This is a genomic window from Streptomyces sp. NPDC048462, from assembly GCF_043200175.1.
Lineage (GTDB): Bacteria > Actinomycetota > Actinomycetes > Streptomycetales > Streptomycetaceae > Streptomyces.
The window spans coordinates 282,767-329,626 of the sequence record NZ_JBICXG010000007.1 but is presented as its reverse complement, the minus strand read 5'-3'; the positions used below and the strand labels follow the sequence as shown (position 1 = coordinate 329,626).

44 protein-coding genes and 2 pseudogenes (1 of these 46 running past the window's edge) are annotated in these 46,860 nt (G+C 71.6%); 28 read left to right on the top strand and 18 right to left on the bottom strand.

Translation table 11 applies throughout. The annotated features are described in order from the left end of the window. Positions 1-139: 139 nt before the first annotated feature. Positions 140-529 carry a peptidase inhibitor family I36 protein gene (locus ACGFU6_RS15785; RefSeq protein WP_393611189.1) on the bottom strand — a complete coding sequence of 130 codons (390 nt, stop codon included), beginning with the start codon at positions 527-529 and terminating at the stop codon, positions 140-142. Positions 530-750: 221 nt separating this feature from the next. Then, positions 751-2,238, bottom strand: coding sequence for a DHA2 family efflux MFS transporter permease subunit (locus ACGFU6_RS15780; RefSeq protein WP_393611226.1), 1,488 nt, complete (start codon positions 2,236-2,238; stop codon positions 751-753). Positions 2,239-2,476: 238 nt separating this feature from the next. Here ACGFU6_RS15780 and ACGFU6_RS15775 point away from each other — a divergent pair. From ACGFU6_RS15775 to ACGFU6_RS15750, 6 genes and pseudogenes are all read left to right on the top strand, one after another. Continuing rightward, positions 2,477-3,130 (top strand): annotated as a pseudogene (locus ACGFU6_RS15775) (TetR/AcrR family transcriptional regulator); the annotation flags it as partial. Positions 3,131-3,352: 222 nt separating this feature from the next. Next, the gene (locus tag ACGFU6_RS15770; protein WP_393611188.1) at positions 3,353-4,564 is read left to right on the top strand and encodes an alpha/beta hydrolase; all 1,212 of its coding nucleotides are present in this window, start codon (positions 3,353-3,355) and stop codon (positions 4,562-4,564) included. Between the two features lie 85 nt (positions 4,565-4,649). Then, a complete protein-coding gene (locus ACGFU6_RS15765; protein ID WP_393611186.1) occupies positions 4,650-5,603 on the top strand; it encodes a DUF4429 domain-containing protein in 954 nt (317 codons plus the stop codon). A gap of 108 nt (positions 5,604-5,711) precedes the next feature. Beyond that, positions 5,712-7,088: a sensor histidine kinase gene (locus tag ACGFU6_RS15760; protein WP_393611184.1), complete on the top strand. Its 1,377-nt coding sequence runs from the start codon at positions 5,712-5,714 to the stop codon at positions 7,086-7,088. Continuing rightward, the gene (locus ACGFU6_RS15755; protein WP_393611183.1) at positions 7,085-7,768 is read left to right on the top strand and encodes a response regulator; all 684 of its coding nucleotides are present in this window, start codon (positions 7,085-7,087) and stop codon (positions 7,766-7,768) included. The genes ACGFU6_RS15760 and ACGFU6_RS15755 overlap by 4 nt, the downstream gene beginning before the upstream one ends. A gap of 155 nt (positions 7,769-7,923) precedes the next feature. Further along, positions 7,924-8,994 carry an alpha/beta hydrolase gene (locus ACGFU6_RS15750; protein ID WP_393611181.1) on the top strand — a complete coding sequence of 357 codons (1,071 nt, stop codon included), beginning with the start codon at positions 7,924-7,926 and terminating at the stop codon, positions 8,992-8,994. 72 nt (positions 8,995-9,066) lie between these two features. Here the strand turns inward: ACGFU6_RS15750 and ACGFU6_RS15745 are convergent, their stop codons facing one another. Then, positions 9,067-10,083 (bottom strand): aldo/keto reductase, encoded by a 1,017-nt coding sequence (locus ACGFU6_RS15745; RefSeq protein WP_393611179.1) that lies wholly within the window; start codon positions 10,081-10,083, stop codon positions 9,067-9,069. After that, positions 10,083-10,550 (bottom strand): MerR family transcriptional regulator, encoded by a 468-nt coding sequence (locus ACGFU6_RS15740; protein ID WP_393611178.1) that lies wholly within the window; start codon positions 10,548-10,550, stop codon positions 10,083-10,085. Before ACGFU6_RS15740 ends, ACGFU6_RS15745 begins: the two co-directional genes overlap by 1 nt. Positions 10,551-10,631: 81 nt before the next feature. Here ACGFU6_RS15740 and ACGFU6_RS15735 point away from each other — a divergent pair, with 81 nt between their 5' ends. Next, positions 10,632-11,447 carry a serine hydrolase domain-containing protein gene (locus tag ACGFU6_RS15735; protein ID WP_393611176.1) on the top strand — a complete coding sequence of 272 codons (816 nt, stop codon included), beginning with the start codon at positions 10,632-10,634 and terminating at the stop codon, positions 11,445-11,447. Here ACGFU6_RS15735 and ACGFU6_RS15730 read toward each other — a convergent pair. Beyond that, positions 11,413-11,934, bottom strand: coding sequence for an ATP-binding protein (locus ACGFU6_RS15730; RefSeq protein ID WP_393611174.1), 522 nt, complete (start codon positions 11,932-11,934; stop codon positions 11,413-11,415). The genes ACGFU6_RS15735 and ACGFU6_RS15730 overlap by 35 nt on opposite strands. 97 nt (positions 11,935-12,031) lie before the next feature. Here ACGFU6_RS15730 and ACGFU6_RS15725 point away from each other — a divergent pair, with 97 nt between their 5' ends. After that, on the top strand, positions 12,032-12,880 hold the full coding sequence (locus tag ACGFU6_RS15725) for a helix-turn-helix transcriptional regulator (protein WP_393611172.1): 849 nt from the start codon (positions 12,032-12,034) through the stop codon (positions 12,878-12,880). Further along, positions 12,840-13,112, top strand: coding sequence for a DUF397 domain-containing protein (locus ACGFU6_RS15720; RefSeq protein ID WP_393611170.1), 273 nt, complete (start codon positions 12,840-12,842; stop codon positions 13,110-13,112). The genes ACGFU6_RS15725 and ACGFU6_RS15720 overlap by 41 nt, the downstream gene beginning before the upstream one ends. Positions 13,113-13,538: 426 nt before the next feature. On the opposite strand, the gene ACGFU6_RS15715 is transcribed toward ACGFU6_RS15720, so the two are convergent. After that, positions 13,539-15,647: an alkaline phosphatase family protein gene (locus tag ACGFU6_RS15715; RefSeq protein ID WP_393611168.1), complete on the bottom strand. Its 2,109-nt coding sequence runs from the start codon at positions 15,645-15,647 to the stop codon at positions 13,539-13,541. Between the two features lie 340 nt (positions 15,648-15,987). Between ACGFU6_RS15715 and ACGFU6_RS15710 the strand changes: the two genes are divergently transcribed. After that, positions 15,988-16,122 (top strand): hypothetical protein, encoded by a 135-nt coding sequence (locus ACGFU6_RS15710; protein WP_393611166.1) that lies wholly within the window; start codon positions 15,988-15,990, stop codon positions 16,120-16,122. Positions 16,123-16,143: 21 nt separating this feature from the next. Here the strand turns inward: ACGFU6_RS15710 and ACGFU6_RS15705 are convergent, their stop codons facing one another. Then, complete coding sequence (locus ACGFU6_RS15705; RefSeq protein WP_393611164.1) at positions 16,144-16,515, bottom strand: MerR family transcriptional regulator; 372 nt, start codon at positions 16,513-16,515, stop codon at positions 16,144-16,146. A 64-nt stretch (positions 16,516-16,579) separates the two neighbouring features. Between ACGFU6_RS15705 and ACGFU6_RS15700 the strand changes: the two genes are divergently transcribed. Further along, positions 16,580-16,903, top strand: coding sequence for a putative quinol monooxygenase (locus tag ACGFU6_RS15700; RefSeq protein ID WP_393611163.1), 324 nt, complete (start codon positions 16,580-16,582; stop codon positions 16,901-16,903). 17 nt (positions 16,904-16,920) lie between these two features. On the opposite strand, the gene ACGFU6_RS15695 is transcribed toward ACGFU6_RS15700, so the two are convergent. Further along, complete coding sequence (locus tag ACGFU6_RS15695) at positions 16,921-17,577, bottom strand: pirin family protein (protein WP_393611162.1); 657 nt, start codon at positions 17,575-17,577, stop codon at positions 16,921-16,923. A gap of 122 nt (positions 17,578-17,699) precedes the next feature. Between ACGFU6_RS15695 and ACGFU6_RS15690 the strand changes: the two genes are divergently transcribed. From ACGFU6_RS15690 to fabF, 5 genes are all read left to right on the top strand, one after another. Beyond that, on the top strand, positions 17,700-18,899 hold the full coding sequence (locus tag ACGFU6_RS15690) for a PucR family transcriptional regulator (protein WP_393611160.1): 1,200 nt from the start codon (positions 17,700-17,702) through the stop codon (positions 18,897-18,899). A gap of 89 nt (positions 18,900-18,988) precedes the next feature. Beyond that, positions 18,989-19,903, top strand: coding sequence for an ACP S-malonyltransferase (locus ACGFU6_RS15685; RefSeq protein ID WP_393611158.1), 915 nt, complete (start codon positions 18,989-18,991; stop codon positions 19,901-19,903). A 13-nt stretch (positions 19,904-19,916) separates the two neighbouring features. Continuing rightward, on the top strand, positions 19,917-20,918 hold the full coding sequence (locus tag ACGFU6_RS15680) for a ketoacyl-ACP synthase III (protein ID WP_393611156.1): 1,002 nt from the start codon (positions 19,917-19,919) through the stop codon (positions 20,916-20,918). A gap of 64 nt (positions 20,919-20,982) precedes the next feature. Further along, positions 20,983-21,231: an acyl carrier protein gene (locus tag ACGFU6_RS15675; protein WP_024490626.1), complete on the top strand. Its 249-nt coding sequence runs from the start codon at positions 20,983-20,985 to the stop codon at positions 21,229-21,231. A 77-nt stretch (positions 21,232-21,308) separates the two neighbouring features. Next, entirely contained in the window at positions 21,309-22,571 is a 1,263-nt protein-coding gene (gene fabF / locus ACGFU6_RS15670) for a beta-ketoacyl-ACP synthase II (RefSeq protein WP_393611154.1), read from the top strand. 243 nt (positions 22,572-22,814) lie between these two features. Here fabF and ACGFU6_RS15665 read toward each other — a convergent pair whose 3' ends face one another. After that, the gene (locus tag ACGFU6_RS15665) at positions 22,815-23,309 is read right to left on the bottom strand and encodes a DUF3145 domain-containing protein (protein WP_123526144.1); all 495 of its coding nucleotides are present in this window, start codon (positions 23,307-23,309) and stop codon (positions 22,815-22,817) included. Between the two features lie 352 nt (positions 23,310-23,661). Between ACGFU6_RS15665 and ACGFU6_RS15660 the strand changes: the two genes are divergently transcribed. After that, positions 23,662-24,573, top strand: coding sequence for an SGNH/GDSL hydrolase family protein (locus tag ACGFU6_RS15660; protein WP_393611153.1), 912 nt, complete (start codon positions 23,662-23,664; stop codon positions 24,571-24,573). Positions 24,574-24,600: 27 nt separating this feature from the next. Beyond that, positions 24,601-25,599: an aldose epimerase family protein gene (locus ACGFU6_RS15655; RefSeq protein ID WP_393611152.1), complete on the top strand. Its 999-nt coding sequence runs from the start codon at positions 24,601-24,603 to the stop codon at positions 25,597-25,599. Positions 25,600-25,607: 8 nt separating this feature from the next. Here ACGFU6_RS15655 and ACGFU6_RS15650 read toward each other — a convergent pair whose 3' ends face one another. The 3 genes from ACGFU6_RS15650 to ACGFU6_RS15640 form a co-directional block, all read right to left on the bottom strand. Then, positions 25,608-26,432, bottom strand: coding sequence for an EI24 domain-containing protein (locus ACGFU6_RS15650; protein WP_393611151.1), 825 nt, complete (start codon positions 26,430-26,432; stop codon positions 25,608-25,610). Between the two features lie 99 nt (positions 26,433-26,531). Beyond that, positions 26,532-26,960: an organic hydroperoxide resistance protein gene (locus ACGFU6_RS15645; protein ID WP_123526140.1), complete on the bottom strand. Its 429-nt coding sequence runs from the start codon at positions 26,958-26,960 to the stop codon at positions 26,532-26,534. Between the two features lie 90 nt (positions 26,961-27,050). After that, a complete protein-coding gene (locus ACGFU6_RS15640; RefSeq protein WP_393611149.1) occupies positions 27,051-28,070 on the bottom strand; it encodes an NADP-dependent oxidoreductase in 1,020 nt (339 codons plus the stop codon). A gap of 145 nt (positions 28,071-28,215) precedes the next feature. On the opposite strand from ACGFU6_RS15640, the gene ACGFU6_RS15635 reads away from it, so the two are divergent. The 4 genes from ACGFU6_RS15635 to ACGFU6_RS15620 all read left to right on the top strand — a co-directional run bounded on the left by ACGFU6_RS15635 (position 28,216) and on the right by ACGFU6_RS15620 (position 32,069). After that, complete coding sequence (locus tag ACGFU6_RS15635) at positions 28,216-28,650, top strand: MarR family winged helix-turn-helix transcriptional regulator (RefSeq protein WP_393611148.1); 435 nt, start codon at positions 28,216-28,218, stop codon at positions 28,648-28,650. Between the two features lie 37 nt (positions 28,651-28,687). Then, the gene (locus tag ACGFU6_RS15630) at positions 28,688-29,278 is read left to right on the top strand and encodes a hypothetical protein (protein ID WP_393611146.1); all 591 of its coding nucleotides are present in this window, start codon (positions 28,688-28,690) and stop codon (positions 29,276-29,278) included. Positions 29,279-29,427: 149 nt separating this feature from the next. After that, entirely contained in the window at positions 29,428-30,465 is a 1,038-nt protein-coding gene (locus tag ACGFU6_RS15625; protein WP_393611145.1) for a rod shape-determining protein, read from the top strand. Positions 30,466-30,485: 20 nt separating this feature from the next. Next, a complete protein-coding gene (locus tag ACGFU6_RS15620; protein WP_393611143.1) occupies positions 30,486-32,069 on the top strand; it encodes a GAF domain-containing protein in 1,584 nt (527 codons plus the stop codon). Here ACGFU6_RS15620 and ACGFU6_RS15615 read toward each other — a convergent pair. Then, complete coding sequence (locus ACGFU6_RS15615) at positions 32,047-32,478, bottom strand: Lrp/AsnC family transcriptional regulator (protein WP_393611141.1); 432 nt, start codon at positions 32,476-32,478, stop codon at positions 32,047-32,049. The genes ACGFU6_RS15620 and ACGFU6_RS15615 overlap by 23 nt on opposite strands. Before the next feature lie 112 nt (positions 32,479-32,590). Between ACGFU6_RS15615 and ACGFU6_RS15610 the strand changes: the two are divergent. Continuing rightward, positions 32,591-33,806: pseudogene (locus tag ACGFU6_RS15610) on the top strand (MFS transporter). A 64-nt stretch (positions 33,807-33,870) separates the two neighbouring features. On the opposite strand, the gene ACGFU6_RS15605 reads toward ACGFU6_RS15610, so the two are convergent. Further along, positions 33,871-36,054, bottom strand: a complete 2,184-nt coding sequence (locus ACGFU6_RS15605; protein ID WP_393611140.1) for a ThuA domain-containing protein — start codon at positions 36,052-36,054, stop codon at positions 33,871-33,873. 5 nt (positions 36,055-36,059) lie between these two features. Further along, complete coding sequence (locus tag ACGFU6_RS15600; RefSeq protein WP_393611138.1) at positions 36,060-38,522, bottom strand: PQQ-dependent sugar dehydrogenase; 2,463 nt, start codon at positions 38,520-38,522, stop codon at positions 36,060-36,062. A 274-nt stretch (positions 38,523-38,796) separates the two neighbouring features. Here ACGFU6_RS15600 and ACGFU6_RS15595 point away from each other — a divergent pair, with 274 nt between their 5' ends. The 3 genes from ACGFU6_RS15595 (at position 38,797) to ACGFU6_RS15585 (ending at position 42,573) form a co-directional block, all read left to right on the top strand. Next, positions 38,797-40,257 (top strand): acyl-CoA synthetase, encoded by a 1,461-nt coding sequence (locus ACGFU6_RS15595; protein WP_393611136.1) that lies wholly within the window; start codon positions 38,797-38,799, stop codon positions 40,255-40,257. Further along, positions 40,250-41,713, top strand: coding sequence for a carboxyl transferase domain-containing protein (locus tag ACGFU6_RS15590; protein WP_393611135.1), 1,464 nt, complete (start codon positions 40,250-40,252; stop codon positions 41,711-41,713). Before ACGFU6_RS15595 ends, ACGFU6_RS15590 begins: the two co-directional genes overlap by 8 nt. Positions 41,714-41,775: 62 nt before the next feature. Continuing rightward, positions 41,776-42,573: a VOC family protein gene (locus tag ACGFU6_RS15585; protein WP_393611133.1), complete on the top strand. Its 798-nt coding sequence runs from the start codon at positions 41,776-41,778 to the stop codon at positions 42,571-42,573. Between the two features lie 38 nt (positions 42,574-42,611). Here ACGFU6_RS15585 and ACGFU6_RS15580 read toward each other — a convergent pair whose 3' ends face one another. Then, positions 42,612-43,904: an MFS transporter gene (locus tag ACGFU6_RS15580; RefSeq protein ID WP_393611131.1), complete on the bottom strand. Its 1,293-nt coding sequence runs from the start codon at positions 43,902-43,904 to the stop codon at positions 42,612-42,614. A 125-nt stretch (positions 43,905-44,029) separates the two neighbouring features. Here ACGFU6_RS15580 and ACGFU6_RS15575 point away from each other — a divergent pair, with 125 nt between their 5' ends. Together ACGFU6_RS15575 and ACGFU6_RS15570 are read left to right on the top strand one after the other, a co-directional pair. Further along, complete coding sequence (locus ACGFU6_RS15575) at positions 44,030-44,839, top strand: SAM-dependent methyltransferase (protein ID WP_393611129.1); 810 nt, start codon at positions 44,030-44,032, stop codon at positions 44,837-44,839. 218 nt (positions 44,840-45,057) lie between these two features. Next, positions 45,058-46,068 carry a glycoside hydrolase family 16 protein gene (locus tag ACGFU6_RS15570; protein WP_393611127.1) on the top strand — a complete coding sequence of 337 codons (1,011 nt, stop codon included), beginning with the start codon at positions 45,058-45,060 and terminating at the stop codon, positions 46,066-46,068. Between the two features lie 11 nt (positions 46,069-46,079). On the opposite strand, the gene ACGFU6_RS15565 is transcribed toward ACGFU6_RS15570, so the two are convergent. Continuing rightward, entirely contained in the window at positions 46,080-46,736 is a 657-nt protein-coding gene (locus tag ACGFU6_RS15565; RefSeq protein WP_393611125.1) for an NAD(P)-dependent oxidoreductase, read from the bottom strand. Then, positions 46,733-46,860 carry the final stretch of an EamA family transporter gene (locus ACGFU6_RS15560; protein ID WP_393611224.1) on the bottom strand. It continues 805 nt past the right edge of the window, so the window shows 128 of its 933 coding nt (coding positions 806-933); its start codon lies off the right edge, out of view — the gene reads right to left on this strand; the stop codon is at positions 46,733-46,735. The genes ACGFU6_RS15565 and ACGFU6_RS15560 overlap by 4 nt, the downstream gene beginning before the upstream one ends.

Genomic DNA, 46,860 nt, shown 5'->3' with positions numbered 1-46,860 from the left:
CGGCGGCCGCCCCGCGCGCGCCGGGGCCCCGCCCCCCCCCCCCCCCCGCCCGCGCGGGGCGGCGCCCCCCCCCCCCCCGGGGGGCGGGGGGGGGCCCCCCCCCCCCCCCCCCCCCCCCCCCCCCGCCGCGTTTCCCGGGTCAGTTCTCCCAGACCTTGAAGGCGCGGACCTGGTACGGGGAGCGCGGCAGCCAGGTGCCGCCGCCCGGGTAGGTCTCGAACTCGCCGGTCTCGGCGCACTCGGCCGACTGGTAGGTGGTGACCGGGCGGCCGGTGCGGTTGGCGAGTGCCTGGACGGTGGAGCCCGCCCGCAGCGGCACGCAGCTGTCGATGTCGATGGTGGACAGCTCGTGGATCTGCCGGCTCCCGGTGAAATCGGGTTTCGCCCAGAGGCAGAGCTGGCCGCTCCCGCAGGCGCCGAGCCGGACGGGCGCGGCCTGCGCCACCGCCTGCGGGGCGGGAGTGACGGGCAGGGCGGTGACGGCCAGGGCTGCGACGGCCAGCGCGGCGCCGACAACGGTTGTACGCATGTGAATGAACCCCCGTACTGAAGCGGATCTGCCGATATGGACCGCAGATGTCGATCCGCTGATGTGGATCTTCCGCACCCAGCCTGAGCTGCGGGGCGAGGGCACGGGAAGGGGCCGGGGGCCGTACCACCCTGATAGGCGACAGCCCCGCCGGAGGGTTCCGGCGGGGCTGTCGTGCGCACTGTGTTGACGCCGTCCGGCGTCGGGGAGGGGCGGTCGGATCAGATGTGACCGGCGCCCATACCCGCTTCGGCGTTCGCACCGCGCTTGGTCAGGGTGGCGACCAGTGCCGCGATCACCGCGACGATGCCCGCGACCATGAACGCCGTGCTCATGCCCGACACGAACGTGTCGTGGGCGACGTTCGCGATCTTGCCGGCGACCTCGGGCGGGGTCCCCGGGGCGACCGGGGGAATGCCGACCTTGACGGCCTGGGACGCCTGGTCCAGCTGCTCGCCCGACAGCGGGGGCAGCTGGGCGTCCTTCCAGTTGTCGGCCAGCTCGGCGTCGACCCGGGCGGCCATGATGGCGCCGAGGACGGCCGTACCGAGGCTGCCGCCGACCTGCATCGCGGCCTGCTGGAGGCCTCCGGCGACACCCGAGAGCTCCATCGGGGCGTTGCCCACGATGACCTCGGTGGCACCGACCATGACCGGCGCGAGGCCGAGGCCGAGCAGGGCGAACCAGACCGACATGGTGACGGTGCCGGTGCCCACGGTCAGCTGGGACATCCCGAAGCACGCGACGGCGGTGCACACCATGCCGCCGACCAGCGGGACCCTCGGACCGAACTTGGTGATCAGGAAACCGGCCAGCGGCGAGGCGACGATCATCATCGCGGTCAGCGGCAGCAGGTGCAGACCGGCGTCGACGGCCTTCATGCCGTGCACGTTCTGCAGGTAGAAGGTGACGAAGAACAGGCCGCCCATGAAGGCGAAGGCCATCAGCACCATCAGGACCGTACCGGCGGAAAGCGGCACGGAGCGGAACATCGCGAGCGGGATCAGCGGTTCGCTGACGCGCTGCTGGACGAGGGCGAAGCCGACGAACAGGGCGACGGCGGCGATCAGGAAGCCGATCGTCTTGGGGTCGCCCCAGCCCCACTCCGAGCCCTTGATGAGGGCCCAGATCAGGCAGAACATCGCGCCGGACAGCAGCACGATGCCGGCGAAGTCGAAGGAGCGGGGCGCGTTCTCGGCGCGGTGGTCCTTGAGGATCAGCACGCCGAGGACGAGCGCGATCACGCCGACCGGCACGTTGATGAAGAAGACGGACTGCCAGCTGACGTGCTCGACGAGCACGCCGCCCAGGATCGGGCCACCGGCGGTCGAGGCGCCGATCACCATGCCCCAGATGCCGATCGCCATGTTCAGCTTCTCGGCCGGGAAGGTGGCGCGGAGCAGGCCGAGCGCGGCCGGCATCAGCAGGGCGCCGAAGAGGCCCTGGAGCACCCGGAAGGTGATCACGAGGACGACGCTGCTGGAGAGGCCGATGGCGCCGGACGCCGCGGCGAAGCCCACGACGCCTATCAGGAAGGTCTGGCGGTGGCCGAACCGGTCACCGAGCTTGCCCGCGGTGATCAGGGAGACGGCGAGGGCGAGCATGTAGCCGTTGGTGATCCACTGGACGTCCGCGAGCGAGGCGCCGAGGTCCTTCTGGATCGCGGGGTTGGCGATCGCGACGATCGTGCCGTCGAGCGCAACCATCATCACGCCGATGGCCACGGAGAACAGCGTCAGCCAGGGGTGGCCGCGCAGCCCCTTGGCAGGTGCGGGAACAGGGGCATCCCGGGGCTCCCGCGGTGCCTTTTCGACGGTGGTCTGACTAGTCATACCCGGAGATTAGTGTCAGCCGCTGACAGTTGACAAACGATTTCACAAGTCGGTAACTGTCACGTAGCTCACAGGTAAGCTGAGCTGGACAAAGCGGGAAAAGAGGACCAGCTCAGTGACCGACGGGCAACGAGCCGCCGAGTATCCGACCGGGCTGCGCGAGCGCAAGAAGCGCCGCACCCGGGACGCGCTGCTCCATGCCGCCCTCGATCTTTTCACCACCCAGGGGTATGACGAGACCACCGTCGACGAGATCGTCGACGCGGTGGAGGTCTCCCAGCGCACCTTCTTCCGCTACTTCGCCGGCAAGGAGTCGGCCGCCTTCGCCGTCCAGGAGATGGTGGAGTCGCGCTTCATCTCCGAACTGCGCCAACGGCCCGCTTCGGAGGCCCCCTTCGAGGCCATGCGCCGCGCGGTCCTCTGCGCCTGGAACAGTATCGGGGAGGCCATCGAGGCCCTGATCCCGGTCGAACTCCACATGCGCACCTACCAGATGATCGAGTCGACGCCCTCCCTGCTCGCCGCCCACCTGCGGCGCAGCAGCGAGCTGGAGAACCAGATCGCCCTGCTGATCGCGGAGCGCGAGGGCCTGGACGTGGAACTGGACCCGCGCCCGCGCGTCGCCGTGGCCGCGTTCTCCGGGGTCATACGGGTGACCGGCCAGCTCTGGGGGCACGGGCGGGAGACCAGCGTGGACTCGCTGCGGACGCTGACCGAGGTGTATCTCGACCAGTTGGGCCCGGCGCTCGCCGGGGACTGGCACGCCTCCGGACCCGGCCGTGTGCCGCATGTCTCGGACCCGGGGTATGGCCAAGCTCACAACACGCGGGCCACGCCGCCCGGATGCGACACCTGCGGGATGCCGAGCTCGGCGGAGCGTGCGGGCGGCCCGTACGGAGCGTGAGGGAAGAGGGGTTCCATTCCCCACAGTCGGGTGATGTGCGTCACCCGCTTCACGACCTCGGGCGCGCGTCTCCTAATGTGGGCCGGAGTGACTTCCTTCGATTCCTCCCCGACGCTCACCGCATGGCGCACTCTGCTCGCCATCGCGGTTGTGTTCGTGATGCTGGCGACCACTGGCTGGACCGCCGTGCGTCATCAACGCTCCGACGAGCCACGCACTGTCGCACTCGCCTCCTGGGCCAAGGGATCGATAGCGGGCCGCGCGCTGCCGCCCGCCGACGCCCAGCCGCACCGACTGGCGCACTTCTTCGCCACGCTCACGGCCGGGCAGCGCGTCCGGCTGGCGGACAGGTACCCGCTGGTGGTGGGCAACCTGAACGGCGCACCCGTCACCCTGCGTTACCGGGCCAACCGGCTCGCGCTCGCGCAGGCGGGCACGGTCGAGGAGCAGCGGGCGCACGACATCCGGCTCTCCCCCGACGGGCGCGCCGAGGCGGTCCGCCGGCTGGACCGCTTCCGGTCGATGCTCGCCCCGGGCCGCCATTTCCTCGCGTTCGACCCGTCGGGCCGTGGCCACGCCGCCGAGGTCTTCGGTGATCTCGACCGGGCCGAGCGGGTCTCGGTGGTCGTACCGGGCGTCGACACCAACCTGCTGACGCTGGAGCGGACCGGGACCAAGACCAACGCCGCCCCGGTCGGCATGGCCAAGTCCCTGTACGCGGCGGAGCGGACGGCGGGCCCCGGCGTACGCACCGCGGTGATCGCCTGGGCCGACTACACCGCGCCCGTGGGCATCGGCGTGGACGCCGCCCTCGGGAACCTCGCCCAGCGCGGGGCGGTCCGGCTCGACGCACTGGTCGGCGCGCTCCCGGGCCAGGCGCCCGTCTCGCTGTTCTGCCACAGCTACGGCTCCGTCCTGTGCGGCGTGGCCGCCCGCGAACTGCCCGCCCGGGTGACCGACATCGCGGTCGCGGGCAGTCCGGGCATGCGCGCCGACAACGCCGGCGAGCTGCACACCCGGGCCAATGTGTGGGCGATGCGCGACCACGACGACTGGATCGCGGACGTACCGAACCTGGAGGTCGCCGGGCTGGGTCACGGGGCCGACCCGGTCGATCCGGGCTTCGGTGCCCGGATCGCGGCCGCGGGCGACGCGATCGGCCACAGCGGCTATTTCGAGCCGGGGACCGAGAGCCTCGGCAACTTCGCCGCGATCGGTGTCGGCACCTACGGTTCCGTGACCTGTGCGCAGGCGGACAGCGCCTGCCACGAACGAATTTCCGGCGACGAGACGGTCTGACGCGCGTAGAGAGCCGTGCCCGATCGCGGATTGCCGTCGACTCCGAGGGGGGACGTGCGGGCAAGTGCCGCATACGATGAGGCACATGGGTGATGTGCTGGCCGGAATTCAAGCCACCTGGGAGTTCGACACCGACTCCGTGCTCATCCGCTTCGAACGGGGTATCCGAACGCCGAGGCTGTTCCAGAGCCTCCGTGAGCGCCGCGTCCCGCACACGGCGCTGTCGTCGGTGACGCTGACCCCGGGCAAGCGGGGCACGGTGGTGCTGCGTGCCGTGCCGAGACCCGGTGCCGATCCGCTGCTGGAGGCCGCGGCCGGGCAGCTGAAGGACGGCTGCGACCCCTACCGCCTGGTGCTTCCGGCCGAGCGCGAGACGCTCGCCGAGTACTACGCGGACGAGCTGCGGGCCCGGCTCGGCCCCGACGCCGGTGAACCCGCCGAGCGCTTCCTGGTCGCGGCACCCGAGGCGCCGATGCGCTTCAAGGCCTACGACGGCCGGGCCAGCTTCGACGGGGACCGGATCTCCTTCCGGTGGTTCTGGACGGGCGCCTCGTCGCAGAAGTGGAAGGCGGGCGACCAGACGTTCCCGGTCACCGAACTGAGCGGTGTCGAGTGGCGCTCCCCCGAGGCGTTCGAGGGCTATCTGCGGCTGGTGCCCAGAGGGCTGGAGGGCACGGGTCCGGCGGCGGCCGAGGGCGCCGGACCCGGCGGCCCGGCGCTGTGCACGGGCACCGCCCGGAGCGTGCAGCCGGTGGCCGCCCGGCCCACCCGGGCCGACGAGGACCCCGCCGCGGTGATCTTCGGCCTCGGGTACGGCCCGGTGCACGAGTCGCTGCCGTTCGCCGCGGCCGTACTGGAGTCCGTCCGCAGGAAGCAGTCCACGCCCGCCGCCGCGACGACGGCCCTGGCATCCGCCGGGCGGCGTGACCCGGCGGACATCGCGGAGCGGATCCACCACCTCGGCGAGCTGCACCGGGCGGGTCTGGTGACGGACGAGGAGTTCAGCGCGAAGAAGGCCCAGCTGCTCGCCGAGCTGTAGGGCTCCCGCGCCGGTCCGGGTCATACCCCCGTACGAGCCGGGGGCCCGCGGAACCGGCACTCCGGTATGACGCCGAGGGGTGGGCGCGCTGCCTACGCTGAGCAGCCCATGCCCACTTCACCCCAGCCCCCGCCCCCGTCGTCCGCGCCGCAGGCGGCCGACGGGCTGCTCAGCGCCGCCCGCCGCAATCTGCGCGAGATGGCCCACGGACTCTCCCACCCCTCCCATCCGCCGACCCCGCTCCTGGCCGATGCCCCGAGGCGGTGGCAGCGGGTCATGCCGTACATCGTCGTCACCGCACTCGCGGTGCTCTTCGTGCCGGTCACGATCTCGGTCCTGACCAGCCAGTACGGCATGAGCCCCGGGATCGCGGGCGTCCTCGCCGTCGCCCAGGCCGCGCCGCTGCTGATGCTGGCGCACCGGCCGCTGCAGGCCTGGTGGATCATCTTCACGGCCGATGTCGCGGGCGCGCTCGTCATGCTCGAACACCCGGCCGAGGAGTACGACGTGTGGCCGTGGCCGCCGCCCGTACTGTTCGGCTACCTCTTCCTGCTGCTCGCGCTCGCCCTGCGCGAGACCCGGCGCACCCTGGTCTCCGTCTGGCTGGCGACGGGCGCGGTGAGCCTCGTCCTGCGCCTGGTCGCGCCCGGACGCGGCAACGGCAGCACGCTGTTGCTGATCATCCTCGGCGCCGTGGTGCTGGTGATCGGCGCGGCGGTACGGGAACGGGGCGTCGCGCAGCGCCGGCTGGCCGAGCAGGAGACCATCAGCGAGGCCGAGCGGGCGCAGCGCACCCTGCTGGAGGAGCGCACCCGGATCGCCCGCGAGCTGCATGACGTGGTCGCGCACCACATGTCGGTGATCACGGTGCAGGCGGACTCCGCCCCGTACCGTCTTGGCGGCCTTTCGGACGGGGTCCGCGAGGAGTTCGAGTCGATCGCCGCGAGCGCGCGCGAGTCCCTCGGGGAGATGCGGCGGCTGCTGACGGTACTGCGCAGCGAGGGCACGGAGGGCGAGCGGGCACCGCAGCCGGGCCTGGACCGGCTGCAGCAGCTGGTGGAGGCGACGGTGCGGGCCGGGCTCCCGGCCGAACTGTCGCTGCCCGCCGGGCTGACGGGCCTGCCGCAGGCGGTCGACCTGTCCGCGTACCGGATCGTGCAGGAGGCCCTGGCCAATGTGGTCCGGCACGCACCGGGTGCCCGGACCCGGGTGTCGGTCGCCTCCGACGGCGCGCATCTGACGGTGCTGGTCGTCAACGGCCCGCCGGAGCGGACGGGTTCGCCGCGCGAACCGCTGGAGACGACGGGGACGGGACACGGGCTGGTCGGGATGCGCGAGCGCGTACGGTTGACCGGCGGCACGCTGGACACCGGGCCGCTGCCGGACGGGGGGTTCAGGGTGGCCGCGCGGCTGCCGCTGCCACCGCCGACGCCACCGGGCGCCGCCTCCGTCCCCTCTCCCGCTACGTCTCCGGAGGACTCTTGACCATCCGAGTGATCATCGTCGACGACCAGGCCATGGTGCGGGCGGGGTTCGCGGCGCTGCTCGCGGCGCAGACCGACATCGACGTGGTCGGTGAGGCGCCGGACGGGCGCCAGGGCATCGACGTCAGCCGCCGGGTCCATCCGGACGTGGTGCTGATGGATGTCCGGATGCCCGAGATGGACGGCCTGGCGGCGGCGCGCGAGCTGCTGGACCCGCCGGTGGGTGTGACGCATGTGCCCAGGGTGCTGATGCTGACCACGTTCGACGTGGACGACTACGTGTACGAGGCGCTGCGCGCCGGGGCGTCCGGTTTCCTGCTGAAGGACGCACCCCCGGCGGACCTGATCTCGGCGGTACGGGTGGTGGCGGCGGGCGACGCGCTGCTCGCCCCGTCGGTGACCCGGCGCCTGATCGCGGACTTCGCCCGCCAACGGCCCTCGGGGGCCGGTCGCGGCGGGGCCGCGCTGCGGCTGAACGGGCTGACTCCGCGCGAGACGGAGGTGCTGGAGCTGATCGCCCGGGGGCTGTCGAACCAGGAGATAGCCGGGCAGCTGGTGCTGGCGGAGCAGACGGTGAAGACGCACATCGGGCGGATACTCGCGAAGCTGGATCTGCGCGACCGGGCCCAGGCGGTGATCTTCGCGTACGAGGCGGGCGTCGTGGTGGCGGGCGGGGCGTGAGGCCCGCGCGGTAGGGGCTGGTACACCCCCTACCCCGGTATCACCCGGCAGTTGGCCCCCCGGTGTGACGCCCCCGCACCAGCCGTCTTCCTACCTTCCTCCCGTCGCGCCGAACGGTGTGACGGGATCCGGCTCAGCCGGAGGGGGAGGGCCTGATGCGCCGTTACGCGAGGACCTTGGTGGCGGTCGCCCTGGCGACCACGGTGGTGGCCGGGACGGCGGGCTGGGCTTCGGGCAACGCCCAGCAGGCGCTGACCGGGCCGCCGCCCGGTGCCGCCGCCTGGCGGGCGGACCAGGTACTGGGGCGGGAGCTGCCGGATCCGGAGCGGGACACCCCGGCCGAAGTGAGCGCGTTCTTCAGGGGGTTGGGCGAGCAGGACCGGCAGACGCTGATCGCGCGGCACCCGCTCGTCGTCGGGAACCTGGACGGCGTACCGGTCGAGCTGCGCTACCGGGCCAACGCCCTTGCGCTGAGGGCCGGTCACGACCCCCGGTACGCGCATCTCGCCGCCGACCCGCACCGGCAGATCCTCGCGTTCGACCCGCGCGGCCGGGGTCAGGTGGTGGAGGTCTTCGGCGACTTGAGGGCCGCGCGGCAGGTGTCCGTGGTGGTGCCGGGTTCGGACATCGATGCCGGGACCTTCGACCGCCGGACCGATGTGTACGGCACCCCGGCGGGCATGGCCAGGTCCCTCTACGCGCAGACCGGCCGGGGCAGTGCCGTGATCGCCTGGGCCGGGTACACCACGCCCGTGGGCCTCGGCGTGGACGCGGCGACCGGTTCGCTCGCGGAGGCCGGCGCCGACCGGCTGACCCGGTTCGACGACGGGCTGGCCGCCGACGGACTGCCCACGCCCGCCGTGTTCTGCCACAGCTACGGCTCCGTGGTCTGCGGCCTCGCCGCGTCCCGGCTGCGCGCCACGGATCTGGTCGTCCTCGGATCGCCCGGGATGCGCGCCGCCAACGTCCGCGCCCTGCACACCGATGCCCGGGTGTGGGCCGCCAAGGACCCCAGCGACTGGATCGGCAAGGTGCCCCACGTGGAGTTCGCCGGTCTCGGCCACGGCCCCGATCCGACGTCCGCCGCGTTCGGCGCCCGCCGGGTGCCGGCCACCGACGCCCACGGGCACACCGGCTACTTCGCTCCCGGGACGCAGTCGCTGCACGCCTTCGCCGCGATCGCCGAAGGCGCGGACGTCAAAGGGCAGTTCGGGGCCAAGGGCTGATCGCTCCCGAGGGCCCGTCGGTACCCGAGGGCCGATCGCGCCCGGTCGTCCGGGCGCGATCGGCCGCGCCGGCTATTCGCGGGCGGTGGAGGTCGAGCTCATGTCCGGGTAGCGGTCCCCGGCGACCTGGCCGGCGATCGGCTCCAGCTGGGCCAGCTCCTGGGACGTCAGGGTGATCCGGGTGGCGCCGACGTTCTCCAGCAGGCGGCTGCTCCTGCGGGTGCCCGGGATCGGCACCACGGTCAGGCCGTGCACCTGGGCGCGCTGCTGCACCCAGGCCAGCGCCACCTGGGCGGCGGTCGCCCCGTGAGCGGCGGCGATCTTGCGGACCGGCTCCAGCAGGGCGGCGTTCGTCTTCGCGTTGTCGCCGGTGAAGCGCGGCTGGAACTGCCGGAAGTCGTTCTTCGACAGGTCCTTGCCCGCGTCCGCGAACGCCCCGGTCAAAAAGCCCCGGCCGAGCGGCGAGTACGGCACGACGGTCACGCCGAGCTCCACGGCGGCGGGCACCGCACTGCGCTCGCTGTCCCGGCTGAAGAGGGACCACTCGGACTGCAGGGCGGCGATCGGGTGCACGGCGTGCGCCTCCCGCAGCTCGGCGCCGGTGACCTCGCTCAGCCCCAGCTGCTTGACCTTGCCCTGCTGGACCAGCTCGGCCATCGCGCCGACGGACTCGGCCAGCGGCACGGCCGGGTCGCGGCGGTGCATGTAGTAGAGGTCGATCACGTCGGTGTTCAGCCGGCGCAGGCTGTTCTCGACGGCCTGCCGGATGTACGCGGGGTCGTTGCGGATGCCCCGGTAGTGCGGGTCGTCGTCCCGGCGCTCGATGGCGAACTTCGTGGCGAGGGTGATCTCGTCCCGGTGCGCCCCGACGAACGGCGCGATGAACGTCTCGTTGGCGCCGCTGCCGTAGATGTCGGCGGTGTCGAAGAGCGTGACACCGGCCGCCAGCGCGGTTTCCAGCGTCTCGCGTGCGGAGGCCTCGTCGGTGTCCCCGTAGAACTCGCTCATGCCCATGCAGCCGAGCCCCTGGACGCCGACCTGCGGTCCGCCCCTGCCGAGCTCCGCGGTGGCGATCTTGTTGTCAGTCATCAGGCACTGGGCCTCTCCGGCGCCCGCCGGGCGCCCGCATAGAAGTCGATCTTGTGGTCGAGTACCGCGAGGGTGTCCTGGAGCTCCTCGATCCGCGTCCGTACGTCGCGGCGGGTCGCCTCCAGCAGTTCCTGGCGTTCCTCGAAGGTGTGGTCGCCCTCGCGCAGCAGTTCCGCGTAACGGACCATGTGGGCGACCGGCATCCCGGTCAGCCGCAGCTTGCCGACGAAGTTCAGCCAGTCCAGGTCACGGTTGGTGAAACGGCGCTGACCCGTGTGTGACCGGTCGACGTGCGACATCAGCCCGATCCGCTCGTACCAGCGCAGCGTGTGCGCGGTGAGCCCGGTGAAGGCGACCACCTCGCTGATCGTGTACTGGTCCTGCCCCTCGGGACGCGGATACGCCTTGGGGGCCGATACGCAGATATCGGTCCTCGTCGGGGTCGTCGTGGTATCCATCACCGTCATGCCTCCACGCTAGAACCTTGGAGTGCACTCGAAGCAAGCGCAACCGGAGCCGAGTTTCGGACAGCCCTTAGTCTCATAGGCATGCAGAGCCTGGCGATGATCGAGAACTGGCCCGTCCCCACCGCGGCGGCGGCCGTCGTACGAGCGGACGGGACCGTCCTCGGGACGCACGGTCCCACCGCGCACCGCTTCCCGCTCGCCTCCGTGACCAAGCCGCTGGCCGCCTACGCGGCGCTGGTGGCGTACGAGGAGGGCGCGGTCGAGCTCGACGAGGCTGCGGGCCCGGAGGGGTCCACGGTCCGGCACCTGCTCGCCCACACCAGCGGTCTGGCCTTCGACGAGCACCGGGTGACTGCCCCGCCCGGCACCCGGCGGCTGTACTCGAACGCGGGCTTCGAGGTGCTCGGTGACCATATCGCCAAGACCACCGGCATCCCGTTCCCGGAGTACGTCCGCCAGGCGGTCCTGGAGCCCCTGGGCATGACCGCGACCACCCTGGACGGCTCGCCCGCCCGCGACGGCGTCTCCACCGTCGACGACCTGGCCCGGTTCGCGGCCGAGGTGCAGGCCCCGCGCCTCCTCGACCCGCGCACGGTGCTGGAGGCGCAGAGCGTCGTGCACCCCGGGCTGAAGGGCGTCCTGCCGGGCTACGGCCACCAGAACCCCAACGACTGGGGCCTCGGCTTCGAGATCCGGGACTCCAAGTCCCCGCACTGGACCGGCGCGAACTCCTCCCCCGCGACCTTCGGGCACTTCGGCCAGTCCGGCACCTTCCTGTGGATCGACCCGGTCGCGGGAGCGGCCTGCGTGGCGCTCGCCGACCGGGCCTTCGGGCCGTGGGCGGCCGAGGTGTGGCCGCCGTTCACGGACGCGGTGCTGGCCGAGCTGTCTGCGTAACCGGACCGATCCCGGACGCGGCGGCCAGGCACTCGAACCACACCGTCTTGCCGCCGCCGTCCCGGCGCACCTCCACGCCCCACTTGTCGGTGAGCGCGTCCACCAGGAGCAGCCCCCGCCCGCCCTCGTCGAGCACATCGCCCTCGACCACACGAGGCACCTCGGGGCAGCCGTCCGCCACCTCGACGCGGACGCCCTCGCCGCCCGGCAGCCGGAAGATGAACGTCTGGCAGCGGCGGCCCGGCACGTGCCGGACCACATTGGCGATGAGCTCCGTGAACGCGAGCTCCGCCGCGTCGGCCACGCCGATGAGCCCCCACCCCTTGAGGTAGAGGCGCAGGATGCGCCGCAGATGCCGGGCCGAGTGCTCACCCATGGCGAAGTCGGCCCGGTAGACCGGCTCTTCGGCCCCGGCCTCGGACTCGACCTGGGACTCGACCTGGGACTCGACCTGGGACTCGACCTGGGGGGAAATTACGTGATTCATGTCACCATCGTGCGAGCAGGTGACTACGCTCGGCTACCTACGGAACCGAACGCCGCGAGGCGTTGCGCGTCGCGCCTGCACACCGGAGGTCCCCACCGTGGCCAACATCCAGTCGCTCGACCCCTGCGCGTCCCCCCTGGACTACTACGGCTGGGAATTACGCCGACAGCGCGAGGCACACGGCCTCAGGCAGCAGCAGTTGGGCGAGATCATCTTCTGCACGGGCTCGCTGATCGGCCAGGTCGAGACGACGAAGAAGATCCCCACCCGCGACTTCTCCGAGCGGGTGGACGCCGCCCTGGGCACGGACGGCGTGTTCTCCCGCCTGGTGGGCCTGGTCCTGCGCAGCCAACTGCCGACGTGGTTCCAGGCGTACGCGGAGATGGAGGCCAAGGCCGCGTACATCTCCACGTTCCAGGCGCAGTTGGTGTACGGGCTGTTGCAGACGGAGGACTACGCGCGAGCCGTGCTGGCCACGGGTATGCCGGACGATCTGGAGGGCCTGCTCGCCGCCCGGATGGAGCGCCAGCGCATTCTGGAGCGCGAACGGCCGCCGCTGGCCTGGGCCGTCCTGGACGAGGCCGTACTGCACCGGCCCATCGGTGGCCACGAGGTCATGCGGGCCCAACTGACGCGGCTGTTGGACTTCTCCGCCAACCGGTGGATGCGCATCCAGGTACTGCCCTTCGCGGCAGGTGAACATGCAAGCCTGGACGGGTCGTTCAACCTCCTGCGCTTCGACGACGACCCGGACATCATCTACACCGAGGACCTCATCTCCGGTCATATGACCGCCAGCCCCGACACGGTCAAAGAGGGCTCGCTCCGATACGCTCATCTGCAGGCCGCAGCCCTCTCCGTGGAGGAATCGGCGGCTCTGATCGCCCGCGTGATGGAGGAGCGTTATGGAAACCGGCCCCGACCTGAAGAGCGCGCAGTGGCGTAAGTCTTCCTACAGCGGCAGCACCGGCGGCGACTGCGTCGAGTGCACCGTGACCGGCGGCGCCGCCTGGCGTAAGTCCTCGTACAGCGGCAGCACCGGCGGCGAATGCGTCGAGGTGGCGACCGGCTGCGCCGCCTCCGTGCCGGTCCGCGACAGCAAGGTCCAGGACGGGCCGGTCATCGTCATCGCGGCCGACGCCTGGCGCGGCTTCGTGAGCAGCCTTCGCACGACGTGATCGGGGCTGTCGGGCGGGGTTGAGATGGCGCGGCTGCCGGGCGGACATGCGGCCGAACGGCCGGGGTCGGCGCTGTCGTCGGTATCGATGGCTGTCTTGTGTGTGGCCTTTGCCGCCCTCACACCGGCATGGATCGCATGGCTGGACGGCGGCCTCCCGCCGGGAGTTGCCATGCTCCCCATCACGCTGGTGGTCGGACTGCCGGCGCTGTTGGGCGCGAGCGCGTTGCTGACAGCCGTGTTCGACGCCGGCCTCCGTCGCCGTTCACCTGACCATGCTGCGTGAAGACGCGGGAAGCCCGGTCCGGCCGGTCGGCGACATCCTCCTCTGGGGGAGCCTTGCACTGTCCGCCGAGCTCACAGCGTGCTTGGCATGTCTCTGATGCCAAGCACGCGTCACGTGTGAACGGCGACCCGCCCTATGGGCTCAGACCGTCGCCACGCGCCCCGCATACCGCTGGCTCCAGCCGGTCCCGGTGTCGGCGGTGAGCACGACGTCGTAGTAGCCGTCCTCGGTGGGCCAGTGCACGACGGTCGAGTGGCCGCCGGGGACCGTGTACTTCCGGGTGCCGCCGACGTAGTCGTTGGCCTTCAGGGTGTAACGGACGGGCCGCTTGCCGTCGTTGCGCAGTCTCAGCCTGACCGTGGCGCGTCTGCCGCCGACCAGCTCCGCCTCGACGCGCGGAATGCCGATGTGCCGCTGGTTGCTCCCGTGCGCGGGAATCAGCTGCCCGGCGAAGGAGCGCAGGAAGCCGTCGGGCCCGTAGACCGAGAAGGCGTACTTGCGGTCGGTCTCCGTCGCGTCCCAGGTGTACGAGCGGGGGGCCGTCCCGGTCACCGTGTACGGCGTGTTGGCGAAGGGGAGGTACTGGTCCGGGAAGACCTGGAGGCTCACCGCCTTGCCCGCAGGGCCGCCGGACAGGGTCATGGACGCGGTCACCGTGCCGTCGGCCCGGTTCTCGGTGAGGGTGGTGTGCGGGTGGAAGGAGAGGCCGCGCGGCTTCATCCGGTCCCGCGACGGCTTCGGCGGGGTCCCGGTGACCGGGTCCGCGATGACGACCGGCCCCGGCCACGGGTGCGCGAAGTCGATCGCGCTGGTCAGGTCGCCCGCGATGGAGCGGCGCCACTCGGTGATGTTCGGGCAGGTGAACGGCTTGCCCAGATGGGCGGCCCAGGTCTCCAGGAACTTCACCGTCGAGGTGTGGTCGAACACCTCCGAGGCGACATGGCCGCCCCGCGTCCACGGCGACACCAGCACCATCGGCACCCGGGGGCCGAAGCCGTACGGGGTGCTGCCGGAGTACTCACCGACCGTGCCCGGCTCCGGGCGCGGGGGCAGGACATGGTCGAACTTTCCGTCGTTCTCGTCGTAGGTGATGATCACCAGGGTGTGGTTCCAGATGTCCTCGTTGCTCTGGAGCGTCTTGAGGACCTTGTTCATGTAGCGCTCGCCGTGCACGGTGTCGAAGCCCGGGTGCTCGCTCCACGCGGCGGGCATCACCACCCAGGAGACCTCGGGAAGCGGATGTTCCGCTCCCGGCTCGCAGGCCGCGATCAGGTCCCGGAGCACGGCGTCCAGGTTCGCCTCGGAGTCGTCGTTGGGCGTGGTGGCGCCCTCGTAGACGAAGGAGTTGGCCTTCCAGATCTTGCCGCTGCCCGGTTCGAGGTCGCCCTCGTCCGCCGTGCGGGGGTCGAAGGAGGCGAAACTGTTGGTGACGTTGCAGCCGTACTCACCGACGAACCCGCTCTGGAGGCTGCCGCCGACGCCCTTGCCGCTGTTGTCGGAGTAGACCCGCCAGTCGATGCCGGCCTGCTGGAGCTGCTCGGGGACCGTGGTCCAGCTTCGGCTGTAGTCGTTCTGCCTGGCGTTGGTGGTCTCGCCGCCCCCCGAACCGGTCATCAGGTAGTAGCGGTTCGGGATGGTCGGCCCGTGCAGCGAGCAGAAGTTCATGTCGCAGACGGTGTACTGGGAGGCGAGCGAGTACATCCACGGCATGTAGTCGGGCGCGTAGTACCACATGCAGTGGTCGCCCTTGTCCTTCACCCAGGTGTTCCACCGCCCCTCGTTGGCACCGTAGAAGCTGTGGTTGTCGCTCCAGGTGGCGGTGGACACGGCCGGCGGCACGATGGTGCCGTTGGCGTCGCGCTGCTGGAAGACGTCGGTGCCGTCCTGGAACCTCAGGACCTGCTTGTCGTGGTGGCCGCGCACACCGGGCAGCTGCCCGAGGTAGTGGTCGAAGGACCGGTTCTCCTGCATCAGGATCACCACGTGCTTCAGGTCGGAGATGTCTCCGTTGAAACCCTTGGGCAGGTGGTATTCGGCGGCCTCGGCCCGTCTGCCGCCGACCGCGTCGGCGACCGGGCCGGCCGCGATCGCGCCGAGGGCAACGGCTGCCGTCTGGAACATCCGGCGCCGGGTGATGTGGAGTTCGCCGGCGGGGCTTGTGGTGTCCGCCGCGCCGGTGGCCGGTGCGGTCTCCGGGCCGCCGGAGTGCTCCGGGTCGATGCAGGGGGGCTCGGTGGTGGTGAGAGTCATCAGGGGGACCTCTGGGGGGAGAGTGATTCAGGATGCGAACGTCGGCGCTGTCTGCGAAAACTAGGCCGCCGCGGCGAACGGCGGGCGAACCATGGCCGTACTCCTGAGACACCGGCAGATGATCTCTCTCGCCGTTGCGCCGGTCGGGGACTTACCGGGGCCAAGATGCCAACAGGTCGCGCTATCCCGGTAGTACGAGATCACTAATGGCCGATACCGTCCGTACCCGGGGAGGCGCCGCCGTCAGGACCTGCCCGGTGACGTCGCCCTTGCGAGCGTCGGGGACGCGATCACGTGGTCGGGCACGGCCAAGGGGTCTGCGCGAACGTGCCGGTTCCGGGTGCCCGGCTACCCGGAATGGTGCAAGGCGTGCGGGCTCGACAACGAGGACTCCTACGTCGTGGAGTTCGACGGTGATGTGATCACGGGCTACCGCGAGGCCACCGAGGACGACATGGAGAGCCTCGACTGGTGACTCCGGGCTCCTGAGCCGGTATCAAGCGGGTGCGGACACGGCCCGGGTCGCTCGCGCGGACGCGTCGATGAGGTCACTGAGCGAGGTGCGCGCCTGTTGCAGGTCGGTCATGCGGCTGTCCATCTGCCGCAGTTGTGTCCGCAGATGCTCCTGGACGCAGGCGTCGAGTTCGGGACCGTCGCCGAGGAAGCAGGGCATGAGATCCCGGATGACCTTCGTGGCGAGGCCGGCGGCCAGCAGGGTGCGGATCCGCGCGACCGTGATCGGGGCATCAGCGGTGTAGAGGCGGTGACCACCGCCCGTCCGGTGCGAGGCGAGCAGCCCCTGGTCTTCGTAGTAACGCAGCAGGCGCACACTCACGCCCGTCTCACGGGCCAGATCGCCGATCTTCATGTGACCCACCTCACGCACGATGACCTTGAACCTCACATCGATGTCAGATCCTAGCGTTGGTGGCATGACAGCAACGCAAGCACCCATCGCCCTCTACGGTTTCCTGCGCCCCAGGCCGGAACGTGCCCACGAGGTACGGCAACTCCTCGACTCCCTCGTGGAGCCCACCCGCCAGGAGGAGGGCAACCTGGAGTACCACCTGCACGCGCACGACGACGGCCGGCTCTTCCTGTACGAGGTGTGGCGCTCCCAGGAGGATCTGGACCTGCACAACGCGACCCCGCCGCTGCGCGCGTTCCTGGACAACCTGCTGGACTACCTGGAAGAAGCCCCCGACGGCTACTTCAACACCATGGTCAGCCCGTACCCGGCGCACAGCGGCAGTTGAGGGCTGTTTCGCCCGGATCAGTCCGGCAGCTCCCAGACCAGCGCCTCGGCCGGTCCGCCCGCCACCAGTTCCAGGCCCTCTTCGCCGGCGATCCGGGCCGCGTCGCCGGGCGTCAGCTCCTCGTCGCGGACGCGCACGTTCCCGGCCACCACATGGACGTACACGCGCGGCGAGTCCGGCAGCGCCGTGCGCTCGCCCGTCCCCAGCCGCCGTACATGAAGCATCGCGCCCGCCTCCGGGAGGGCGTACGGGGTGGAGTCGGCGATGCCGGGGACGGTCGTGTACGAGGGCTCGCCGCCCGGATCCAGGGGCGCCAGCCACATCTGGAGGAAGGTCAGCGGGGTGTCCCCATCGTTGCGTTCGACGTGCCGGACGCCGCCCGCCGCGCTGAGGTGCTGGACGTCCCCGGCCCGTACGACCGTCGCGTGGCCGGTGGAGTCGCGGTGGGTCAGCTCCCCCTCGACCACCCAGGTCACGATCTCCGTGTGGCTGTGCGGGTGCTCGTCGAAGCCCGCGCCGGGGGCGAGGCGTTCCTCGTTGCAGGCGAGGACCGGGCCGAAGCGGAGGTTGTCCGGATCGTAGAAGGAACCGAAGGAGAAGGAGTGCCGGGACTCGATCCCGGCCGCCTCGTCCCCGCCCCTGAATCGGTCGCCCGAGCGACGTACGGAAATCACCCGCCCCACGGTAGCCCGCCGCGCGGGAAGAGGGGCCCGGTCGCGGGCCACTACCCGGCGCCGCGACCCGCGGACCGCCCCGCCCCTCCGGGCAGCCGTCCGGATAGGGCAGTCTTGTGTCCGTGCCCCGACCCGATCCTGAGCAGCCCGCCGCGAACGACGCCCATCTCCATGCCGCGACCCTGAAACGGCTGGAGCAGTCCTCCGGCCGGCTGGCCGCGAACGCGATCGCCCGCATGGACGAGTCGCTGCCCTGGTACCGGGCCATGCCACCGGAGAACCGGTCCTGGATCGGCCTGGTCGCCCAGGCCGGGATCGCCGCGTTCACCGAGTGGTTCCGGCATCCCGAGACCCCGCAGGCCATCTCCACCGATGTCTTCGGCACGGCGCCGCGCGAGCTGACCCGGGCGATCACGCTGCGGCAGACCGTCGAGATGGTGCGTACGACCATCGAGGTCATGGAGGCCGCGATCGACGAAGTCGCCGCGCCCGGCGACGAGTCGGTGCTGCGTGAGGCGCTGCTCGTCTACGCCCGCGAGATCGCCTTCGCGACCGCCCAGGTGTACGCCCAGGCCGCCGAGGCCCGGGGCGCCTGGGACGCCCGGCTGGAATCACTCGTGGTGAACGCGGTGCTGTCCGGGGAGGCCGACGAGGGCGCCGTGTCCCGGGCCGCCGCGCTCGGCTGGAACTCCCCCGAGCACGTCTGCGTACTGCTCGGAACGGCGCCGGACGGCGACAGCGAACTGACCGTGGAGGCGATCAGGCGGGCCGCCCGGCACGCCAAGCTCCAGGTGCTGACGGGGGTGCTCGGCACCCGTCTCGTCGTCATCGCGGGCGGCAGCGACAACCCGCTCCAGGTCGCGAAGGCCCTGATCGGCCCGTACGCGGCCGGGCCGGTCGTCGCCGGTCCCGTGGTGCCCGACCTGCTGGCCGCCACCCGGTCCGCACAGGCGGCGGCCGCCGGGCTCAAGGCGTGCGGTGCCTGGCAGGACGCTCCCCGGCCGGTGCTCGCGGACGATCTGCTGCCGGAGCGGGCGATGGCGGGCGACCCGGCCGCGCGGGACCAGTTGGTAGAGGAGATCTACAGACCGCTCGAAGAAGCGGGTTCCGCCCTCCTGGAAACGCTGAGTGTGTATCTGGAGCAGGCGAGCAGCCTCGAAGGGGCCGCCAGGATGCTCTTCGTCCACCCCAACACCGTGCGCTACCGGCTCCGACGTGTGACAGACGTCACCGGGTGGTCGCCATCGGATGTCCGCTCGGCGTTCACGCTGCGGATCGCCCTCATCCTGGGGCGTCTGGCCGACAGGGATCTGCAGTCCTAGACTTTTGTCGGACATCAACAATTCCCCATACGGTTCTTCGTCCCTGTCCCCACGGGCGTTCCGGACCGTTCACAAGAGAGAGTGTGAGGGTGCTCGTACTCGTCGCTCCCGGCCAAGGCGCTCAGACGCCCGGCTTCCTGACTCCCTGGCTCGACCTCCCCGGTGCCACCGACCGCATCGCGGGCTGGTCCGACGCCATCGGGATCGACCTTGCCCACTACGGCACCAAGGCTGACGCGGACGAGATCCGCGACACCTCGGTGGCCCAGCCGCTGCTGGTCGCCGCCGGTCTGCTGTCCGCTGCCGCTCTCGACGCGTCGCCGAGTGTCGTCGCAGGTCACAGCGTTGGTGAAATCACCGCAGCCGCGTTCGCCGGAGTCATCGGCGAGGACGCGGCCCTCCGTTTCGTACGCACCCGGGGGCTCGGCATGGCCGAGGCCGCCGCGGTGACCGAGACGGGTATGGCGGCGCTGCTCGGCGGGGACCCCGAGGTCACCGTCGCGCACCTGGAGAAGCTCGGCCTGACCCCGGCGAACGTCAACGGGGCCGGTCAGATCGTCGCCGCCGGCACCGCCGAGCAGATCGCCGCGCTCGTCGAGGACAAGCCCGAGGGAGTGCGCCGCGTGGTGCCCCTGAAGGTCGCCGGCGCGTTCCACACGCACCACATGGCTCCGGCCGTCGAGCGGCTCCGCGAGGCCGCCGTGGCTCTGGAGGTCTCCGACCCGACCGTGACATATGTCTCGAACGCCGACGGCAGGACCGTCGCCACCGGCGCGGAGGTCATCTCGCGCCTGGTCGGCCAGGTCGCCAACCCGGTGCGCTGGGACCTGTGCATGGAGACCTTCAAGGAACTGGGCGTCACCGCACTGATCGAGGCCTGCCCCGGCGGCACGCTCACCGGTCTCGCCAAGCGCGCGCTCCCGGGCGTGCGGACCCTCGCGCTCAAGACCCCCGACGACCTCGACGCTGCCCGCGCGCTCATCGCTGAGCACGCGGGCGCCTAAGGAGCCCGAGAGCATGTCGAAGATCAAGCCCAGCAAGGGCGCCCCGTACGCGCGGATCATGGGTGTCGGCGGCTACCGTCCGACCCGTGTCGTGCCGAACGAGGTGATCCTCGAAACCATCGACTCGTCCGACGAGTGGATCCGCTCCCGGTCCGGCATCGCCACCCGCCACTGGGCCTCCCCCGAGGAGACCGTGGCCGCGATGTCCGTCGAGGCGTCCGGCAAGGCCATCGCGGACGCCGGGATCGACCCGTCGCAGATCGGCGCGGTCATCGTCTCGACCGTGTCGCACTTCAAGCAGACCCCGGCCATCGCCACCGAGATCGCCCACAAGATCGGCGCGGGCAAGCCCGCCGCCTTCGACATCTCGGCCGGCTGCGCGGGCTTCGGCTACGGCCTGACGCTCGCCAAGGGCATGGTCGTCGAGGGCTCGGCGCAGTACGTGCTCGTGATCGGCGTGGAGCGGCTGAGCGACCTCACCGACCTGAGCGACCGCGCGACGGCGTTCCTGTTCGGTGACGGCGCCGGCGCCGTCGTCGTCGGCCCGTCCGACGTGCCCGCCATCGGTCCCAGCGTGTGGGGCTCCGAGGGCGACAAGTCCGAGACGATCAAGCAGACCGTGGCGTGGGACACCTTCCACGCCGACCGGCCGGAGAAGTTCCCGGCCATCACGCAGGAGGGCCAGGCGGTCTTCCGCTGGGCCGTCTTCGAGATGGCGAAGGTCGCCCAGCAGGCGCTGGACGCGGCCGGGATCGCCCCGGAAGACCTGGACGTCTTCATTCCGCACCAGGCCAACATGCGGATCATCGACTCGATGGTGAAGACCCTGAAGCTGCCGGAGCACGTCACGGTCGCCCGTGATGTGGAGACCACCGGCAACACCTCCGCCGCCTCGATTCCGCTCGCTATGGAGCGGCTTCTGGCGACCGGTCAGGCGAAGAGCGGCGACACCGCGCTCGTCATCGGCTTCGGGGCGGGTCTCGTCTACGCCGCGACGGTCGTTACCCTCCCCTAGGCACACCGGGTCTTTTCGACCCGGACACCCGAACCCAGCAGATATACACCGAAGGAGCGCCAACATGGCCGCCACGCAGGAAGAGATCGTCACCGGTCTCGCCGAGATCGTCAACGAGATCGCCGGTATCCCGGTCGAGGACGTCCAGCTGGACAAGTCCTTCACCGACGACCTGGACGTCGACTCGCTGTCCATGGTCGAGGTCGTCGTCGCCGCCGAGGAGCGCTTCGACGTCAAGATCCCCGACGAGGACGTCAAGAACCTCAAGACGGTCGGCGACGCTGCCGACTACATCCTCAAGCACCAGGCCTGATCCAGCCGGTTCGTGTGTCGCCACCCGGCGGTGGCGCCGCTGATTCACGACCCTCTACACGTGGAGAAGATTTTCCAGTGAACTCGACCAATCGCACCGTGGTCGTCACCGGTATCGGCGCAACCACTCCGCTGGGTGGCGATTCCGCATCGACCTGGGAAGGTCTGATGGCCGGCCGGTCCGGCGTCAAGCCTCTTGAGGGCGAACGTTTCGCCGAACTGCCCGTCCGGATCGCGGCCCTCGCGGCCGTCGACCCGGGCGACGTCCTGCCCCGTCCGCTCGCCCGCAAGCTGGACCGCTCGGCGCAGTTCGCGCTGATCGCGGCCCGTGAGGCGTGGGCGGACGCGGGTTTCACCGGCAAGGCCGGTGAGGACGCCAAGATCCAGCCCGAGCGGCTGGGCTCGGTCATCGCCTCCGGTATCGGCGGCGTGATCACCCTGCTCGACCAGTACGACGTGCTCAAGGAGAAGGGCGTACGCCGCGTCTCCCCGCACACCGTGCCCATGCTCATGCCCAACGGCCCGGCCGCCAACGTCGGCATCGAGGTGAACGCCCAGGCGGGCGTCCACACCCCGGTCTCCGCCTGTGCGTCGGGCGCCGAGGCGATCGGGTACGCCGTCGAGATGATCCGCACCGGCCGTGCCGATGTGGTCCTCGCCGGTGGCACCGAGGCGGCCATCCACCCGCTGCCGATCGCCGCGTTCGCCAACATGATGGCGATGTCCAAGAGCAACGACGAGCCCGAGAGGGCCTCGCGCCCTTACGACACCGCCCGTGACGGCTTCGTCCTCGGTGAGGGCGCCGGTGTCGTCGTCCTGGAGTCCGCGGAGCACGCCGCCGCTCGTGGCGCCCGGGTCTACGCCGAGGTGCTGGGCCAGGGGCTGTCCGCGGACGCCCACCACATCGCTCAGCCGGAGCCGACCGGGCGGGGTATCGCCGCGGCGATGCAGAACCTGCTGGACCAGACGGATCTCAAGCCGTCCGAGGTCGTGCACCTCAACGCGCACGCGACGTCCACGCCGCAGGGTGACCTCGCGGAGCTGAAGGCCCTGAGCAAGGTCCTGGGCGACGACCTGAACCACGTCGCGATCTCCGCGACGAAGTCGATGACGGGCCACCTGCTCGGTGGCGCGGGCGGCATCGAGACCGTGGCCACGGTCCTGGCGCTGCACCACCGGATCGCTCCGCCGACCATCAACATCGAGAACCTCGACGACGCGGTCGAGGCGGACATCGTGCGAGACGCTCCCCGGCCGCTGCCGGAGGGGCCGATCGCGGCGATCAACAACTCGTTCGGGTTCGGCGGGCACAACGTGGTGCTGGCGTTCCGTAGCGTGTGACGCTGCCTCATGAAGCCCGCTTTCCCGGTCCGGGGAGGCGGGCTTCACGCATGCCGCGGGCCGTCCTCGGGGGCGCTGCCCCCGAACCCCCGCTCCTCAATCGCCGGAGGGGCTTGATACGGCCGCACGGCAAACGAAGCGAACCCAGCCCCGCCGGCGATTGAGGCGCGGGGAGCGGGGAGCGGGGAGCGGGGAGCGGGGAGCGGGGAGCGGGGTTCGGGGCGGAGCCCCGGTTGGGCCCGGTTACACCACCTGGTGGAGCCAGCGGACCGGCGCGCCCTCGCCCGCGTGGCGGAAGGACTCCAGTTCGTCGTCCCACGGCTTGCCCAGGAGCTTGGCGATCTCCGCCTCCAGGTCCGTCTCCCCCCGCACGGAACGCGCCAGCGCGGCCCGCAGCCGGTCCTCGGGGACCAGGATGTCACCGTGCATGCCGGTGACCGCGTGGAAGATGCCCAGCTCGGGCGTGGAGCTGTAGCGCTCGCCCTCCGCGGTGGGCGACGGCTCGGCGGTCACCTCGAAGCGCAGCAGATCCCAGCCCCGCAGGGCCGAGGCGAGCTTCGACGCCGTGCCCGGCCGGGCCTGCCAGGAGAATTCGGACCGCCAGGTGCCGGGCGCGGCCGGCTGTCTGATCCAGTCGAGCTGGACCCGCACACCAAGGACACCCGCCACCGCCCACTCGACGTGTGGGCAGAGCGCGCGCGGTGCGGAGTGAACGTACAGGACTCCACGTGTCGTCACCGGGACCTCCAGTGTGGGACGAGGTTCGCCTACCCCAGCGGCCTCGCGCCCGTACCGCCTCTTTCCAGCCGCTTCCCGAGGTTGTCATCAGTAAACAGCATCGGGAGATAATCTCCGGAAAAGGGACAGCATGTGACGTGATGTGAAGTTCGGAAGCCACCCGAGTGGAGCCGGACGGCCGAGGGAACCACTGGTTCGACGGGGAAAAGCTACCGTGCGGCGGCGTCCGAGGTGTGACGTACCGTCGGTCCTGGGCCCATGATTCGCTCAGCATTCACCCAGCGGGGCACGCGGGCCCGCCGACCGGTGCCAAGAGGGTTTGCCGGAGGCATTGGACAGGAGGGAACAAGGGATGCCGGATCGCTCCGTACGGCGCCGATCGCGCACCGCGCTGGCCGCGCTGGCCGCGCTGTCGTGTCTCGGCACGGCCGTGCTGGCCGGCTGCGACTCCGGGTCGGACAGCACGACGAAGGGCGCTTCGGCCGGGCACCCCTCACCGGCGGCCGCGCCGGTCTGGGACCGCAGTCCGGGGTCGGTCGCGGCGGTCGGGGACTCCATCACCCGCGGGTTCGACGCCTGCTCGGTGCTGGCGGACTGCCCCGAGGTCTCCTGGTCCACCGGCACGGACGCCACGGTGAACAGCCTCGCCGTGCGGCTGCTCGGCGCCTCCGGCGCGGCGGACCGCAGCTGGAACCACGCGCAGACGGGTGCCCGGATCGCCCAGTTGCCGGAGCAGATGGCACTGGCCGCGAAGGAGCACCCCGGTCTGGTCACGGTGATGATCGGCGCCAACGACGCGTGCCGGGACTCGGTGCGGGCCATGACGCCGGTGGCCGATTTCCGTAGGTTGTTCGAAGCGTCGCTGCGTCAACTGCGTGCTGCCTCGCCGAAGGCCCAGGTGTACGTGTCGAGCGTGCCGGACCTGAAGCGGCTCTGGTCGACGGGGCGCGGCAACCAGCTGGGCAAGCAGATCTGGAAGCTGGGCATCTGCAAGTCGATGCTGGCCGACGCGGACGACATGAGCGCATCGGCGGTCACGCGGCGCTCGGAGGTGCAGGACCGCGTGGTGGCGTACAACGGGGTGCTGAGCGAGGTGTGCGCGAAGGACGTGCGCTGCCGGTACGACGGCGGGGCGGTCTTCGACTACCGGTTCACCGGCAAGCAGCTGAGCCAGTGGGACTGGTTCCACCCGGGGCGCAACGGGCAGGCCCGGCTGGCGGAGATCGCGTACCGCAACGTCACGGCGGCCCGGCCGCCCGCGTAGGGCGGGGCCGGTCTACAGTGCGTGATCATGGACACGGGTTCGAACACGGTGACGCGTACGGAAGACTTCGGCACCCTCGCGGACGGCACGGCCGTGCACCGCTGGACGCTGGAGCGGGACGGCACGCGGGTGCGCGTGCTGACCTACGGCGGCATCGTGCAGTCGGTCGAGGTGCCGGACCGGGACGGCGGACGGGCCGGTGTGGCGCTCGGGCTGCCGGACCTCGCTTCGTACCTGAAGTACACCGGCCCGTACTTCGGCGCGTTGGTCGGGCGGTACGCGAACCGGATCGGCGGCGCGGCCTTCGAGCTCGACGGACGGACCCACCGCCTCACGCCCAACGAGGGGCGCAACCAGGTGCACGGCGGGGCCCTCGGCTTCGACAAGCGCGTGTGGGACGCCCGGGAGACCCCGGACGGGGTGGAGCTTTCCCTGGTCTCGGCGGACGGCGAGGAGGGCTTCCCGGGACGGCTGGAGCTCTCGGTGGCGTACACGCTGGACGAGGGCGGCGCGCTGCGGATCGCGTACCGGGCGACGACGGACGCGCCGACCGTGGTGAACCTGACGAACCACACGTACTGGAACCTGGCCGGCGCGGACAGCGGCAGCGCGCTCGGCCAGCGGCTGCGGATCGCGGCCGGGCGGATCACTCCGGCCGACGCGGAGTCGCTGCCGACGGGTGAGTTCCGGCCGGTGGACGGGACCCGGTTCGACTTCCGGGAGCCCTGTCCGGTGATCAAGGAGTTCGACCACAACTACGTGCTGGACGCGGGCGTGCCGGGCCCGGCGGCCGAGCTGTACGACGAGGTGTCCGGGCGCGTGCTGACCGTCACGACCACGGAGCCCGGTCTCCAGCTCTACACGGCGGACCACTTCGACGGGGAGCCGTTCGGGCCGTGCGCCGGAATCGCCCTGGAGACCCAGCACTTCCCCGACTCCCCGAACCGGCCGGAGTTCCCGAGCACGGTGCTGCGGCCGGGCGGGGAGTACGTGTCGAGCACGGTGTACGGGTTCTCGGTGCGCTGAGGCGGCGCTCAGTCGCCGGCGGTCCGCGGCGGGGAGAGCACCGGCGCACCCTCGTCGTCCGAGCCCTCGCCGTCCGGACCGTCGTCGGACTCGTCGTCGTCCCCCACGAGTTCGCGGGCCAGCAGGGTCGCACCGGCGACGGCCCCCGGCATCAGGAAGACGGCGACGAACGGGACCAGGAAGGCGAGGCCCAGCGGTACGCCGAAGCCGAGGATCAGCAGCCGGCGGCCGCGCAGCAGGACCAGCCGGTCCTTCAGCACCATGCCCCGGCGCTGGAGCGCGACGGCGGTGAGTTCCTCGGCCAGGAAGTAGCCGGTGACGCAGAAGCCGAGCAGCGGGACGACGGTCTGGCCGGCGACCGGGACGAATCCGAGGGCGAACAGCAGCACCGCGTACAGCGCGACGCGCACCAGGATGCGCACGCTGTCGCGGGCGGAGATCCACAGTTCCCGCCAGAGCGGAAGCCCCGATTCGGGCGCCTCGCCGCCCTCGGCCCGGTCGACCTCCTCGGAGAGCGCCTCGTAGAAGGGCTGCCCGACCAGCAGCGTCACCGCGGTGAACGTGATCACCGCCAGGAACAGGCCGAACGCGAAGACCAGCACGGTCAGGGTGTTGCGGAGCAGTCCCAGCCAGGGCGAGGACCAGTCGTCGGCGAAGGGGGTGGCCCAGTCCGCCAGGTCGTCGGCCCCGTAGCCGAGGGCGATGAGCGCGCCCGCGTACACCACCAGGGTGATGAGACCGGGGATCAGGCCTATGCCGAGCCACCGGCCGTGCCGGACGACCCAGCGCTGCCCCTTGATCAGATGACTGAGACCCGCCCCTAGATCACGCATGGCGACAGCGTAGCGGGCGGCCGTACGGCCGCCGCCGGACGGGCCGAGGGCCGCACCCCGGCTGGGATGCGGCCCTCGGCCCGTCCAGAGCGGCTGCGGTCAGGCGACCGACAGCTCGACCTTGATGTTGCCGCGCGTCGCGTTCGAGTACGGGCACACCTGGTGGGCCTTCTCGATGAGCGCCTGCGCGGTCGCCGTGTCGACGTTGGGGATGGTCGCGCTGATCGCGACCTCCAGGCCGAAGCCGCCGGCCTCGGTCTTGCCGATGGAGACCGAGGCGGTCACCGTGGAGCCGGAGATGTCGGCCTTCTCCTGGCGGGCCACTACGCCCAGCGCGCCCTGGAAGCAGGCGCTGTAGCCGGCCGCGAAGAGCTGCTCCGGGTTGGTGCCCGCGCCGCTTCCGCCCATCTCCTTCGGCGGGTTGACGACCACGTCGAGCTTGCCGTCGTCCGAGGAGACGCGGCCGTCACGGCCGTTCTCGGCGGTGGCGACAGCGGTGTAAGCGACTGCGATGTCCTGAATGGTCATGTCTGGTAGATCCTCCTGCTGATGCGCCGCGACTCGCGCCCACGATCGCGACGGCCTGGGATGAGCCTAACGGGTGTGCTGCGGAGCCTGTCAGGCGAGGGAAACGATCATCTTGCCGGTGTTCTCGCCCCGGAGCAGACCGAGGAAGGCCTCGAAGCCGTTCTCGATGCCCTCGACGACGGTCTCGCGGTACTTCAGCTCGCCCGAGGCCAGCCAGCCGGCCACCTCCTGGACGAACTGCCCCTGCAGGGCGGCGTGGTCACCGACGAGCATGCCCTGGAGGCGCAGCCGCTTGCCGATGACGAGCGCGAGGTTGCGCGGGGCGGGGGTGGGCTCGGTCGCGTTGTACTGCGCGATCATGCCGCAGATGGTCGCGCGGCCGTGCACGTTGAGCGAGGAGATCGCCGCTTCGAGGTGCTCGCCGCCGACGTTGTCGAAGTAGACGTCGATGCCGTCGGGGGCGGCCTTGCGCAGCTGCTCGCCGACGGGGCCGTTCTTGTAGTTGAACGCGGCGTCGAAGCCGTACTCCTCGACCAGCAGCTTGACCTTCTCGTCGGAGCCGGCCGAGCCGATGACGCGCGAGGCGCCCCTGAGCTTCGCCAGCTGGCCGACCTGGCTGCCGACCGCGCCGGCCGCGCCGGAGACGAAGACCGCGTCGCCCTCCTTGAAGGCGGCGACGTCGAAGAGGCCCGCGTAGGCGGTGAGCCCGGTCATGCCGAGCACGCTGAGGTAGGCGGAGAGCGGGGCGAGGGAGGCGTCGACCTTCACGGCGTGCTTGGCCGGGACGTCGGCGTACTCGCGCCAGCCGAGGCCGTGCAGGACGTGGTCGCCGACCGCGAAGCCGTCGGCGCTGGAGGCGACGACCTCGCCGACCGCGCCGCCCTCCATCGGGTGGTCCAGCTTGAACGGCGGGGTGTAGGACTTCACGTCGTTCATCCGGCCGCGCATGTACGGGTCGACCGAGAAGTGCAGGTTGCGGACGAGGACCCGGCCCTCGGCGGGAGCGGTGACCGGTGCCTCACGCAGCGCGAAATCCTCGGCCTTCGGCCAGCCGTGCGGACGGGCTACGAGGTGCCATTCACGGCCGGACGTGGGAAGTGCTGCAGACATGGGCTCGGTGTCTCCTCGGTGTCTCGGGGGATCGGGGGGAGGTGTCGCGGGAAGCCGTTCGGCCGGAGCGGAAAAGCTTCACCATGTGAAACAACCATGCGCCTGGATATTTCATGTTGTCAAGTAACCGGCTATCCTGGGCGCCATGGCCACTCGTACAGACCCACTGACCCTCGAAGTCGTCGAGCTCATCGGCACCGTCGTGGCGCGCTACTACGAGGAGTACGAGCAGGCCGCGGCCACGCACAGCCTCACCGGCGCACAGGCCCGGGTCCTCGGGCTGCTCTCCCTGGATCCGATGCCGATGCGCAGGATCGCGCAGAAGCTGAAGTGCGAGCCGTCCAACGTGACCGGCATCGTGGACCGGCTGGAGGTGCGCGGCCTGGTGGAGCGCCGCCCCGATCCGGCCGACCGGCGGGTGAAGCTGGCCGCGCCCACCGAGAAGGGCGCCCGGACGGCACGGCAGCTGCGCGAGTCGCTCGACTTCGCCCGCGAACCGCTGGCCGGCCTCTCCGACACGGACCGCGCGGTGCTGCGGGACCTGCTGCGCCGGATGCTGGGCATGGAACCGCAGGCCTGAGCCCCCTCGGGGCGACCCGTGTGGAAGCGTTGACCCCATGACCGCCGCCACGCCCTTCGGCCCCCGAGAGTTCCAGCTCGTCCTGCTGCGCCGGATGGCCGACCACCAGCCGGATCTCGTCGAGGACGCCCGGCACGAACTGAGCGCCACGCTCGCGGAGATGCGCGAGGCCAACCGGCGCTGGCAGGCCATGGTGCGGGCGCCGAGGGGGCGGGGTGCGCTGCGCCGCTACCGCTCCGTGCTCGGTGAGCCCGAGACCTCGCTGCGCCGCACGGTCGGTGACCTGGAGTGCGACGCGCTGCTGTGGCCGGTGCCGCTCTGGCCGGATCTGCGGTTCGAGGTGATGGCCGGGCCCGGCGGGGCGGTGTGGAACGAGTGGCTGGTGCGCGCCCCCGGCGCGGCCGCCCCCGTCCTCGGCTCGGTGGCGGACCTGCGCCCCTGGTCGTGCACCGTGGACGAGGTGGCGCGGGCCTTCGCCCCGGCCCGCCCGATGGAGGGCAGCGCGCCGACCCGCTGGGCGCTCGCGATCACCGCTCCGGCGACCGCGCGGGCCGCCGCCCCGGCCGTCGGCGAACCGTATGTCGCGGAGTTCACCTGGGGCCTGCTCCAGCGGCTGCTGCCGCGCTGAGACGTCTTCGCCGGCCACCGGCCGACGCGCCGTCAGCTCCGTCCCCCCTACGGCGCATCCCAGCGCGCACAACGCCTCCCACCGGCGCACGATACGAGGACAGCCGGCTGCCCGTCGGTACCCCCATCAGCGCTCTCGGGAGACCCGCCGTGACCGTCAGCCTCGATCAGTTGCGCCGTTGCCATGTCGCCGTCGACCTCGGGGCCGCCCGGACCCGGGTGTACGTCAAGGGGCTCGGCCTCGTCGTCGACGAGCCGAGCGCCGCCGCCGTGAACACCCGTACCGGATCGCTCATCGCCGTCGGCGCGCTCGCCGAACAGATGACGGGCCGCACCCCCGAGTACATCCGGGTGGTCCGGCCGGTCTCCGGCGGGACGGTCGTGGACATCGAGATGGCCCAGCGCATGCTGCGCCAGCTGCTGGGCGACAAGCTCCGCAGGCAGCTGCGCCGCAAGCCCCGGCTGCGCGCCGCCGCCTGCACCCCGCACGACAGCGATCCCCTCGCCCAGCGGGCCGCCGTCGAGACCCTGGTCGGCCTCGGCGCCCGCCGCGTGGAGCTGGTCGACACCCTGATCGCGGCGGCCGTCGGCTGCGGACTTCCCGTCGAGCAGCCGACCGCCACCATGATCATGGTGTGCGGGGCCGCGACGACCCAGATCGCGGTGCTCTCGCTCGGCTCGATCGTGACCGCCGTGCGCATCCCGATCGGCGGCGACGCGATCGACCACGCGGTGATCCAGCACCTGCGCCAGTACCACGAGCTGATGCTGCCGAGCCAGTCCGTACGCCCCCTGCAGCTGGCCCTCAGCGGCAACGGGCTGACCCCGCACGGGCCCGCCGTGACCGAGATCCACGGCCGGGACGTGGCGACCGGCCTGGCCCGCTCCGTACAGGTGGACACCGCCGCCGTGCGGCAGGCGATCCACCGCCCCCTGACCTCGGTCCTGGACGGCCTGGGCAAGGTGCTGCGGGACTGCCCGCCCGATCTGGTGGCCGACCTCGCGGACTGCGGGATCATGATGGTCGGCGGCAGCGCGCTGCTGCCCGGCCTCGACCAGATGCTGCGCGACGCGACCGGCATGCCGGTGCACATCGCCGAGCGGCCCGACGTCTGCTCGGTCCTGGGGCTCGGCGCCATGCTGGACGGCAAGATCCGCCCCATGGTCCTCGACCCGCTCGCCTGCTGAGCGCCGCGGGCCTGCGGCGGATGACCGACGAACCACACGACGCGGCGCCCCGCGAAGGGGTCCCGCAGGCACCCCGGCTGCCGATGCTCCTGGAGGCGGTGCTGAGCGTCGGCACCGATCTCGAACTGCGGTCCACCCTCCAGCAGATCATCGACACCGCCACCGCCCTCACCGGGGCCCGCTACGGCGCGCTGGGCGTGCTGGACCCCGACCGCGGCACCATCCGGGAACTGTTCATCCATGGCCTGACCGACGCCGAACAGGCCGCCGTCGGGGACTTCCCGGACGGCCACACCGGCATGCTCGGCGCGCTCATCGAGGAGTCACGGCCGCTGCGCTCCGACGACCTCACCGCCGACCCGCGCTCCACCGGGATGCCCCCCGGCCACCCCCCGATGCGCTCGTTCCTCGGCGCCCCGATCCTGGTCCACGACGAGGTCTTCGGGAACATCTACCTCACCGAGAAGAGCACCGCGCACTTCACCGAGACCGACGCGGCGCTCCTGCGGGTCCTCGCCTCGCAGGCCGGGATCGCGATCGGCAACGCCCGGCTCTACGACACCGTCCGCCGGCGCGAACGCTGGATCGAGGGCGCCGCCGCCGTCACCAACACCCTGCTGACCGGCGAGAACGCGGCCGACGCCCTGATGACCGTGGCGGAACGGGCCAGGATCCTCAGCGACGCGACGGCCGGAGTGATCCTCCAGCCGACCGAGGAGGGCGGCATGGAGATCGTCGTCGCCTCCACGCTGGAGGATCCGGCCGGCCTGGTGGGCACCGCCATCGAACCCGGCTCCCCCGTCCTGGTGCAGCTGCTGGGCGGTGAGCCGGTCTTCCTGGAGGACTCCGCGACCGATCCCCGGATGACCACCCACGTACGGTCCCGGTTCGGCCCCAGCATGATGCTGCCGTTGCAGAGCGGCGGGCGGCTCATCGGCACCCTCGCCCTGCCCCGGCGGCGCGGCGCCCGCCCGTACACGGCGGTGGACCGGCTGCTGGCCTCGCAGTTCGCCTCGCAGGCCGCCCTCGCGCTGGTCCTGGCCGACGCCCAGCACGACCGGGAGCAGCTCGCGGTGTACGAGGACCGGGACCGGATCGCCCGGGATCTGCACGATCTCGTCGTCCAGCGGCTGTTCGCCACCGAGATGATGCTGGAGTCGACCCGGCGCCGCGCCGCCACCGGGCAGACCGACGAGCTGCTGGCCAGGGCCGTCGACGAGCTGGACTCCACGATCCAGGAGGTCCGCACGACCATCTTCGCCCTCCAGCAGCCCCCCGCCGAGGCCCCCACCACCTTCCGCGGCCAGGTGCTGCGGGAGACCCGGGGCGCGGCCTCGGTACTCGGCTTCCAGCCGTCGGTGCAGTTCACCGGGGCGGTGGACGCCCTCGTGCGGGAGCCGGTGAGCGGACAGCTGCTGGCCGCGCTGCGCGGGGCGCTGGCGGCCGCGCACCGGCGGTCCGGGGTCTCGGAGATCGAGGTGGTGGTCGACGCGACGGCGGTACTCCCGGAGGGGCGGGCCGCCGTCCGGCTGACGGTCCGGGACGACGGGCGGGAGGAGGACGGCACGCGGGCGCCTGCCGTCAGCTGGCAGGCGCCCCTCTGAGCGCGACCCTGGTGTTGGAGTGCGCGACGCCCGCCTCCCGCCTGAGCCTGCGCAGCAGCCCGTCCAGCGCCGCGGTGTCGGCGGCGGTGGCCCGTACCAGGTAGTCGTGCCCGCCCGTCACATGCACCACCTCGGTGATGCCGGGCAGGGTCAGCACGGCCCGCTCGAAGACCTCGTTGGTGGTGTCCATCCGCAGGGTGACGTCGATGAAGACGACGAGGCCGGTCCGGGTGTCGGCGGCGGGGTCGACGATCACGGTGAAGCCCCGGATGACGCCGTCCCGGCGCAGCCGCCGCACCCGGTCGGCCGCCGCGTTGGCGCTGAGCCCGACCCGCGCCCCCAGATCGCGGTACGAGATCCGCGCGTCCTCCTGGAGAACGCCGAGGATTTCCCTGTCCAGACGGTCCATACCGCGATTGTCGCAGCTTTCGGACATTCGCGACTTCGGGCGGGTCGTTACCGGCCCCCCGGATGGAGCACACCGACGGGCCGGGGGCCTGCTCGCGCCCTTGACTGACTGTGTGGACACAGCCGTCAAGCAGTCACCGGCACCGGCCGCTCCGGCCGCCTCCGGCGCCGCCTACCGCAACCTCGTGATGGCCACGATCGGCTTCGCGCTCACCTTCTGGGCGTGGAACCTGATCGCGCCCATGTCCGACTCCTACAAGGAGCGGCTCGGGCTGAGCTCGTTCCAGCAGTCGCTGCTGGTGGCCGTGCCCGTGCTGGTCGGTTCGCTGGGCCGGATCCCGGTGGGCGCGCTCACCGACAAGTTCGGTGCGCGGCTGATGTTCCCGCTGATCTCGGCGCTCACCATCGTGCCGGTGCTGCTGCTGATCCCGGCGAAGGACTCCTACAGCGCGATGCTGGCGGTGGGCTTCCTGCTGGGCCTGGGCGGCACCACGTTCGCGATCGGCATCCCGCTGGTCAACTCGTGGTTCCCGCCGGCCGAACGGGGCCTGGCCCTCGGTGTGTTCGGCATGGGCATGGGCGGTGTGGCACTGTCGGGGTACTTCACGCCGCGGATCGCGAAGCACGGCGACAACCTGCCGTTCCTGGTGGTCGCCGGGGCGCTCGTGGTGTACGCGGCGCTGGCGGCGGTGCTGGTCAACGACCGGCCGGGACGGCAGGTGCCGACGGACACCCTGGCCCACCGGCTGGGTGCGGCGGGGCGGCTGCGGGTGACCTGGGAGCTGTCGGCGCTGTACGCGATCGGCTTCGGCGGCATCGTGGCGTTCGGCGTCTACCTGCCGACGTACCTGAAGACCTGGTACGACCTCTCCCCCACCGACGCCGGTACGAAGGCCGCCGGGTTCGCCCTGGTCACGGTGATCTTCCGGCCGATCGGCGGCTGGCTCTCGGACCGGATGCACCCGGCGCTGGTCTCCTCGGTGGCGCTCGGGGTGGCCGCCCTGATGGCGATCGTCCAGGCCTTCGACCCGAAGCTGGTGCCCGGCGGCACGATCGCGCTGCTGATCATGGCCGCCGGTCTCGGTACCGCGAGCGGCAGCGTCTTCGCCCTCGTCTCGCAGGTGACCCCGCAGGCCAAGGTGAGCAGCGTCACGGGGATCGTCGGCGCGATGGGCGGTCTCGGCGGCGTCGTCCCGCCGCTGGTGATGGGCGCGATCTACAGCTCGAAGGGCTCGTACTCGATCGGATTCATGCTGCTGTCCGATCTTGGCGCTGGCCGGCTGCGTGTACGCGTACGGGCGGATGCGGACCATCCAGCGGGACGCCTGAGGGCCCGCGCGCAAGGAGAACGGCAGCGTCCCCGCCGGGACGCTGCCGTTCGTCGTGGGTCCGCTCAGTGCGCGGACGTGGCGGCCGTGCGCTGCTGCTCGAACTTCTGCGCCCAGTACGCCGTCCGGTCGAGGTAGGCCGTCTCGGCGGCGGCCCCCGTCTTCCCGTACGCCCCTTCGTAACTCTGGTAGCCGTGTCCGGCGGGCGGGTTGCCCGACGCGGGTTCGATCGGGCTGCCCTCGTGCCATTCGTTGAAGGAGGTGACGGAGACCCAGGAGGGCGATCCGCCGATGGCCGGGTCGAGCGCGTTGCTCCACTCCAGGTCGTAGGAGGCGCCGTCCTCGCGTCCCAGGGTGGGTGTGGTGTTGCCGGGAACGGCCCGGTCGTCGATGTAGCCGGGGGCGACCGAGGGCGCCCAGACCAGGTTGTTGGCCTCGGCGTACTCCCCCGCCTGCTGCCAGCCGGGGGCGGTGGCACCGGCGATGCCGTCGTAGGTGTAGATCCCGCCGAAGTGCGCGACCTTGGTGGTGTCGGTGGTCTGGGCGAGGACGATGGCGCTGTCGCTCACGGCGTCCAGGGCCGACCAGTCCTGGATCTTCAGGCTCTCGAAGATGTAGAACGCCGGGCGGTTGCCGTGCTCGGCGTCCCGGTAATAGGCGGGATGGTCGCCGAACTTGTCGTTCAGGTAGGCGATGTCGTCGACCACGGAGGCCGCCGTCCGGTCGCCGTACGGTTCGATGTGCCAGGCCACCTTGATGCCGTGCCGGGCGGCGGCGTCCAGGACCAGCGGGGCGAGTTCGTCCTCGTAACCGCCCTGTCCCCACCAGCTGTAGACGATGACTCCGGCGCCCGACTGCTCGATCCACTTCATGTGCTGCTCGACGGCCCCGGCGGCGTCACCGGAGTCGTACGGGCCGAGCTTCGGGTAGAGGTCGGCGCCGATGTCCTCGGGCGGGGTGTGGCCGCCCTGCTCCCAGTGGCGCCAGCTGCCGTTGGTCTCCGGGGTGCCGTACCAGGGGTAGTAGAAGAGGTGCACGTTGGAGGAGCCGGCGGTCCTGGTCTCCTGCGCCTTGGCCAGGGTGAAGCTGTCGATGTCGAACAGGGAGCCCGCTCCCCCGGTGAACCGGAGGAACAGCGGGCCCGAACCGGCGCCGCTGAGGGCGCCGGTCACCTGGGTGAAGGTCTCCCAGCCGCCGGTCGGGGCGACGTCCACCGAGCCGAGCAGCGCTCCGGTGGCCGAGCCGGAGCGCACCTCGATGGTGCCGCCCGCCCCGGCCGACGAGACCTTGGCGGTGAAGGAGGCGGCCCCGGCCGTGTCGACGGAGGCGTAGCCCGCCCAGTCCCCGTTGTCGATGTAGCCGAGGGTGGCCCCGCCGCCCGCTCCGGCGTGTGCTGCGCTCTGCACACCGGAGGAGGACGTGTACGACTCCGCCTCCACGGGGTCCTCACCGGGGTCCGTGGCTCCGGAGCCGCAGTCGGCCTGCACCGCGCCGGCGGCGTACTGGATGCCGCCGAGCAGCAGTTGGCGGAAGTCCGGATCGCTGTAGGACTCGATGGTGTGGCCGAGACCGGTGTAGAAGGACCGCCCCTGCTGCTGCGGGTGGCACCAGGTGATCGGGTGGTCGCCGCCCATCTCGCCGCCGGTGTAGCTGCTCTCGTCCAGGGTCTGGAGCACGTGGACGTCGGCGCGCGGGTTGGTGCGGTAGTTGTACAGCTCGTCGGTCCTGGTCCACACGTCGTCCAGGTGCGAGGTCGCCGGGTTGGCGTGGTCCTCGGTGACGACCTTCGCCTCCTGGATCGCCGGGTGGCTCTTGAACCAGGCGCCGACGAGGTGCTCGTAGGACGGCCAGTCGTACTCGGTGTCGGCGGCCGCGTGGACGCCGACGAATCCGCCGCCGCCGTCCACGTACGCCGACAGGGCGTCCTGCTGCGCGGTGTTCAGGACGTCGCCGGTGGTGGAGAGGAAGACCACCGCCTCGTACCCGGCGAGGTTCGAAGGGGTGAAGGCGGCGGCGTCCTCGGTGGCGGTGACGTCGAAGCCGTCCGCCGCGCCCAGTTCCTGGATCGCGGTGATGCCGGCCGGAATGGAGTCGTGCCGGAATCCGGCGGTCTTGGAGAAGACCAGCACGTCGTACGGGTCAGCGGCCGCGGCGGCTCCCGCCGGGGCGGGGGCCAGGAAGGCGGCCCCGAGTGCCAGGGCGGCGGCGCAGGCCACATGCCGTGCGTGCCGGGCGAGTTGGCGTCTCATCCGGCTCACCCCTCCGTCTCGAAGGTGAAGGCGTCCAAGTCGAACAGGTTCCCCTGGCCCGTGGGCCCCTTGAAGACGAGGAAGAGTTCGGTGGTGCCCGCGGGCGCGTTGCTCACGTCCGCCGAGACGTCGGTGAAGGTCTCCCAGTCACCGGTGGGCGCGACGGTCAGGGTGGAGAGCAGGGTGCCGGTGGGGGAACCCGCTCGCACCTCGAGCGTGCCGCCGGGACCGGCGGAGGAGACCCGGGCCGAGATGCCGGTGGCGTCGGCGAGGGCGTACGGCTCGAAGGAGATCCAGTCGCCGTTGTCGGTGAAGCCGACGGTGGCGCCGCCCTCCGCCGCTCCGTGCTGGGCGGGCTCGACGCCGGACTGGGCGGCGAAGTGCTCGGCCTGCCGGTGGCGGGGCTGGAGGATGCTGTCACCGTGGCCGGTGAGCCCGCCGGCGTCGGTGTACTCGGCGTCGAAGACCCCGTAGATGTTGGCGGCGCTGTCGTGCTCGCCGTCGACGGGTACGTCGATGGTGCCGGAGCAGCCGTTCTTCGAGGTGATCTGGTGGCGGTGGCTGTCGTGGCCCAGGAGGTAGGTCACCTTGACCTTCGAGCAGTCGACGGCGCCGTCCTCGGGGTCGGTGACCGTGACGGTGAAGGGCACGGAGTCACCGAAGGAGAAGAGTTTCCCGTCGGCGGGCGTGGTGAGGGTGACCGTGGGGGCGGTGTTGCCTGCCGTCACGACGAGGCTGGCGGTGCCGGTGAGCCCGTCGGGGTCGGTGACCGTGAGGGTCGGGTTGAAGGTTCCGGCGGTGGTGTAGGTGTGGTTCGGATCGGCGTCGGTGGAGGTGGCGCCGTCACCGAAGTCCCAGGCGTAGCTCAGCGCCCCGCCCTCGGGGTCCGCGCTGCCGGCCGCCGAGAAGGCGACGTCGAGCGGGGTGGGTCCGGAGGTGCGGTCCGCGGCGGCCTTGGCGACCGGGGAGCGGTTGCTGCCCGCCAGGTACTCGACGCGGTACAGCGCCTGGTTGCCGGAGCCGGTGCCGTAGTCCAGGACGTACAGCGCGCCGTCCGGGCCGAACGCGGAGTCCATGACCTGGGTACCGGTCCACGGGAAGGTGTCGATCGTCCCGGGTGAGCCGTCGGCCTTCACCTCGATCGGCTTGATCCACTTACGGCCGTACTCGGTGGCGAAGAAGCGGCCGTCGAGGGACTCGGGGAACTTCACGCCCGAGTCGAGGTCCGCGTCGTAGTGGTAGACGGGTCCGGCCATCGGCGATTCGGAACCGCCGCCGAACTCGGGCGGGGTGCCCGAGTCACCGCCGTACTTGATCCAGGCGGACTTCACGGCGGGCAGCTTCGGCCGGCCGGTGTTGCGGAAGGAGTTGTTGGCCGGGCCGCCCGCGCAGTCGTACTTCGCACCGGACGGGCCGCTCGGGAAGGTGTACTCGTTGTACGCCTCCGAGGTGGTGTTGGTGCCCGTGCAGTACGGCCAGCCGAAGTTGCCGGGGCCGGTGACGCGGTCGAACTCGACCTGGCCGCCGGGGCCCCGGTCGGCGTCGGTGGTGCCGGCGTCGGGGCCGTAGTCGCCCACGTAGACGGTGCCGGTCGGCTTGTCGACGGACATCCGGAACGGGTTGCGGAAGCCCATCGCGTAGATCTCCGGGCGGGTCTTCTCCGTGCCGGGGGCGAAGAGGTTGCCGGCCGGGACGGTGTAGCCGCCGTCGGCGGTCGGCTTGATCCGCAGCAGCTTGCCACGCAGGTCGTTGGTGTTGCCGGAGGAACGCTGGGCGTCGAACTGCGGGTTGCGTTCGGTGCGTTCGTCGATCGGCGCGTAACCGGCCGACTCGAAGGGGTTGGTGTCGTCGCCGGTGGTCAGGTAAAGGTTCCCGGCGGCGTCGAAGTCGATGTCACCGCCGACGTGGCAGCACTGGCCCCGGTCGTTGCCGACTTCGAGGAGGACCTTCTCGCTCGCGGTGTCGAGGGTGCCGTCGGCCTTCATCGTGAACCTGGACAGGTTCAGGTGGCCCTTCCAGGCCTCGAAGTCGGCGGCGGTGCCCGTCACCGGGGCGTCACCGGCCGGGGTGTTCAGTACGGGTGAGTAATAGAGGTAGAGATAGCGGTTGGTGGCGAAGCCCGGGTCGGCCGCGACGCCCTGCAGCCCCTCCTCGTCATGCGTGTAGACACTGAGCTTGGCGGACGTCTTCGTCGTCCCGGCGGCGTCGGTCAGCCGGACCGTGCCGTCCCGGGCGGTGTGGACGACCGACTTGTCCGGGAGCACGGCGAGGGACATGGCCTCACCCAACTCATCAGGCCCGAGGGCCAGTTGGACCTGCTGGTAGTCGGCGGCCGGAATCTCGGCCCGGATGTGCCGCACGGTGGGTGCTGCGGGCGCGGCCACGGCGGTACCGGCGGCGAGACCGCCGGTGGCCACCAGGGTGAGGGCCGTGAGGACCCTGGACCACAGGGGTGGGGACAGAGGCATGAACGCTTCCTTCCTGACGGTGCGTGGGGTTGTCAGGCAAGGCGCTGTCGCGCTTTGCGACGTGCGTGTACTGCCGGAGGGGCGGCGAGGTTCTTACTTGGTGTCGCGCCGAGATGCCCTGCCGGAGTGAACTTTTTGCATGCTGGCAACGCAAAATTAATTTGTCAAGGTCGTATCCAAATCCCCGCCGGATGCCCCGTACAGCCATCCGGCACCGATTGCGGGACATGTTCCAAGGACGGAAGCGCTTCACTTATCTAGGGTTCGCAGAGTGATGTCACTCTTGCCTGCACTCCAGGACCCCGCCGGTTCGCCGGCCACCCGCGAAGCCGTCCGGTTCGGTGAACAGTCGCTCGGTTACGGCCGGTTGGCCGCGGCGGCGGACGCGCTCGCCACCCGGATCGCACAGGCCGGCCGGGTCGCGGTCTGGGCGACCCCCGCCCCGGAGACCGTGGTCGCGGTGGTCGCCGCGCTGAGAGCGGGGGTGCCCGCCGTACCGCTCAACCCGAAGACGGGCGAACGGGAGCTGGCCCACATCGTCTCCGACAGCGCGCCCTCCACGGTGCTGGCGGCGGCCGGTGACGTACTGCCGCCCGCACTGGCCTCGCTGACCCGGGTCGACGTGGACACGGCCGCCGCGCCGCAGCCCTCCGACGCCTCCTTCCCCGAGCCCTCCCCCGAGTCCCCCGCCCTGATCGTGTACACCTCGGGCACCACCGGCCCGCCCAAGGGCGCGGTCCTGCCGCGCCGGGCCATCGCCGCCACCCTGGACGCACTGGAGGACGCCTGGCAGTGGACCGGCGACGACGTCCTGGTCCACGCGTTGCCGCTGTTCCACGTGCACGGCCTGATCCTCGGCATCCTGGGCCCGCTGCGGCGCGGCGGTTCGGTGCGCCACCTCGGGCGGTTCTCCACCGAGGGCGTGGCCCGGGAGCTGGAGTCGGGCGGCACGATGCTGTTCGGTGTGCCGACGATGTACCACCGCATCGCGGAAGCGCTTGCCGACCCCACCGCGTCCGTCGGGCTGACGAAGGCCCTCGCGGGCGCCCGGCTGCTGGTCTCCGGCTCGGCGGCGCTGCCGGTCCACGACCACGAGCGGATCGCGGCGGCGACCGGCCGCCGGGTCATCGAGCGGTACGGCATGACGGAGACGCTCATGAACACGGGCGTACGGGCCGACGGCGAACCGCGCCCCGGCACCGTCGGCGGCCCGTTGCGCGGCGTCGAACTCCGCCTGGTCGAGGAGGACGGCAGCGCCCTCACCGACCCGGCGTCCATCGGCGAGATCCAGGTGCGCGGCCCGAACCTGTTCACCGGCTACCTCAACCGCCCCGACGCGACGGCCGCCGCGCTCACCGCCGACGGCTGGTTCCGCACCGGGGACATGGCCACGCTCGACCCCGACGGGTACGTACGGATCGTCGGCCGCAAGGCCACCGACCTGATCAAGAGCGGCGGTTACAAGATCGGCGCGGGCGAGATCGAGAACGCCCTGCTGGATCACCCCGGCGTCCGCGAGGCCGCCGTCACCGGCGAACCGGACCCGGACCTGGGCGAGCGGATCGTCGCCTGGGTGGTCCCGGCCGACCCCGGCTCACCGCCCCCGGCCGAGGAACTCGCCGGTCATGTCGCCGCCCAGCTCTCCCCGCACAAGCGGCCGCGCACCGTCCGCTACCTGGACGCGCTGCCGCGCAACGACCTGGGCAAGATCATGAAGCGGTCGCTCCATGGCTGACCGGCGCTCGGCCCGTGCGGCGATCGCCGCCGTCACCGCCGACTTCACCGAGTCCACCGCACCGCGCGAGGACACCTCGGCCGACGGCCCGCTCGGCTGGAGCGGATACGCGGACTCCCGGGCACGGGCCGCCGCCCGCACCGGCGAACGGGAGTCCGTCGTGCACGGCCTCGCCACCGTCGGCGGCCACCGCTGCGTACTGGTCTCCTTCGAGTTCGGCTTCCTGGGCGGCTCGCTCGGGCAGCGCACCGGGGACCGGCTGGAGGCGGCGTACGAGGAGGCCGCGACCCGGCACCTCCCCCTCGTCTCGCTGATCGCCACGGGCGGCAGCCGGATGCAGGAGGGCATGATCGCGCTCACCCAGCTGCACCGGGTGGCCGCCGCGTCGGCCCGGCTGCGGGCGGCCGGTCCGGCGCAGCTCGCGGTCCTGCGCGACCCGACGACCGGCGGTGGCTGGGCGACCCTGGGCGCGGGCGCCGATGTGATCCTCGCGCTGCCCGGGGCGCAGGTCGGCTTCGCCGGCTCCCGGGTGCGGCCGCCCGGCGCGGACCCGGCCGCGTACACCGCCGAGGGCCAGCTGGCGGCCGGCCAGATCGACGCGATCGTCCCGCCGGAGGAGCTGGCCGCGGCCCTGGGGCACTGGCTGGGAGCGCTGACCCGCCCGGCCGCCGCACCCCCGGCACCCGCCCCGGTGCCCGCCGCGCTCTCCCGGACCGGGCTCCCGCCCACCGGCTGGGACGCGGTGCTCCGGGCCCGGTCCGCGTCACGGCCGCGCGCCGAGGCGTATCTGGACGCCTACTTCGGTATACGGCTACCGCTCAGCGGGGACCGCTGCGGGGGGACGGACCCCGGGCTGCTCTGCGGCTTCGGGCTGCGCGAGGGGAACGAGGGGAATGAGGGGAATGAAGGAAGTGCGGGGGCCGGGGGAACGGGCGGGGCAAGCGGGGGGCGGCCGGTCGCGTACGTCGCCCAGTGCGGCACCGCGACCCGCCCGGCCGGCTACCGCACGGCGGCCCGGGTGATCAGACTGGCCGACCGGCTCGGTATCCCCGTCCTCACCCTGGTCGACACCCCGGGCGCCGCCAACGACGCCGAGGCGGAACGGGCCGGTGCGGGCGCGGCCATCGCGGACGCGTTCGCGGCGATCGCGGCCGCCCGGGTTCCCGTCACGACCCTGGTGATCGGCGAGGGCGGTTCGGGCGGCGCGCTGGCCCTGGCCGCACCGGGCAACACCCACGTCACCGCCGACAGCTACTTCTCGGTGATCGCCCCGGAGCTCGCGGCGGCGATCCTGAAGCGCTCCCCGGACCAGGTGCACGCCACGGCCGACCAGTTGCGGCTGCGCCCGCAGGACCTGGTGGAGCTGGGCGTCGCCCGCTCCGTCGTGAGGGCCGGCCCGCCGCCGGGCGCGGACACGGGCTCGACGCGCACAGGAAGCGAGGGGTCGATAGCGTAATAAAGGGGACAGCCCGCGACGGGCTCAGGGACACGTCTTCGAGTGAGGAAAGAGGCCAGGTCATGGCCGCAGAATCAGAGGGCACTCCGTGCTGGGCAGATGCGACGTTCGGTGACATCGAGGGCGCGAAGCGCTTCTACGGTGAGCTGCTGGGCTGGACCTACGGCGACTCGCTGCCCGAGTTCGGCAACTACACCCAGGCGTACGTGGACGGCAAGGCGGTCGCCGCCCTGATGCCTCCGATGCCCGGCCAGGAGGTACCGGCCGCCTGGACGCTGTACCTCGCCTCGCCGGATGCCGCCGCCACCGCGGCGAAGATCCGCGAGAACGGCGGCGAGGTGCTGGTGGAGCCCATGCGGGTCGGGGAGTTCGGCACGATGGTGCTGGCCCGTGACCCGGGCGGGACGGCGTTCGGCGTGTGGCAGGCGGGCAGCCACGAGGGGTTCGGCGCGCGCAACGTACCGGGCGCCTACAGCTGGGCCGAGGTCTTCACCCGGGAGCCGGAGAAGGCGGACCCCTTCTTCCGTGCCGTGTTCGGGTACGGGGTGAAGCGGGTGGCGGACGACGCGGTCGACTTCACGCTCTACGACCTGGGCGCGGACCCGGTGCTGGGCCGGATGAAGATGACGGAGGACTTCCCCCCGGAGGTGCCGCCGTACCTGAACGTGTACTTCACCGTCGCGGACTGCGACGCGGCCGTGGCGAAGGCCAAGGCGCTCGGGGCCCAGCTCCGGTTCGGCCCGCTCACCATCCCGTTCGGCCGGTTCGCGGCCCTGACCGACCCGCAGGGCGCGCCGTTCTCGCTGATCGACGGGACGACGACGGGCGGCGAGATGCCGAAGGTCACGGACGTGGCCTGAGTGGCGGCCGGCCTGCCTGCCCCGGTCCGCGAGACGCCTCAGGCCTCGGGACGGTGCGCGTCGTAGCGCGCGAACCGGGGCCACCGCAGGGCCAGCAGCAGCACCCCGGCCACGCAGGCGATCCCTCCCCCGGTGACGGCCACACCGGGCGAGACCAGATCGGCGACCGACCCGGCCAGGAAGTCCCCGAGCCGGGGGCCGCCCGCCACGACGACGATGAACACGCCCTGCAGCCGCCCCCGCATGTCGTCCGGCACCGCGGCCTGGAGCATCGTGTTGCGGAAGACCATCGAGGTGGTGTCGGCGGCCCCCGCGAGCGCCAGGAAGACGAGCCCGAGCCAGAGCTGCCGGGTCAGCCCGAACACCGCGATGGCGGTGCCCCAGCTCGCGACCGCGAAGAGCACGGCGAGCCCGTGCCGCCGGATCCGCCCCAGCCAGCCGGAGAACACCCCGCCCAGCAGTGCGCCCAGGGCCGGGGCGGCGACCAGCAGTCCGGTGGTCTTCGCGTCGCCCCCGTACCAGAGGACGGCCACGACGGGGAACAGTGCGCGGGGGTTGGCCAGCACCATGGCGCACATGTCGGTGAAGAAGGTCATCCGCAGGTTGGGCCGGGTGCCCAGGAACCGCAGCCCGTCCATCACCGAAGCCCGCTTCGCTCTCCCGGCGGCGCCCTCGCCCCGGTCCGGCAGCATCGAGGGCAGCCGCCACATCGCGTACAGCGAGGCGGTGAAGGTCACGGCGTCGATGCCGTACGCGGCCCGGTACCCCCACCAGCCGACGATGAGCCCGCCGAGCATCGGTCCGACGAGCCCGCCCGTGGTGCTGGTCATGGAGTTCAGCGCGTTGGCGGCGGGCAGTTGTTCGGCCGGCAGGAGCCGGGCGATCATCGAGCTGCGGGCCGGTGAGTTGAGCGCGAAGCAGACGGCCTGGAGCGCGACGACCCCGTACAGGAGCCCCACCCGCTCCACCCCGGCGACGGTGATCCCCACCAGTGCGACGGAGAGCGCGAACGACCCGAAGGCGCTGACCAGTCCCAGCTTGCGCCGGTCGACGGTGTCCGCGACAGCCCCGCCGTACAGCCCGAAGACGACCAGGGGCACCAGCGAGCAGAACCCGATCAGCCCGACGGAGAACGCGGACCCGGTGAGGTCGTACACCTGGAGCGAGACGGCGAGCGCCGTCATACCCTGCCCGACCCAGGAGACCGTGTTCCCGAACCAGAGCCGCCGGTAGTCGGGGGAGGTCCGCAGCGGGGTCAGGTCGGCGAATATCCGGGCGCGGGGGGCGGGCTCATCGGCCTCGTCCGTCGTCTCGGTCAGGGATTCGGTCACGGAGAATGGTATCGGCCGGGGCCGGCGACCCGTACAGAGGTCATGGGCTCAGGCAGTACCGGGGGCGGCCCACGGCAATGATCGAAGTCGTGCGGCGGCCGCGTGCCGTATGTGAGGCTCTGGCCATGAGCACACCATCTGAGCAGCCCCCGGCCGACCGGCTGCAGACGGACCGGCCGCACTCGGCCCGCGTCTGGAACTACCTCCTCGGCGGCAAGGACAACTACACCGTCGACCACGAGACGGGCGACCTGATCCTACGGATGTTCCCGGACATCGCGGACATCGCCCGCCTCCAACGGGCCTTCCTCGCCCGCGCCGTGCGCTACCTGGCCGTGGAGGCCGGGATACGCCAGTTCCTGGACATCGGCGCCGGCCTGCCCACCGCGGACAACACGCACGAGGTGGCCCAGCGGGTGGCGCCGGACTCCCGGATCGTCTACGTCGACAACGACCCACTCGTGCTGACCCACGCCCGCGCCCTGCTCACCAGCTCTCCCGAGGGCGCCTGCGCGTACATCGACGCCGACGTGAAGAACGTCGACCTGATCCTCGAAGAAGCCGCCGGAACGCTGGACTTCAGCCGCCCGGTCGGTCTGACCATGCTGGGGATCATGGGGCAGCTGCCGGACGAGGACGATCCGTGGACGCTCGTCGACCGGCTGACGGAGCCGCTCGCGCCGGGCAGCCACCTGGCCCTGAGCGACGGCACCGACACGAGCGACACGCTGAACCAGGCCATCGAGACGTACAACGCCAACTCGGCGAGCTCGTACCACCTGCGCAGCCCGGAACGGATCGCCGGCTTCTTCCACGGCCTGGAGATCATCGAGCCGGGCATCGTCAGAACGTCGGCCTGGCGCCCCGACCCGGGTACGGACGGCACGGACGTCCTACGGGGCCACGCGGTCTGCGGAATCGGCCGCAAGCCCTGAGCCGGCGGCCCGTGAGCGGGGGAGAGAAAAAGCGTCGTCGGGCGAGCGCCGGAACACGACTTCGTGCCGCAACTGGCTCATCTCCCGGTCGAGTTGGCTTCAGGCAGTGAACGCGGCAAGCACCTTGACGGGGTCAGCCGCCGTGCCCGACAGTCAATCGCATGGCGGTTGAGAGCGCTCTCAATCGCCGCTCCCCCCACCCCACGAAAGCAGCCCACATGAACAGGATCGCTTTCTTCGCCCGGCTTCCAGGCTCCTCCCCCGCCCCCCGACGCCGCCCCCGACGGCGTCTGCCGGCCGTACTCGCCGCGCTCTGTCTGCCGTTGGCCGGACTCACGGGCCTGGCGGGCCCCGCCTGGCTCTCCGGCACCGCCTCGGCCGGCGAACCGGCGGCGGGAACGCACGCGGCCGCCGACTGGACCACCATGTTCAGGGACGACTTCGACGGCGCGAGCGGAACAGGCCTCGACACGGCCGACTGGCTCTACGACACGGGCACCAGCTACCCCGGCGGCGCGGCCAACTGGGGCACCGGTGAGATCGAGACATCGACGGACTCGACGGAGAACGTCTACCAGGACGGCTCCGGCCACTTGGTGATCAAGCCCATACGGGACGCCTCGGGACACTGGACGTCCGGCCGGGTGGAGACCCAGCGCACCGACTTCGCGGCACCGGCGGGTGGGCAGATGCAGCTCAGCGCCTCCCTGAAGCAGCCCGACCCGGCCAACGGGCTCGGCTACTGGCCGGCCTTCTGGGCGATGGGCGCCGACGCCCGCCCGGCCGGGGCCACCAACTGGCCGAGCATCGGCGAGCTGGACATCATGGAGGACGTCAACGCGCTCAGCCAGCGCTCCACCACCTTCCACTGCGGTCAATGGGCCGGTGAGTGCCACGATCCCGACGGCATCAGCAGCGGGCTGCAGGCCTGCGACGGCTGCCAGACCGGCTACCACACGTACTCCGTGATCGTCGACCGCAGGGACACGGCGGCCGAGCAGCTGCGTTTCTACCTGGACGGTGTCCAGACCTTCGCGGTGAACCAGAACGAGGTGTCCGACGCGACCTGGAAGGCCGCCGTCGACCACGGGTACTTCGCCATCTTCGATGTGGCGATCGGCGGTTCGTATCCGGACAAGGTCTGCGGCTGCACCTCCCCCGGGGCCGACATCACCTCCGGCGCGGGGATGAGCGTGGACTGGTTCTCGGCCGAGATCAGCCAGTCCTGAGCCGCAGGGCGTCACTCCTGGCGCCGCGCCACGGTGAAGTGCCTGTCCGTACCGCGGTGTTCGATCTCATCGAGCGCGGCGACGGCGAGATCCTCGGCGCTGATGCGTGAGGTGCCGTCGGGCTCGCTCAGCAGCGTGGTGGTGCCACGGCGGTAGGCGCCGGTACGGGTGCCGGGTTCGAGGACGGCGGGCGGGCTGAGGTAGGCCCAGTCGCCGTTCACGTGCTCGCGGCAGGCCCGCAACTGGGTCGTACTGGCTGCCGCGACGGCCCGCCAGGCGGCGGGGACGTGGTCCAGGTCGTCGATCACGAGCAGCTCGGGATCGCGCGGCGACCTCAGGGGCCCCGCCCCGCCGATGACGAGCAGCCGGATACCGGCCCGGCCGGTCGCGTCGAGCACGGCAGAGGTGAGCGGCGCGATCGAGGCCTCGTCCCCGGGCGCCGGCCGGATGGCGAGGAGCACGGCGTCGGCCTTGCCGAGAGCCGCGTCGAGAGCCGCGCCGCGCGACTCCTGCGCGGCCCCGGCATCGACGGTCACGGCGGTAACGGCGGTGGCCGAGGTCTCGTCCGGGTGCCGGGAGGCGGCGACCACCTGATGGCCGCGCGAGACGGCTTCGGTGACGAGCCGTGAGCCGACCATTCCGGTGGCGCCGAGGACGGTGATGTTCATGAAGCGGTCCCTTTCCGGGCACGGAGACGGAGTACGGGAGTGAACTGCCCGGCTGCCAGGGCAGCGAGGGCGAGGGCGAAGCCGGCGATCCGGACGGGATCGAGGCCCTCTCCGGCCAGCAGCA

Coding starts and splice junctions, on each gene's coding strand:
- ACGFU6_RS15590 (WP_393611135.1), top strand. CDS start 40,250: ATGGCTGACCGGCGCTCGGCCCGTGCGGCGATCGCCGCCGTCACCGCC.
- ACGFU6_RS15735 (WP_393611176.1), top strand. CDS start 10,632: ATGCAGAGCCTGGCGATGATCGAGAACTGGCCCGTCCCCACCGCGGCG.
- ACGFU6_RS15640 (WP_393611149.1), bottom strand. CDS start 28,070: ATGTCTGCAGCACTTCCCACGTCCGGCCGTGAATGGCACCTCGTAGCC.
- ACGFU6_RS15595 (WP_393611136.1), top strand. CDS start 38,797: ATGTCACTCTTGCCTGCACTCCAGGACCCCGCCGGTTCGCCGGCCACC.
- ACGFU6_RS15620 (WP_393611143.1), top strand. CDS start 30,486: ATGACCGACGAACCACACGACGCGGCGCCCCGCGAAGGGGTCCCGCAG.
- ACGFU6_RS15750 (WP_393611181.1), top strand. CDS start 7,924: ATGCGCCGTTACGCGAGGACCTTGGTGGCGGTCGCCCTGGCGACCACG.
- ACGFU6_RS15715 (WP_393611168.1), bottom strand. CDS start 15,647: ATGACTCTCACCACCACCGAGCCCCCCTGCATCGACCCGGAGCACTCC.
- ACGFU6_RS15785 (WP_393611189.1), bottom strand. CDS start 529: ATGCGTACAACCGTTGTCGGCGCCGCGCTGGCCGTCGCAGCCCTGGCC.
- ACGFU6_RS15655 (WP_393611152.1), top strand. CDS start 24,601: ATGGACACGGGTTCGAACACGGTGACGCGTACGGAAGACTTCGGCACC.
- ACGFU6_RS15720 (WP_393611170.1), top strand. CDS start 12,840: ATGGAAACCGGCCCCGACCTGAAGAGCGCGCAGTGGCGTAAGTCTTCC.
- ACGFU6_RS15565 (WP_393611125.1), bottom strand. CDS start 46,736: ATGAACATCACCGTCCTCGGCGCCACCGGAATGGTCGGCTCACGGCTC.
- ACGFU6_RS15630 (WP_393611146.1), top strand. CDS start 28,688: ATGACCGCCGCCACGCCCTTCGGCCCCCGAGAGTTCCAGCTCGTCCTG.
- ACGFU6_RS15705 (WP_393611164.1), bottom strand. CDS start 16,515: ATGAAGATCGGCGATCTGGCCCGTGAGACGGGCGTGAGTGTGCGCCTG.
- ACGFU6_RS15680 (WP_393611156.1), top strand. CDS start 19,917: ATGTCGAAGATCAAGCCCAGCAAGGGCGCCCCGTACGCGCGGATCATG.
- ACGFU6_RS15780 (WP_393611226.1), bottom strand. CDS start 2,238: ATGATGGTTGCGCTCGACGGCACGATCGTCGCGATCGCCAACCCCGCG.
- ACGFU6_RS15605 (WP_393611140.1), bottom strand. CDS start 36,054: ATGAGACGCCAACTCGCCCGGCACGCACGGCATGTGGCCTGCGCCGCC.
- ACGFU6_RS15745 (WP_393611179.1), bottom strand. CDS start 10,083: ATGACTGACAACAAGATCGCCACCGCGGAGCTCGGCAGGGGCGGACCG.
- ACGFU6_RS15615 (WP_393611141.1), bottom strand. CDS start 32,478: ATGGACCGTCTGGACAGGGAAATCCTCGGCGTTCTCCAGGAGGACGCG.
- ACGFU6_RS15635 (WP_393611148.1), top strand. CDS start 28,216: ATGGCCACTCGTACAGACCCACTGACCCTCGAAGTCGTCGAGCTCATC.
- ACGFU6_RS15650 (WP_393611151.1), bottom strand. CDS start 26,432: ATGCGTGATCTAGGGGCGGGTCTCAGTCATCTGATCAAGGGGCAGCGC.
- ACGFU6_RS15675 (WP_024490626.1), top strand. CDS start 20,983: ATGGCCGCCACGCAGGAAGAGATCGTCACCGGTCTCGCCGAGATCGTC.
- ACGFU6_RS15645 (WP_123526140.1), bottom strand. CDS start 26,960: ATGACCATTCAGGACATCGCAGTCGCTTACACCGCTGTCGCCACCGCC.
- ACGFU6_RS15660 (WP_393611153.1), top strand. CDS start 23,662: ATGCCGGATCGCTCCGTACGGCGCCGATCGCGCACCGCGCTGGCCGCG.
- ACGFU6_RS15585 (WP_393611133.1), top strand. CDS start 41,776: ATGGCCGCAGAATCAGAGGGCACTCCGTGCTGGGCAGATGCGACGTTC.
- ACGFU6_RS15730 (WP_393611174.1), bottom strand. CDS start 11,934: ATGAATCACGTAATTTCCCCCCAGGTCGAGTCCCAGGTCGAGTCCCAG.
- ACGFU6_RS15575 (WP_393611129.1), top strand. CDS start 44,030: ATGAGCACACCATCTGAGCAGCCCCCGGCCGACCGGCTGCAGACGGAC.
- ACGFU6_RS15765 (WP_393611186.1), top strand. CDS start 4,650: ATGGGTGATGTGCTGGCCGGAATTCAAGCCACCTGGGAGTTCGACACC.
- ACGFU6_RS15570 (WP_393611127.1), top strand. CDS start 45,058: ATGAACAGGATCGCTTTCTTCGCCCGGCTTCCAGGCTCCTCCCCCGCC.
- ACGFU6_RS15740 (WP_393611178.1), bottom strand. CDS start 10,550: ATGACGGTGATGGATACCACGACGACCCCGACGAGGACCGATATCTGC.
- ACGFU6_RS15760 (WP_393611184.1), top strand. CDS start 5,712: ATGCCCACTTCACCCCAGCCCCCGCCCCCGTCGTCCGCGCCGCAGGCG.
- ACGFU6_RS15600 (WP_393611138.1), bottom strand. CDS start 38,522: ATGCCTCTGTCCCCACCCCTGTGGTCCAGGGTCCTCACGGCCCTCACC.
- ACGFU6_RS15700 (WP_393611163.1), top strand. CDS start 16,580: ATGACAGCAACGCAAGCACCCATCGCCCTCTACGGTTTCCTGCGCCCC.